General features: G+C 43.3%; 48 protein-coding genes, 1 tRNA gene and 1 other RNA gene (1 of these 50 running past the window's edge). 23 read left to right on the top strand and 27 right to left on the bottom strand.

From position 1 onward, the window contains the following. Both EO95_RS09235 and EO95_RS09230 read right to left on the bottom strand, forming a co-directional pair. Nucleotides 1-34: the 5' portion of a class I SAM-dependent methyltransferase gene (locus tag EO95_RS09235; RefSeq protein ID WP_048134090.1), read on the bottom strand. It extends 806 nt beyond the left edge of the window; 34 of the gene's 840 nt are visible here — the first part of the coding sequence; the start codon lies at nt 32-34; its stop codon lies beyond the left edge, outside the window. 343 nt (nt 35-377) lie between these two features. Further along, nucleotides 378-980, bottom strand: a complete 603-nt coding sequence (locus EO95_RS09230; RefSeq protein WP_048134088.1) for an acetate uptake transporter — start codon at nt 978-980, stop codon at nt 378-380. A gap of 272 nt (nt 981-1,252) precedes the next feature. On the opposite strand from EO95_RS09230, the gene gpmI reads away from it, so the two are divergent. Further along, on the top strand, nt 1,253-2,800 hold the full coding sequence (gpmI, locus tag EO95_RS09225; RefSeq protein WP_048134085.1) for a 2,3-bisphosphoglycerate-independent phosphoglycerate mutase: 1,548 nt from the start codon (nt 1,253-1,255) through the stop codon (nt 2,798-2,800). Between the two features lie 420 nt (nt 2,801-3,220). Here the strand turns inward: gpmI and EO95_RS17595 are convergent, their stop codons facing one another. Then, nucleotides 3,221-3,397, bottom strand: a complete 177-nt coding sequence (locus EO95_RS17595) for a hypothetical protein (protein ID WP_156164028.1) — start codon at nt 3,395-3,397, stop codon at nt 3,221-3,223. 165 nt (nt 3,398-3,562) lie between these two features. On the opposite strand from EO95_RS17595, the gene EO95_RS09220 reads away from it, so the two are divergent. Beyond that, nucleotides 3,563-4,519: a beta-ribofuranosylaminobenzene 5'-phosphate synthase gene (locus EO95_RS09220; RefSeq protein WP_048134083.1), complete on the top strand. Its 957-nt coding sequence runs from the start codon at nt 3,563-3,565 to the stop codon at nt 4,517-4,519. 82 nt (nt 4,520-4,601) lie between these two features. Here the strand turns inward: EO95_RS09220 and EO95_RS09215 are convergent, their stop codons facing one another. From EO95_RS09215 to EO95_RS09195, 5 genes are all read right to left on the bottom strand, one after another. Beyond that, on the bottom strand, nt 4,602-5,609 hold the full coding sequence (locus EO95_RS09215) for a cation diffusion facilitator family transporter (RefSeq protein ID WP_048134082.1): 1,008 nt from the start codon (nt 5,607-5,609) through the stop codon (nt 4,602-4,604). Between the two features lie 134 nt (nt 5,610-5,743). Next, nucleotides 5,744-6,760 (bottom strand): flap endonuclease-1, encoded by a 1,017-nt coding sequence (fen, locus tag EO95_RS09210; protein ID WP_048134077.1) that lies wholly within the window; start codon nt 6,758-6,760, stop codon nt 5,744-5,746. Nucleotides 6,761-7,068: 308 nt separating this feature from the next. Beyond that, a complete protein-coding gene (locus tag EO95_RS09205; RefSeq protein WP_048134075.1) occupies nt 7,069-8,994 on the bottom strand; it encodes a clostripain-related cysteine peptidase in 1,926 nt (641 codons plus the stop codon). A gap of 98 nt (nt 8,995-9,092) precedes the next feature. Beyond that, complete coding sequence (locus tag EO95_RS09200; RefSeq protein ID WP_011032857.1) at nt 9,093-9,395, bottom strand: hypothetical protein; 303 nt, start codon at nt 9,393-9,395, stop codon at nt 9,093-9,095. Nucleotides 9,396-10,128: 733 nt separating this feature from the next. Next, nucleotides 10,129-10,464 carry a hypothetical protein gene (locus EO95_RS09195; RefSeq protein WP_048134073.1) on the bottom strand — a complete coding sequence of 112 codons (336 nt, stop codon included), beginning with the start codon at nt 10,462-10,464 and terminating at the stop codon, nt 10,129-10,131. Nucleotides 10,465-10,984: 520 nt separating this feature from the next. Here EO95_RS09195 and EO95_RS09190 point away from each other — a divergent pair. The 11 genes from EO95_RS09190 to EO95_RS09140 all read left to right on the top strand — a co-directional run bounded on the left by EO95_RS09190 (nt 10,985) and on the right by EO95_RS09140 (nt 21,900). Further along, entirely contained in the window at nt 10,985-11,878 is an 894-nt protein-coding gene (locus EO95_RS09190; RefSeq protein WP_048134071.1) for a presenilin family intramembrane aspartyl protease PSH, read from the top strand. Between the two features lie 120 nt (nt 11,879-11,998). Further along, complete coding sequence (locus EO95_RS09185) at nt 11,999-12,799, top strand: HAD family hydrolase (protein WP_048134070.1); 801 nt, start codon at nt 11,999-12,001, stop codon at nt 12,797-12,799. Between the two features lie 244 nt (nt 12,800-13,043). Next, the gene (atwA, locus tag EO95_RS09180) at nt 13,044-14,678 is read left to right on the top strand and encodes a methyl coenzyme M reductase system, component A2 (protein ID WP_048134068.1); all 1,635 of its coding nucleotides are present in this window, start codon (nt 13,044-13,046) and stop codon (nt 14,676-14,678) included. Nucleotides 14,679-14,719: 41 nt separating this feature from the next. Beyond that, complete coding sequence (locus EO95_RS09175) at nt 14,720-16,297, top strand: methanogenesis marker 3 protein (RefSeq protein WP_048134065.1); 1,578 nt, start codon at nt 14,720-14,722, stop codon at nt 16,295-16,297. 165 nt (nt 16,298-16,462) lie between these two features. After that, nucleotides 16,463-16,906, top strand: a complete 444-nt coding sequence (locus EO95_RS09170) for a methanogenesis marker 6 protein (RefSeq protein ID WP_048134063.1) — start codon at nt 16,463-16,465, stop codon at nt 16,904-16,906. A gap of 6 nt (nt 16,907-16,912) precedes the next feature. After that, nucleotides 16,913-17,416, top strand: coding sequence for a methanogenesis marker 5 protein (locus tag EO95_RS09165; RefSeq protein ID WP_048134062.1), 504 nt, complete (start codon nt 16,913-16,915; stop codon nt 17,414-17,416). Then, nucleotides 17,413-18,660, top strand: coding sequence for a methanogenesis marker 15 protein (locus tag EO95_RS09160; RefSeq protein ID WP_048134060.1), 1,248 nt, complete (start codon nt 17,413-17,415; stop codon nt 18,658-18,660). The genes EO95_RS09165 and EO95_RS09160 overlap by 4 nt, the downstream gene beginning before the upstream one ends. A gap of 7 nt (nt 18,661-18,667) precedes the next feature. Beyond that, nucleotides 18,668-19,267, top strand: a complete 600-nt coding sequence (locus tag EO95_RS09155; protein ID WP_048134204.1) for a methanogenesis marker 17 protein — start codon at nt 18,668-18,670, stop codon at nt 19,265-19,267. Between the two features lies 1 nt (nt 19,268). Next, complete coding sequence (locus tag EO95_RS09150) at nt 19,269-20,204, top strand: methanogenesis marker 7 protein (RefSeq protein ID WP_048134058.1); 936 nt, start codon at nt 19,269-19,271, stop codon at nt 20,202-20,204. 142 nt (nt 20,205-20,346) lie between these two features. Further along, entirely contained in the window at nt 20,347-20,838 is a 492-nt protein-coding gene (locus tag EO95_RS09145; RefSeq protein ID WP_048134056.1) for a carboxymuconolactone decarboxylase family protein, read from the top strand. A gap of 408 nt (nt 20,839-21,246) precedes the next feature. Beyond that, complete coding sequence (locus tag EO95_RS09140) at nt 21,247-21,900, top strand: matrixin family metalloprotease (protein ID WP_048134055.1); 654 nt, start codon at nt 21,247-21,249, stop codon at nt 21,898-21,900. A gap of 38 nt (nt 21,901-21,938) precedes the next feature. On the opposite strand, the gene EO95_RS09135 is transcribed toward EO95_RS09140, so the two are convergent. After that, on the bottom strand, nt 21,939-22,376 hold the full coding sequence (locus EO95_RS09135) for an NUDIX domain-containing protein (protein WP_048134054.1): 438 nt from the start codon (nt 22,374-22,376) through the stop codon (nt 21,939-21,941). Nucleotides 22,377-22,697: 321 nt separating this feature from the next. Between EO95_RS09135 and EO95_RS09130 the strand changes: the two genes are divergently transcribed. From EO95_RS09130 to speB, 3 genes are all read left to right on the top strand, one after another. Further along, nucleotides 22,698-24,416 (top strand): aldehyde ferredoxin oxidoreductase family protein, encoded by a 1,719-nt coding sequence (locus EO95_RS09130; RefSeq protein ID WP_048134053.1) that lies wholly within the window; start codon nt 22,698-22,700, stop codon nt 24,414-24,416. Between the two features lie 614 nt (nt 24,417-25,030). Beyond that, the gene (locus tag EO95_RS09125) at nt 25,031-25,417 is read left to right on the top strand and encodes a translation initiation factor IF-5A (RefSeq protein WP_048134052.1); all 387 of its coding nucleotides are present in this window, start codon (nt 25,031-25,033) and stop codon (nt 25,415-25,417) included. A 79-nt stretch (nt 25,418-25,496) separates the two neighbouring features. Next, nucleotides 25,497-26,372, top strand: coding sequence for an agmatinase (gene speB / locus EO95_RS09120; protein WP_048134051.1), 876 nt, complete (start codon nt 25,497-25,499; stop codon nt 26,370-26,372). 143 nt (nt 26,373-26,515) lie between these two features. Here speB and EO95_RS18025 read toward each other — a convergent pair whose 3' ends face one another. The 9 genes from EO95_RS18025 to EO95_RS09075 form a co-directional block, all read right to left on the bottom strand. Further along, nucleotides 26,516-26,692 carry an MM0924 family protein gene (locus tag EO95_RS18025; RefSeq protein ID WP_200895026.1) on the bottom strand — a complete coding sequence of 59 codons (177 nt, stop codon included), beginning with the start codon at nt 26,690-26,692 and terminating at the stop codon, nt 26,516-26,518. Nucleotides 26,693-26,907: 215 nt separating this feature from the next. Then, nucleotides 26,908-27,087 (bottom strand): MM0924 family protein, encoded by a 180-nt coding sequence (locus tag EO95_RS09110; RefSeq protein WP_048134045.1) that lies wholly within the window; start codon nt 27,085-27,087, stop codon nt 26,908-26,910. 625 nt (nt 27,088-27,712) lie between these two features. Continuing rightward, a complete protein-coding gene (locus EO95_RS09105; protein WP_048134044.1) occupies nt 27,713-27,931 on the bottom strand; it encodes a helix-turn-helix transcriptional regulator in 219 nt (72 codons plus the stop codon). 1 nt (nt 27,932) lies between these two features. Continuing rightward, a complete protein-coding gene (locus EO95_RS09100) occupies nt 27,933-28,316 on the bottom strand; it encodes a DUF2178 domain-containing protein (protein WP_048134042.1) in 384 nt (127 codons plus the stop codon). A 446-nt stretch (nt 28,317-28,762) separates the two neighbouring features. After that, the gene (locus tag EO95_RS09095) at nt 28,763-29,869 is read right to left on the bottom strand and encodes a rod shape-determining protein (protein WP_048134040.1); all 1,107 of its coding nucleotides are present in this window, start codon (nt 29,867-29,869) and stop codon (nt 28,763-28,765) included. Then, nucleotides 29,862-30,659 (bottom strand): hypothetical protein, encoded by a 798-nt coding sequence (locus tag EO95_RS09090; protein ID WP_156164027.1) that lies wholly within the window; start codon nt 30,657-30,659, stop codon nt 29,862-29,864. The genes EO95_RS09095 and EO95_RS09090 overlap by 8 nt, the downstream gene beginning before the upstream one ends. Before the next feature lie 485 nt (nt 30,660-31,144). Then, complete coding sequence (locus EO95_RS09085) at nt 31,145-32,245, bottom strand: cell division protein FtsA (RefSeq protein WP_048134036.1); 1,101 nt, start codon at nt 32,243-32,245, stop codon at nt 31,145-31,147. A gap of 2 nt (nt 32,246-32,247) precedes the next feature. After that, the gene (locus EO95_RS09080) at nt 32,248-33,036 is read right to left on the bottom strand and encodes a hypothetical protein (protein ID WP_156164026.1); all 789 of its coding nucleotides are present in this window, start codon (nt 33,034-33,036) and stop codon (nt 32,248-32,250) included. Nucleotides 33,037-33,993: 957 nt separating this feature from the next. Beyond that, nucleotides 33,994-35,982, bottom strand: a complete 1,989-nt coding sequence (locus EO95_RS09075) for a cation:proton antiporter (RefSeq protein WP_048134032.1) — start codon at nt 35,980-35,982, stop codon at nt 33,994-33,996. 604 nt (nt 35,983-36,586) lie between these two features. Here EO95_RS09075 and ablA point away from each other — a divergent pair. Together ablA and ablB are read left to right on the top strand one after the other, a co-directional pair. Then, nucleotides 36,587-37,846, top strand: a complete 1,260-nt coding sequence (gene ablA / locus EO95_RS09070) for a lysine 2,3-aminomutase (RefSeq protein WP_048134030.1) — start codon at nt 36,587-36,589, stop codon at nt 37,844-37,846. Nucleotides 37,847-37,990: 144 nt separating this feature from the next. Continuing rightward, the gene (ablB, locus tag EO95_RS09065) at nt 37,991-38,866 is read left to right on the top strand and encodes a putative beta-lysine N-acetyltransferase (RefSeq protein ID WP_048134202.1); all 876 of its coding nucleotides are present in this window, start codon (nt 37,991-37,993) and stop codon (nt 38,864-38,866) included. Nucleotides 38,867-38,908: 42 nt separating this feature from the next. Here ablB and EO95_RS09060 read toward each other — a convergent pair whose 3' ends face one another. The 6 genes from EO95_RS09060 to ffs form a co-directional block, all read right to left on the bottom strand. Beyond that, complete coding sequence (locus EO95_RS09060; protein WP_048134028.1) at nt 38,909-39,526, bottom strand: hypothetical protein; 618 nt, start codon at nt 39,524-39,526, stop codon at nt 38,909-38,911. 213 nt (nt 39,527-39,739) lie between these two features. Next, nucleotides 39,740-41,689 carry a type II secretion system F family protein gene (locus EO95_RS09055; RefSeq protein WP_048134027.1) on the bottom strand — a complete coding sequence of 650 codons (1,950 nt, stop codon included), beginning with the start codon at nt 41,687-41,689 and terminating at the stop codon, nt 39,740-39,742. An 11-nt stretch (nt 41,690-41,700) separates the two neighbouring features. Beyond that, nucleotides 41,701-43,398, bottom strand: a complete 1,698-nt coding sequence (locus EO95_RS09050) for a type II/IV secretion system ATPase subunit (protein ID WP_082105998.1) — start codon at nt 43,396-43,398, stop codon at nt 41,701-41,703. A 1,243-nt stretch (nt 43,399-44,641) separates the two neighbouring features. Next, entirely contained in the window at nt 44,642-45,340 is a 699-nt protein-coding gene (locus tag EO95_RS09045; RefSeq protein WP_048134025.1) for an ATPase domain-containing protein, read from the bottom strand. A gap of 222 nt (nt 45,341-45,562) precedes the next feature. After that, nucleotides 45,563-45,647: transfer RNA gene (locus EO95_RS09040), tRNA-Ser, on the bottom strand. Nucleotides 45,648-45,798: 151 nt separating this feature from the next. Then, nucleotides 45,799-46,113: signal recognition particle sRNA (ffs, locus tag EO95_RS17095), an RNA gene on the bottom strand. 453 nt (nt 46,114-46,566) lie between these two features. On the opposite strand from ffs, the gene EO95_RS09035 reads away from it, so the two are divergent. Continuing rightward, the gene (locus EO95_RS09035) at nt 46,567-48,192 is read left to right on the top strand and encodes a methylamine methyltransferase corrinoid protein reductive activase (RefSeq protein WP_048134022.1); all 1,626 of its coding nucleotides are present in this window, start codon (nt 46,567-46,569) and stop codon (nt 48,190-48,192) included. Nucleotides 48,193-50,029: 1,837 nt separating this feature from the next. Here EO95_RS09035 and purB read toward each other — a convergent pair. Then, the gene (purB, locus tag EO95_RS09030) at nt 50,030-51,376 is read right to left on the bottom strand and encodes an adenylosuccinate lyase (protein WP_048134197.1); all 1,347 of its coding nucleotides are present in this window, start codon (nt 51,374-51,376) and stop codon (nt 50,030-50,032) included. Between the two features lie 556 nt (nt 51,377-51,932). Between purB and EO95_RS09025 the strand changes: the two genes are divergently transcribed. The 4 genes from EO95_RS09025 to EO95_RS09010 all read left to right on the top strand — a co-directional run bounded on the left by EO95_RS09025 (nt 51,933) and on the right by EO95_RS09010 (nt 55,607). Further along, complete coding sequence (locus EO95_RS09025) at nt 51,933-52,082, top strand: 50S ribosomal protein L40e (RefSeq protein ID WP_048134021.1); 150 nt, start codon at nt 51,933-51,935, stop codon at nt 52,080-52,082. Between the two features lie 6 nt (nt 52,083-52,088). Beyond that, complete coding sequence (locus EO95_RS09020) at nt 52,089-52,832, top strand: geranylgeranylglyceryl/heptaprenylglyceryl phosphate synthase (protein ID WP_048134019.1); 744 nt, start codon at nt 52,089-52,091, stop codon at nt 52,830-52,832. Between the two features lie 286 nt (nt 52,833-53,118). Beyond that, the gene (locus EO95_RS09015; RefSeq protein WP_048134017.1) at nt 53,119-53,358 is read left to right on the top strand and encodes an MTH865 family protein; all 240 of its coding nucleotides are present in this window, start codon (nt 53,119-53,121) and stop codon (nt 53,356-53,358) included. 512 nt (nt 53,359-53,870) lie between these two features. Then, nucleotides 53,871-55,607: an ABC transporter ATP-binding protein gene (locus tag EO95_RS09010; protein WP_048134195.1), complete on the top strand. Its 1,737-nt coding sequence runs from the start codon at nt 53,871-53,873 to the stop codon at nt 55,605-55,607. A 168-nt stretch (nt 55,608-55,775) separates the two neighbouring features. Here EO95_RS09010 and EO95_RS09005 read toward each other — a convergent pair whose 3' ends face one another. Both EO95_RS09005 and EO95_RS09000 read right to left on the bottom strand, forming a co-directional pair. After that, nucleotides 55,776-56,513 carry a flavodoxin family protein gene (locus EO95_RS09005; protein ID WP_048134015.1) on the bottom strand — a complete coding sequence of 246 codons (738 nt, stop codon included), beginning with the start codon at nt 56,511-56,513 and terminating at the stop codon, nt 55,776-55,778. A gap of 162 nt (nt 56,514-56,675) precedes the next feature. After that, entirely contained in the window at nt 56,676-57,284 is a 609-nt protein-coding gene (locus EO95_RS09000) for a flavin reductase family protein (RefSeq protein WP_048134007.1), read from the bottom strand. Nucleotides 57,285-57,671 lie beyond the last annotated feature (387 nt).

Below are 57,671 nucleotides of genomic sequence, written 5' to 3'. Positions count from 1 at the left end.
TCCAGAGCTCATTCCAGTCGATTTTTATATCCATTCTGCTTCCTCGTTAATTTGCTTAGTTTTAATACGAATAATATAAAAAAACAAATGCGTATTAAGAAATAAGTATTTTTCTAAAAAATCTCATAAATATATGAGACCAAATACTCTATGTCAAAAAGCGATCCGAACTAAATGACCGCGATAAAAATGGGCAAAAAATATACACAAAAAATAGGCGATAAAAACAGCTAATAAATAGATATAGTCAAAAAAATAAGTCCACTAAAAATAGCTGATAAAATAGATAATGGAGAATAAATGAGTATGAAAGTTTAATATAAAAAAATCCGGGCTTAAGAGCCCGAAAAAATATTCCTTAACTGTCACACGCTTTTTCAGAGAGGAACCATCTTTTTCCCGTAAGCCTCATTCAGTACCTGGCCCATGGCAGTGTAAATGGCTGAAAGTCCTGTAAGGATTCCTTCATAACCAGCGATTTTGAGTATTGCTGCACTGCCAAGGTAGTTTCCTGCGGCCAGCAAGAAGAACAGGATTGTAAGAGTCAGGAAAACAACAGAGAGAGCCCTTGAGCCTTTTAGTGTGCCTATGAACATGAAAAGGGTGAAAACTCCCCACATGAAGAGGTATGCGGCAAATGGGAACGCCTCAGTAGCAAACATTGAATAGCCTTCAGACTTAGGGATTAAAACAAGGCCCACAAGAGAAAGCCAGAAAAGCCCATATGATGTAAAAGCCGTGGCTCCGAACGTATTGCCTTTTTTCCATTCCTCGATCCCTGCAATGACCTGAGCTAATCCACCATAGAAAATGCCCATAGATAGGATCATCGAATTCATCGGATAGAAGCCTGCATTGTGTATATTCAAAAGCACAGTTGTCATTCCGAAACCCATCAAACCCAGAGGAGCAGGGTTTGCGGTTAAATCCGCTATCTTTACACTACTAATATTTGTAATATCCTTGACGCTTTGACTCATAAAATCCAATCCTCCTTCCCGTTAATCGGAGATTTCGCCTGAACTTCCTATAAAAACTACATAGAGACACTCTGCCGTTTTTGATGTCTCTTTTTACCTTTTAATTTAGTATGTAATTATTAATACTTATATTTACGGACAGTAAATAAATTTTTAATACATCATAAATATATAATACATAATTTTATGTGCAGCTATTAGAGACTCTTATGATCGGATATTATGGAGTTTCATAACAAGCTATTTATGAACATGTGTGGAATTCCCTTCATATGACTCAGGCAAGAAGACCTCTTATGCTTATGATCCTTGATGGCTGGGGCTACAGGGAAGCCGAAGAAGGAAATGCTATTCTGGCAGCCAGAACTCCAAACCTCGATCGCCTGTTGAAAGAATACCCATGGTGCTTTTTAGAATCATCAGGGGAAGCCGTAGGTCTGCCAGAAGGTCAGATGGGGAACTCTGAAGTCGGCCATCTGAATATAGGGGCAGGAAGAGTTGTTTACCAGGACCTTACAAGAATAAACCTCTCTGTCAGGAACGGAGACTTTTTCAAAAATTCTGTTTTGCTGAATGCAATTTCAAACGCAAAGCGCAATGATTCAAGCCTGCACCTCATGGGGCTTGTCTCTTACGGAGGCGTTCACAGTTATATGACCCACCTTCATGCCCTTATCAAACTTGCACAGGAAAATGGGCTAAAAAAAGTATACATACATGCTTTTCTGGATGGGAGGGACGTACCCCCTAAAGCTGCTCTTGCAGATATCAGGGAACTTGATGCGTTTTGTAAGAAAAGCGGGAGTGCCAGGATCGCGACAGTATCAGGGCGTTACTACGCAATGGACCGGGATACGCGCTGGGAGAGGACAAAACTTGCCTATGATGCCCTGACTCGTGGGGTAGCCCCGCATACAGCCATTAATGCTGAAACTGCAGTTTCTGAAGCCTATGATAGGGGAGAAACTGACGAATTTGTAAAACCCACTATAGTCACTGACCCTGAAGGGAATCCTGAGGCAGTCATACAGGACAATGATTCAATAATCTTCTTCAATTTCAGGCCTGATCGGGCACGTCAGCTTACCTGGGCTTTTGTAAAAGATGATTTTGAAGGTTTCGTCAGGGAAAAACACCCGAAGGTTCACTATGTCTGCATGGCACAGTATGATGAAACTCTGGATTTGCCTATTGCCTTTCCACCTGAAAAACTGGAAAATGTGCTTGGAGAAGTACTTAGCAAGCAAGGGCTTGTCCAGCTTCGAATTGCAGAAACCGAGAAATACGCCCATGTGACCTTTTTCCTGAACGGCGGGCAGGAAAAATGCTATGAGGGGGAAGATCGCTGCCTGATTCCCTCGCCGAAGATTGCCACCTATGACCTCAAGCCCGAGATGAGTGCATATGAAGTTGCGGATGAGGTGATCAGGAGAATTCAGTCAGGAACGTATGATGTAATTATACTCAATTTCGCAAATATGGATATGGTCGGGCACACCGGAATTTTTGAAGCTGCTGTACAGGCAGTAGAAACTGTGGATCACTGCGTGGGCAGGATTACGGAGGCTCTGGAAAATGCAGGGGGTGTAGCACTTATAACTGCAGACCACGGAAATGCCGAACAGATGGAAAATCCGCATACCGGAGAGCCGCATACAGCTCATACGTCAAATAATGTCAGATGCATTTACGCAGGAAACGGCGAAGTAAAAGCCCTTGAGAACGGGAAACTGTCTGACCTTGCTCCCACTCTCCTGGATCTTCTCGGGATCCCTAAACCCGAAGATATGAAAGGCAAATCGTTAGTTGTAAAAGAGTGACGGTAAAGATAAAGTTAAGGGCAATAGTAAGGAAAGGAAGCAGTAACGAAAAAAACCAGTGCTTTTTATTTTCATTTAATTTTCTTTTTGCTTCTTTTCACTCTCTCTTTTTCTCTTTAGATTTCAGTTCTCATTTTCTTTTCTTCCTGTTTGCACCCTTAAGGTTTTTCTGCGGTTTTTAATATTTGCCTTTTTTCGGTTTAATTCTATTTTTTTCCTGTTGGGGGGTGGTTCCCGATTAATTGGTTGATCTATTCCGGAATCCAAGAAGGAAGCTTTCAGTTTTCTCCCCATGCGCCGTAAGGGGCTGGGGCCGGCATGTCAGCCAGATAGATACTTTCCTTAACCCCGGTGTTTTTCAATTCAGGTTAATATAAGCGCCTCCGCCCGAGCTGACGTTGTTTTTTGTACTCAAAAACATCAACCAGGTAACAATGGATGACCTGTTGTTTTCTTACCGGTTTTTTCTGTCGCTCTTCGAATTCTTCTCATTCTCTTCCCTAACTCCTTATATCTACTCATATTGAGTGGGGTTTCGTTAATACTTTTTATTACTGATTTTATTTCATTTGGGTTTCTGCCCGGTTCTTTTCTCATAATCTCATTTTTTTAAAGAGTTCCCTGCATCGGTTTTTATAATCAATACTGACTTTCCAGGCAGGATTTTTTTAAAAAGATTAAATATCAGCAGCTACAATAGAAAGTAAATATCGTGAACATATTATAAAAACCACAAATGTACTCTTTGGGGTTGTACTACACATGATCAAAATAACTACTCCCAGTCGGCTTCACATAACCCTTATCGATATGAATGGTGAGATCGGGAGGGTGGATGGGGGAGCAGGGCTGACCCTTTCCTCCCCTAACATAAAAGTTACTGCAGTAGAAGCTGATGGAATCAAGATCGAGGGGCTTCAGGGATTTGCCGACCGCATGAGAAAAGCCGCAGAATCCCTGCTTCCAGAAGGAAAAGGGGTCAGAATTCATGTAGAAGAACTGATTCCTGCTCATGTGGGCTTTGGATCAGGTACCCAGTCTGCCCTGGCTGCGGCAGCAGCTGTGAATGAACTGTACGGGCTTGGAAAAAGCGTTAGAGAACTTGCATTTGCAGTAAAAAGGGGAGGAACCTCGGGTATAGGAGTAACTGCTTTTGAGAAGGGGGGATTCATAGTTGATGGAGGGCACAGGTTCAAAGACAAAGGGGCTTTTATGCCTTCGGCCGCCAGCAGGGTGCCGCCCGGGCCTGTACTTTTCAGAGAAGATTTCCCTGATTGGGATATAGTTATTGCAGTTCCCAATGAGAAAGGCATGTATGACCAGCAAGAGATCAATGTGTTTCAGGAATTCTGCCCCCTCCCGATAGAGGAGGTCAGGGAGGTTGCACATATGGTACTCATGAAGATGATGCCTGCAGTAATAGAGGGGGACATTGAAAACTTCGGGGCTGCGGTAAACCATGTCCAGACAGTAGGTTTTAACAAAAGGGAGAGCCTGATCTGGCCCGACTTCGTGAAGAACATTGCCTCTTTTATGCGCAGCCGGAGTTACGGGGCTGGAGTAAGCTCTTTTGGACCTGTAGTTTATGCCTTTGTGGATAACAGGGAAGAAGGCAGGCAACTTCAGGCAGAAGTCCAGAAAATGCTTGATGAATCGGTAGGTGGAATCACAATGATGACTCGAGCAAAGAACAGCGGGGCAGAGGTCTCTAAAGTCTGATATTTAAGTCTGATATTTAAGTCTGAGCTAAATTCCGGGTTAAAGAATTTTGATGTCCTTTAAAGTCCGGAATACTCCAGGTTCAGTGAGAATTAGCAGGTGGAATATCGGGGTCATGTCCCGGAATGCGATGAAAGGCCTCTCCGGACGCTCCCAGAGGATCTACGTGTACAACTGCGTTTGACAGATAATTCAGACCATGAAGCATCCTGTGCCTCACGTTTACCGCGATCTCATGCCCTTCCTTAACAGAGAGTCCGGATTCTACTGCGATGTTAACTTCAGCATAAAGCCTGTGCCCTAACCAGCGCACTCTTATCTCTGTAATATCCCTCACATCTTTTACCTGGCTGACCACCTGCCGGATATCATCAACAATCCGAGGGTCAACCCCATCCAGCATGCGGGAAAAAACAGATTTGCCTGCTTCCCATACTATGCGGAGGATTGCAACTGTGATCAGGAGCCCGATTATCGGGTCTGCGAGAGGATACCCCAGCCAGACGCCAAGGGCTCCGAAAAGCACGGCAAGGCTGGTAAATCCGTCTGCTCGGGCATGGTATCCGTCGGCAACAAGGGCAGCGCTTCCAATTTCTTTCCCTACCCTGATCCTGAACTTTGCCACAAGTTCATTTCCCAGAAAACCAATAATTGAAGCTGCAGCCACAGCCCATAGATAATCAACAGGCTGTGGGGAGAGAAGCCGGTGAACCGATTCATAAGCTGCAACTGCAGCACTGAGAAAGACAAGGAAAACAATTAACAGACCTGCGAGATCTTCTGCCCTTCCGTAACCGTAAGTAAAACTTTTGTTGGGTTTTTTTCTGGAGAGCAGGAAGGCAAATCCCAGTGGGATTGCAGTTGCGGCATCTCCGAAGTTATGAATGGTATCGGCAAGAAGGGCTACACTTCCCGAAACCCATACTACAAGAATTTGAAAGAGCGCAGTTAGCATCAAGCCGGCAAAGGACCATTTGACAGCAAAAAGCCCCCTATCCGTGGAAAGAAGTTCGGGGTCCACAACTCCGTGGGCATGGGAATATGAGTGTTCTTCTCCTGAATGCTCCGGTTCAGATTTTGTCAATCTCAGACCACCCTGCCTGCATATCTCTGACGACGAGATTTTCTGACGACGAGACTTTCACAAGTAATGGATTCAATGTAATGAAAATGTAAAGAAGGGATCTGTGGGGGTGGGAATACCTATTGAGCCCTTAAAACTCTTTAGAACCACTGGTCAAGGGTTTTCTGCCTGGCCCCTGAAGCCGCTTTAAGGCGGTCTACAGCTTTTTCGATCCTGTCTACGGAGAAGTCATTCTCCTCGCAGAGGAATTTGATGAGTTTTTCGGAATCAGGCTTGCCCCATTTGATTTCATAGTCGTCCGTAACATCAGGATGGGTGAAAAGTTCTTTTATACTGTCCAGACCTTCGATTTCCACCCCTTTTTCCCTGAGCACGGCGTGGATATCTCCATGCTTTTTTATCAGTTTAAGGGCTGTTTTAGGACCCACTTTTTCCAGTCCTTTGTTATAATCCGTACCCACACAGATTGCAATATCGATAAGTTGGTCCCTGTTGACCCCCAGAGCCTCGAGGGTTTCATCGAGTTCAATCATTTCAAGTCCGACATCAACATATACATTCTTTCCAGGGAGCTTGCGTTTTCCGGTGACAGCCATGTTGCGGACGACGCTCGGTGCTCCGAAAAGGAAGGAATCGTAGTCCTGGGAAGCAACACAATCCGCATCCTTTTTAAGGACCATATAGGCAGCCTGTGCTTCCCCTTCACAGGGAGCCTGTATCCATGGAATGCCCATTATACCGAGGAGGTATTTTGAATCTTCAACGATGTCCTGGTCAACCTTTGAAGAAGCCTGAGCATACTTATAAGCAGCTTCAAGATCCCCTTCTGCCTTTGCATTTTCCCACTTCTCCCGTGAAGATTCTCTAATGTCTTTCCTTCGGTCCAGGGTCCCGGATTTCAGGTCAGGGGGTTTACCATCAAAAATGAAAATAGGTTTGATACCAGCTTCAACAAGGCTTGCTGTCCTGTAGAGCAGCCCGGAGAGGTGTGAGGTCACTTTCCCGCTTGAATTAACCAGGGGACTTCCGTCTCTCTGGCGGATAATGCTCAAAAACTGGTGAAGGGTGTTAAATGCATCAATTGCAACCACCCGGTTTGAGAGGTCTGAAAGCTCTATTTTTCTTTTCTGAAGCAGATCTCCTATATCCGTGCCCATATTTTTTCCTCTGGTGTATGAAACTCTTTTTTAGCCTCAGGCTTCTTTACTTTTACTCTATCTCTTTTACTGCCTCCGGGCAGTTACTATCCTCAAGCGGGTTTATTCGGTGATACCTGTTACTACCTTTATCTCGCTACCAGTATCTCCATCTACTGGACAATAGGCTTTATGTGTACTGAAGTTTTATGCTTGTTGCCAGATTAACGGCCTTTTGAGATGGAAGGGAGTTAAAAAGAGGATTTACAGGAAATTATTCCAGGAAAGAGATTTTCAGGAGATTATTCAATGGGGGAATTTTCAGGAAATTATTCCAGGATAATCTCCGCAGGTTCGCTCATATTGAAGTTCAGGCGGTAATCTTCTGCATAGAGTGCGGTATAATAGGTCCCTTCAGGCAGAAATTCATAGACAAAAGCCGTATTTTCATCCATCTTAAGCCTGCCAAGTGTTGTCCAGTCCTTAATGCCGGCTTCTCCGTAGACAGGAGCGTATGTAGTAATAATATCTCCGGGTTCCGGGTCAAGCACTTCTTTTGAGAATAGGATGTTTCCGTTATTCAGGACTTCGTAGGGATTCATGTAAACTCTGACAGTCCTGTTGAGAGTATCCAGGTAAAGCTGGGCAAGACAGGATCTGAACTTTCCATCTCTTTGAAGCCCCAGTTCGGTAGTAAGTATCCTGTTTCCATTTTCGCTTTCTCCTCCACAGGCTGCATAAATAAGAGAGCTTTTCCCTGTTTTGGAGTTCTCTATAAAGATCCATTCCCCTCCCCAGGCAGGGAGGCTGTAGTTCGTGCCCCCTGAACAGGTGAGGGGCATTCTTCCTATGAGGACCGGGCCTTCCGGAGAGGCTATGAAGTAAACCTGGTCTACCGAAGCCAGCCCGGAATCGTCTTTTACTGAAAAGGAATCTCCGGATTTTGAGATGCCGGGTTCTGTAAAGTCCGCACAGGTTCTCACAGAATAGCCATCAAGAAATTCCGACCATGCTTCGGAAATGGAAACCCTGCCGTAATATTTAGAGTAATTGTCCTGAGTCTGGGGAGAATATACGGAGACTCCATATGCACCAGGCATTGTGCCGTCCTGCCTTGAGTAAATAACAAAATCTTCAAGCGATTTTATGAGAGCTTCAGACCTGCCTGCAAGTTCCGGCATTTCCTCTCCGATTCTCAGGGCAAAACTCTTCAGGTCCATTGAGATTTCAGATCCTTTCTTTGGTTCTACCCCGAACTTCCGGGCTTTCGTAAGAGATGCCCCAAGTCCACAATACCCTTCCGGGTTTGAAACGCTTGTACCCATATCATCTGCAAGCCTATCGATATTCTGCAGTACTTCATCGGTTTTTGAGAGGTCAAGGAGAGAAAGGGTTCTGGGGGGCACATGAGAGGAATTCTCCAGATAGCTGTCAATGATAACCCTTCCTATTTCTTCTGTAGGGGCTCTGGGATTTTCTGAGACATAACCTATGAAAGCAACATAGTCCCAGCCATGGGTAGGTTCGATTGATTCGGAGGCGAGCATGTAATCTGCAGAAGGCTTAACCGCGCTTGCAAGCTCAAGGGTGGACATGAGGCAGGCATCAAAACCAATAAGGTCAAAATGCATTCCTGAGGCTTTAAGAGTGTCACTCAGTTCAGGAAGCTCCAGCCTGTCATAACCATGATTCTCGTCAAAGCAAACCCCCCTGTAAGCATCTCCATGGTCCCAGAAAATAAGCAGGGTACTTTCACTCTCATAGTTTTCTCGAATATATGAAAGAAAGGTTTCAAGCCCTGCGGCATCTCCCATGTTTGCGTGGGGATATGTCTTTCTGTGGATGCCCCCATTGCCTATGGTCCCGTCCTCTCCGTCCTTTCTGAGATCCTCAAGCTCTGCGATTGTCATACCCTCCCATCCCTCTGCAGAAGCTCCTCCATAAGCTATAAGAATTTCAGTATCTTCCACGTTCAGCGTGGAGGCACCATCAATTATTTCGAGGATATCCTTGCTGGCATATTTGTTTGAAGACTCAAGGTCACTTCCAACCATATAGATAGCAACAACAGTAGATAGCTGGTGTTTCTGAATATCTGCCTCAGGTCCTGCAGAATCTCTGCTTTCTATTTCAGCCCCACCGCCGGGCTTTTTAAAATCTGTACCTTCTTTTAGACAGCCGCTGCTCAGCAGCAAAAAAAGAATTATAATAAAAATAATTACAGTAAACCCTGCTTTCTGGAATTTCCATCCCAAATTCAGCTCTCCATGAATGCCATCCAGGCTATCCCGGAGAAAAGGGAAACATCCAGGAATCTCTAATTTTTGTCGGCATATGTCGAAGTAGAAGGGTGTCAGGCGGTAAGATCAAGTCGGACGTCAATTACGGAATCTTCATTTGCCTCTATTTTGGATATTGTTAACAGATTTCCTTTTCTTTCCAGAAGCGTCGCCTTCGTGACCTGGACCTGGTGACCATCTATTTGTTTTTTGCTATTATTTTTATGGATAACCAGAAGCTTCTGGCCCATTTCGGCTCCTTCTCCTATTTTGGACACTATATTTCGTATGACCTGCTCAAAATCAGAATAAATCAAAATCTCCGACTTATTTGCAACCTTTTTGATAATGCCAATCGGTTCCAGATTGAGGTGCATATTAGCTTTCCTTCTTTACCTGTTTACACAAGTAATCAATATACTAACTCTGAGTAATAATAACTTACGATACACTATATCAATTTGAATATATTTATAACTGTCTGGATTCCAGATATTCCTCTCTACTACAGGACATCCAATATATATACTTTGCTAAATCATGGGGCTTGCGCCTGAAAATACTGGGCAGGATAACAATTCCGTATCGATAAATAACATAAATTATCATATATGTAAATGCTCGTATTAACAAATCAAATTAATCAAATATGTAAAGTAGATTCTCTTTTACAAATCCTGTATATTAACTTTTCCTCTTAATTGTATCTGTTTGTGCCGGTATTTACTCCATAGAGCAATTCAATTACACGAATTTTGCATATTGTCCAGCCTGAAGAGATATTCTAAAATGAAAATATTTGGAAGTTTTCTAAAAAATCGTTGATTAACGATAAAATCCGTTTAAAAACAGTCCTGGTAAAAAAGAGGACGGACAGTTTAAAAACCGTCCGATAAAAAAGAGGAGGAAATGGAAAGAAAGACAGTTTGAAGGGAAAATTAAGACCGAATTAAGAGGGTCTGAAAAAAAGGCAAAGAAAACACTGTGAAAAGAAAGACAGGGCACAAAAAGAAAAAACCTGTCACAGATGGCAGATAATTGATGAGAATCTTATTAGAAGAAACCTGGCCGTATTTACTCCTGAGGGAAAAATAAGATTGTGAGCAGAAATCAGTGATATTTTCTGCGGTTGAATTCATATACTGCATTATCAACTTTACTTGAGAGCTCATTCATACTTTCTTCGATTTTTGTTTCCGAACTTTCCATATTAACCCTGAGGGCACGGTCCTTTGCTTCCATCTTGTCTTCAAAACTCTGAAGCTTGTCATTAATAGAGATGAGCATGAGAGATAATGTTCCGGCCAGAATCATAATCGATAAAATAATTAAAGGGTCAATGAAAGGATTTGTGGGCTTGTATGTAAACCTTCTAAGCCATTCGAAGGATAGAAGGAATGATGACAGAACCATCACAACAAGGAATACTGTATCTCTGGTCTCCATTGTATACCTCTAAAGTACTTATGGAATTTCTCCTTATGCAGTCATAAACTTCGTGTAAAACCACAAATTCCTCATAACGGGCTGAAAATTATTAGGTGGAGATAATTTCCATTAAAGTATTTACTGTTTTTATATTTTTTCTGCATTTCCATATTTACTATTTTTCTATTTTTGCTTGTTTTTTATACAGTGATTCTATATAATTTTTTGCATAAACTATTTATGTATCTTTTATCCAGAATTTATTTTTTCCCTGATCTCTCAAAAAACCAAACAATATCTTAAAGAAAATTCCCTGGATTCCTATCAGGTAAACTAACAGTGGATGGAGAATTCTTACAAAATGAAAACGCCTGATAAATTGTGAATCTATTCTAATATCTCAGAACAAATACGGGGAAGGCAGATAATTGGCGAAATTGATTATTTATTAAGGGGCATAAAAATTAAAGACAGAGGATAGAGTAAATATATAAAGGAATAGAAAAGGCATAGTGTCAAGAAATAAGGAGTTTAGTACTTGAGTTCCAGCGAAAATTCACTTAAAGATTATTTGCCGATTCTTTCCATGGCAGGGTTAATCCTGATAGTGCAGGTTCTCGCCCTTCTTTTATCAACGCCAATGGAAGTTAATGACATGCAGGCTTTTGAAGATCCGACACAGGTTTCCAATTCGATTTATTATATCGTGATGATCCTGGTTTTTACGCTTCTTGTCCTGGTAGCGATAAAGAAAAACATGAAATGGATTATCAGCCTACTCATATACTTCGCCATAGTCAGTACTCTCTACTATGTCTTTTTCGCACTGTTCACCCTGATTCCTTCCTTCGCAGGCTTTGAAAATCTCGCTTCACTCCTGATTTCTACAGGGTTGACAGTATTACTTTACAAATATCCGGAGTGGTATGTAATCGATATTCTGGGGGTCTGCATAGCAGGTGGAGTCAGTGCCCTGTTAGGAATCTCCCTTTCCATTATCCCTGTAGTTGTCCTTCTGATATTGCTTGCAGTCTATGATGCCATCTCGGTATATAAGACAAAACATATGATAACCATGGCTGAAGGTGTAATGGACCTTAAACTTCCTCTTCTTTTCATAATCCCAAAGAACTCGAACTATTCATTCATTAAGGAAAGTTTTAAAGAAGGGGAAAAACGTGAAGCCTTTTTCATGGGCCTTGGAGACGCAGTCATGCCCACCCTGCTGGTAGTTTCCGCAAATGTATTCCTTGAAAATGGAGGATTCTCATACCCTGTACTTGGGGCAATGCTGGGAACTCTTGTGGGGCATGTATTTTTGTCCATCCTGGTAATGAAAGGGAAACCTCAGGCAGGGCTGCCCTTCCTGAATTCCGGAGTAATTCTCGGATTTTTTGCCGGAGTCCTGCTTTCGGGAGCCTCAATCCTGTAAGAGAAAATGTAAATAGGAGTTTTACTTTCCTACTTCATTTATTTTTATAAATTTCAGTTTCCCATCTACTTTTCCGGGCTTTCACAAAGATTTTTTTATTTTATAGATTAATCAATTGACATGGCTAAACGAATCGCAGTGGTCTTTGACAGTGCCGGAACTCTTCTCCGCATGTACAGAGTTGCAAAAGAATCCAGCACCGGGAATATCCTTGAAAACATAGAGAGCACTGCCATTGTCGCGAAGAAAAACGGTTGCGGCCTTGTAGCTCTTAATACCGATAATGAAATAATCCTGCACTCAAGAAGGGATATGTTTTTATTTGAATTTATAAAGGAGTACAGAGTTTCAATAGGTATCAGCTGTTCAAAAGGAAAGTTTACCCCTGAAGTTGCCTGTGAGATCATAAGGGGGGCTCCTCTCCTGATGGGGGATGTACATGACGTGCTTAAGGCAGTTACATCCCTCTGCCCTGACAGCATTTATCTTGCGGCAGGTCTGATAGTGGACTCAGAGGCAAGAAAAGTACCTTATGTGCTCAGCACGGGAGGGCAGGTATTCGGTAAGACGTTGCAGACCATCCAGTCGCTCTATGCCATGAAAGTGGATATGTACATAGCATCCGGGGACAGAATGTCCGCTCTTGTGCAACTTGCAGAGTTAGTAAATATCCCGCAAGAAAGAGTCTTTGCTTTTGCAGATCCCATTATGAAGGAGAAAGTGGTGCTTGAACTTAAAACCAGGTACGAGAAAGTAGTTATGGTAGGGGACGGAATTAACGATATCCTGGCTCTAAGGGCAGCAGATGTGGGTATAATGACGACCCAGCAGGGAGACGAAAGACCAGAAGAGCTCAGGGCAGCAGCAGATGTGGTGCTCGACGATATAATCAAAGTTGTGGATGTGGTAAAAGGATTATAAAGAGCAAAAATCCCGTAAATTCACCAACTGATATTGATTCTAGATGTTAACAGTGACATAATAATGCGTTATGTTTATGTAATGTTTACTCTTATCTAATTGTTGCCCATATGTGTGAAATTTATTGATTCTGTTAATGCGATATTCACTTTAAAGTAATTACTTTTCACTCTTGAGCGATACGTCCAGGCAGGAGAAAGCCACCAGGACTTATTTGCAACTCATAATTTGCGGAGGAAAATACATGCCAGTATTTATTGAAGTAAAAAATCTAACCGTAGATTTCGATGGTCTTAAGGCACTGAAAAACGTAAGTTTAAGCATCAACGAAGGGGAAGTCGTTGGGATTCTGGGAAAAAGCGGATCCGGGAAAACAATCCTGATGCATGTGTTGCGTGGGACCGAATCTTTTGAGAATATCTCGGGCGAAGTAATTTATCATCTGGCCCGCTGTGAGAAATGCGGATATATAGAACGTCCAAGCAAAATTGGCCAGAAATGCCCGGTCTGCGGCGAGAGTCTTGAGGCATTCAAAGCTGATTTTATAAAACTTTCACTTTACGACCCTATAAGAAAGGATATCACCAAGCGCATTGCAATCATGCTCCAGAGAACCTTTGCCCTTTATGGGGATGAAAGAGTTCTGGTAAACGTCATAAACTCCCTGAATGAAATCGGGTATAAGGGAGAAGACGCCATGAAAAAGGCAGTTGAACTCCTCGAGGAGGTAAACCTGAGCCACCGTATGATGCACGTGGCGAGGGAGCTTTCCGGGGGAGAAAAACAGCGGGTTGTGCTTGCAAGACAGCTTGTAAGAAATCCATTTCTCCTATTAGCCGACGAGCCTACAGGTACCCTTGACCCCATGACTGCAAAGCTGGTTCACGAAGCCATTATAAAGGCTGTTAAGAGCTACAATATGAGCATGGTTCTTACATCCCACTGGCCCGAAGTAATCGAGAAACTGGCAGATAAGGCAATTCTGCTTGAAAATGGGGAAGTAGTCCAGGAAGGAGACCCACTTGAGGTTTCTGCGATCTTTATGCAAAGTGCATCCATGGTCAGGCAGGAAAAGAACGCTCTGGTAGGAGAGCCTATTATCCGCGTAAGGGATCTGACAAAGCGTTATATCTCAGTAGACCGGGGTGTGGTAAGAGCTGTGGACAAAATCTCTTTTGACGTGATGGAAGGAGAGATTTTCGGCCTTGTCGGGGTAAGCGGAGCAGGCAAGACCACAACCTCGAAAATCCTTATGGGAATTTTACCACCAACCTCAGGAGAAGTTGAAGTCCGCGTCGGGGATGGATGGGTGGACATGACAAAATTAGGGGTTGAAAACAAAGGCAGGGCAACGAAATACATGGGATTCCTGCACCAGGAATACGGGCTTTATACCCACAGCTCCGTAATAGACAACCTTACAGAATCCATTAGCCTGGACCTTCCATTCGAACTTGGGGTTCGAAAAGCCATAATTACTCTCAAGGCTGCAGGTTTTGAAGAAAATAAGGCAAAAGCTGTTTTGTCCAAAATGACCAATGAAATGAGTGAAGGAGAGCGACATAGAATTGCACTTGCGCAGGTCCTTATCAAGGAGCCAAGAATCGTCATTATGGATGAACCAACCGGGACAATGGACCCTATTACCAAGGTATCAGTGACAAACTCCATCCTTAAAGCCAGAGAAGAGATCGGAGAAACCTTTGTTGTTGTCTCTCATGACATGGACTTTGTGAATGAGATCTGCGACCGTGTTGCACTCATGCGCGATGGAAAGATCGTAGCTATAGGGAAACCGGAGAACGTACTCTCCCATCTCACTGAAGAAGAACGGTTCAAAGCTACAGAAGAAGGGCTCAAAGCTACAGAAGAAATATAAATATGCCGCCACCTCTTAACATAGAAAAATACTAAAATGAGGTGCCGATTACGAGTAATGAGATCAGCGTAGAGGTGAACGGGCAAAAATACACTTTGCCTGCAGGCTCTACCCTTGGAGACGCCCTTAAAGTTTCCAGAGCCCCCTATATAGCCGGTACAGCGGTTGGAATTCTTAAAAAAGCCGCTGAGAAGAGGACGGAGAATGTCACCGAATACGCTATCAAGACACCCCGAGGGGAGCTAAGGATAGAACTCAAAGATCCGGAATCATCCTCTGGAAAACTATGGGCTGAACATTATAAAGAGTATGAAGGTAAAACCATCCACTGGGCAAGTCCTGAAGCTCTGGCTTTCGGACCTTTTGAAGCCGACATAAAGCCTTTGCGTGAGACCGGGAGCTTTGAAGCGTTTGATGTTGTATTCGGGGCAGGAGGATTTGACTCCCGTAATACTCATCTGATCCTGTCAAGAAAAAGGCATGCTGCTGAGTATGGATCTCCCGAAGATGGCGTTTTTGCAACAGTTGTAACCGGGAGAAATCTTATTTTCAGGCTTTCGAGAGAAGACTCCATCCTGAGCATAGAGCCTATTATAGAATGGGAACAACTTGCAGAAAAAACCTGTACTACCGATCTTTCTACCATTCTTGAAAATAATGATAGTGTATTTACTTATTTTGAGGTCGAGCTTTCCAGAAACTCCCCTAAGGGAGCTGAACACTTCTATGCCCTGACCCGCGAGGGAACTCTTAACGTAGATGTGATAACCAGCTCATTTATCTCAGATGATAGCCTGAAAGAAGAACCTGTTCCTTATGAAAATTTTGATCCGAGAAGAGAAGGTGCCATCTCTGTCAGGACAGTCGGATACGGGGCCGGCAGGATATATATTTCCAGAGAGGAACGGCCTTCAAGCCTTGTGCATTCGGTCGTAGGGCAGGTAACAAAAGGCCTTGAGCTTATCAAACTCGCAGAAAAGGGACAGAAGCTGTCAGTAGAAAGCCTTCCTCCCCAGATAGTCCTGTTGGGACACAGCTTTGAAGAGGTCGAGCCCGTACTTTCCTCTATAGGTGTGGAACTGGTAAGAGATGGGTACACAGGAAAGGACGCAGTAATTGTCAGGCAGGACCCGCCAACAACTCTGGAAATTCTCGGAGAAGCGAAAGTGACTGCTTATGCGGTATCCAGGGAAAAACTCATTGAAGTTGAGCTTTACCCGGAGATAGCCCCAAAATCGGTAGACTTTTTCCGTCATTCTCTTGAACTCAAGACAAAAACCGTCGGAAAACTTCCTGTTTATATGGTCTATGAGAACACTTACCTTTTCAAAACAGAAAAGGAAGTGGTGAAATACAAAGAAATCCTTCCTGAAAACACGCCAAGTGGCAGGGTACTGGCCGGGGAAATAGGAATCACAAATCAGGCCGCAAAAAGGATGGGGACCATAGGAGCGAGACTTGTAGATGATGATCTCTTCGGTCCTACCGGAGAAAAGTTTTCCTCAACGAATATTATCGGTCGGATAGTCGAGCCTGAGAGACTTAAGGGCATCGAAGAAGGAGATGCGATATATATAATTGAAGCTGCACGCAGGAGAACTGATGATAAGGGGAACTGAGAATCCTAATTATTGATAATTATTAAATTATATAATTTGTATTAAATTAATTAAATAATGCATAATAAACTATTACATAACCGAAAATAATGTTGATACTTGAGCGGATTCACATGTTTGGATTTATCGCAGGTGAAGTCTCCCGAAGTTGAGGAGAGACAGAAGATGACAGAAATAAAACAAAATGAGATTACAAAGTACATTGTAATCAGTTCGGATAAAGTGCTGCCTGCGGATGCAGCCATGAAGATTTATGAATCAGAGTTTCCGGTTACGGTAAAGGAGACCTGCTTTGGGCTTATTGTAACAGGATCAAAGGAGGATGTCCTTTCAGTGGTAGAAAAGATTCAGCAGATGGATAAAAACCACATTTTTATAAAAGATAGGGGATTTCCTGCAGGTGATGAGAGGCGCTGTCGGGCAAGCCGGGGCGGAGGCCCGAGGCCTGGATTCCATTTCCTGAGGGAAGAAGTGAAGATGCTCCCTGCCATAGGGGCTGCACTTGATGAACTGGAAGCAAAAGAGTCCGTAAAAGAAAAACACAAAGAGAAAAGCAGGCTTAAAGTTTCTGATTTGAAAAAAATTATTGAAGAGGAGCTTGCGAGGTGAATTTTTTTGGCAAAGGTTTTCATTTACCCTGTAAACAGTCTTATTTTATCTGACCTGGTTGAGCGCTTCGAGCATAAACCCCTTACAATGATGAACCAGGTAAGAGAGAAAGTTACAAACATCAGCCTGGATTCTCCCCCTATTAATATTACTCCCGAAGATCCTAAAATCGGGCTTCGATATGCTGCGGTTGAAGTGCCGGCTGGAGTAAGGGGAAGAATGTCTCTAATAGGTCCCCTTATAGAAGAAACAGAAGCTGCAATCATAGTTGAAAACCCCCCTGCAAACTTTGGCTGCGTGGGCTGTAACCGCACAAACGAACTGATGAAATACCTGGTGCGCGATAAAGGGGTTCCTGTTCTGGAAGTAAAATACCCGGAATCCGACGAGGATGCCCGCGATTTCGTGAACAAAATCGCAGCATTTCTGGAGTCATTGCCTGAAGAAAAGCCGGACGAAGATGAAAAGCCAGTAGAGGAAGAACCGGCAGAAAAGGAGGCAGAGGAATGAGTGCCGAAGAATCCGGACTTGTAAAGATTGCTCTGGTCTCCTGCGGATCTGAGTATGCCGGGGTTCAGCCCGAGTTTGAAGCTGCCGCAGCCAGAGTAGATGCAAAATTCATTTATCCCGAAATTGACATTGCATCCATAGATACCATAGGCAAAGATTTCGGGCTTGAAGTTGCAAGCGGAGACCTCAGGCTCATGATGGCACGGGCAAAGGCCGTTGTTGAAGGTACAACAAAAGTAGATGGGGTCTTTATTACTACCTGCTTCCGCTGTGCAGAAGGAGCTATTGTTCGAAACGAGGTCCGGAGGTACATCCATAAGCACTCCGAGATCCCTGTAATCAGCTATTCATTTACCGAACGAACAAGTGCAGGCACCCTGCTCACCCGTCTTGAAGCCCTGACCACAATTGCCAGGCGCAGGCATCTCCTTGCCAGGGAAGTCCAGACCGGGCTGACTGCGGGAATTGATTCGGGATCGACAACCACAAAAGCTGTGGTTATGAGAGATAACAAGATCATAGGTAAAGGCTGGGTGCCCACAACAAAAGTCCTTGAAAGTGCTGACGAAGCATACTCCCAGGCCCTTAAAGAAGCCGGAGTTGCCAGAGAAGAAGTCCAGGCTCTGGGCACTACAGGATACGGACGTTTTCTTATAGGGAACCATTTTAACGCCCAGCTGATCCAGGAAGAAATTACCGTCAACTCAAAGGGAGCTGTCTACCTTGCAGGCAGGCAAAAGGGCTCTGCGACGGTCATTGATATCGGAGGTATGGACAACAAGGCGATCTCTGTTGAAGACGGAATCCCTGGCATGTTCACAATGGGAGGGATCTGCGCAGGAGCTTCGGGACGTTTCTTTGAAATGATCTCAAAGCGGCTAGGTGTGGAGATTACGGAACTCGGGGCACTTGCAGTCAAGGGTATGCAGGAAAATGTAAACATGAACAGCTACTGCATAGTTTTCGGGATACAGTCCCTTGTAAACTCCCTTGCCAAAGGAGCTACTCCTGAAGATGTCGCAGCTGCAGCCTGCTACAGTGTGGTAGAACAGATCTACGAGCAGCAACTGCAGGAAGTGGACGTAAAAGAGCCGTTGATCCTTGTAGGAGGTTCTTCCCTTATCGAAGGAGTCCCGAAAGCTCTCGGAGACCTTCTCAAGATTGAGGTTCTTGTACCGGAAAACTCCCACATGATAGGGGCAGTAGGGGCAGCACTTCTTGCTTCCGGCTATGTGGAGGAGTGAGCTCAAAATGGATTCGCTTGAGATCTTTGTTGTCGAGTCAGCAATTGATTCGGAGCAGGAGTTTTACAGGAAGATTATCGAGGACAACCTTGCAAGTCTCAAGCTTGCTCCTGCAATAGGACGGATCAAGGTAGTGCTAAGACCTGAAGATTCTCTCTTCCAGATGGCAATCATTCTCAGGGATGTTGGCACCAGGGTTACGACAATCGATATTGCTGACGTGGAAGCAAAACCTGTCGCCGGAGAAGTAATGATTTCTATCAAAAAAGAGCAGTACATTCCGGAACTGCTCGGGAAACTCTGGGAGCGCTACGGAAAAGCGAACATCAGCCAGCCGGACCGCTGGACTGTAGCCATAACCACGGATAAACCCGCTGAAGAGGCAGCTTTTATTGCAGAAATGATGGTTGCAGACCCCCGGCACAGGCTTCACGAAAATCTCGTGGATTTCGCGGTCCGCGCCACTCCCGAGGGTTTCAGGGTTCGCTACCATCTATATAAAGGTAATCGCTTTGTTTTTGTGGCATCTGAGGAAGCATTGAAACATGAGTGGATCGAAGAAGCAGGAGCAATGCTCGAAGAACTGACGGAAGGAGGGAAAAAGTAAGATGGTTGTACTCCTACCCTATCTTTACACCGGTGGAGTCCATAAGCACGGGCTTTTAATCGAACTGATGGAAGACCTCGGAGGCTACATAATTCAGAAAGTAGTTACCGGGACCGAAGTCAATCTTATAATGCTTATCCCTGAAAAAGATATTGATATTGTAAAAAAGCTCTCGCATGAACTGCTTGGAGTCCTGATGGAAGCTCCTCTTACAGGGGTAGAGATTGCAGTTGTATCCCCTACACTTGCCTCACACCATCTGCCACATTCGGCCTGCGATATAGCAGAATACCTCCGCCATCCCGGAGCCAATACAAATATGATAGGGCTTGCAAGGGGAATGGGGCGCAGGGTCTCCCTGTCCATGGACTATGAAAGAAAGCTCATCAACGAGCACGATATTGCAGTTTTCACTTTCGGGTCGTTCAGTGACTGTATCACAAAAAAGAAGCCGAAACTCTTTGAAGGCATTGAGATACCTATTGTGGTTACCGGAGGGCCTGCTGAACTGAAAACCGAAGATGTCCCCGGAGCAGACCTCTACATTGGAAATATAGGACGGGTTTCTCACAGGTTAAGAAGAACAGAGGAGATTAATGCCCTCGACAATCTGAACGAAGGGGTTTCAAAGATTGCTTCTGAGATTCGCCAGCAGCAGGCAAAAGACCCGCTTGCGGTACTTCCTGCGCGAGTCATGAAGGAGATCGAAAACCAGGTTCCGGAAATCCGCAGGGTGCTCTCTCCTGCTCCTCTCACCCTTCAGCTTGACGGACTCAGGGTCAAACTTCCATACGATGAATTCCATGAGAAAATTGAAAAGCTGGAGTTTGATGAAGGAGTCGTCCTTTCCGAGCTTGCAAATATTTCCAGGTCAAAAATGAAAAATTATATATTGATAAAAATCAAATCTAAGTCTGACGTTGGTTTTGCAATTTGACCCGGATTCTGTTGGGTTAAACTTTATCCTTTACATTTTTACTGGGTTTGTGGCTTTTCACTTATCCTTTAAACTGTAAAGCCCTACCAGAAAAATGGCGTCCAATCCTGTTTTCCACGTTAATGTGCGCTGGTGGTTTCTTATGGAACTTGAGGATATTGTGGAAATTTTGAAAAGTGACCCCGAGAAAGTCATCCCGGAACTTCTCGATGATGTCCGGAAACAGTATGGAGAAGTTCCTTACATTATGAATTTTATGAAAGATCTCCCTGAGATCTTCATCCCAAAAACTCTTTATGATAATTCTATCATGCGAGAGTTCAAAAATCTCGACCCAGAAACCGTGGAGCTTATTTCCATAGGTGTAGCTTCTGCCCTTCGCTGCGATCATTGCCTTAAAATGCATATCAGAATCGCAAAAAGAAAGGGAATCACAAAAGAAAAAATATTTTATGCAATAATGATAGGGGCATCCCTGGCCAACGCCGCAGTACTTGCAGGAAGTACAAGGGCGCTTGCATCAGAATTCCCTGGTGACGAAGAGGGATCTGAAGAAGAGGAAAGTGACGAAAAAGAACAATGCTGTGATCCTGATTGCGAAGTATGCAATATCTCCGGAGCAAACATTAAGTAAATAGTCAGCAAAATCCCCGAAATTTAACTTTTTCAGGCTCATTTATTGGAAGTTCAATTTTAGATTTTATTTTAAAAAACAATTTTTGAAGATCGTTTAAATTAAAAATCGGTTTACAGACCAAATTCTGGTTTAATTTTTTTAATAAACATTCCTAAGTTAAGTTCTTATAATCTTAATGCTTATTTTTTTACAGATCTTTTCGGTATTTATTTAACGCAAGCCATAAACTTATCGGGATTCATTGAGGTCTCATGAAGTATTCCTGTAAAACAGGTTTACCTTATTATAATAATTCTAATACTAATCCTATAATGATTGGAAGTAAATTAATTGCCGATACGGAGGCTCATTTACATTAATCAAAACAATATTCATGAAATAATTCTATCCTTAGTCTTATTGCTGATGGTATTATTTTTACCTGCTGTTTTCCCGGTATCCGGGGCAAGTTCAGAGAAGATTCTCGATAATCCCTGGAATCATTCTCCTATTACAGTGTACATAGACGACAAAAATACCCCGCTCCATTACAGCCCCACCTACTATGAACAAATAGAGGAGGCTCTTGAATACTGGGAAGAAGGGGGAAACGGGAACCTCGAGTACAGCCCTGTTTTTGAAATTGTTGACTCTGAAGAAGCTGACATACGAATAATGTGGGTGGAAAACCTGGAGAGCGTGGAAGGCGCTCCTTCGGGTGTAGCAGGCTATGCAAAACCCAGTATCTCTGGAGACCGTTTTATTGGAGTGGATATAGTCCTTGAGGTTGGAAACTATCAGGGTAGGGGTTGGCGGCAGTATGGAGACGCAACCATGCTTACCATTGCAAAGCATGAGCTCGGGCATGCTCTTGGCCTCGGGCACAGCAATGATCGGGGAGATATAATGTATCCTGAGTATGAACTCAGGGATAATGTGAACCCCATTCTGCTGAACAAATATGGAACTCTGCTGCGTGTAGCAGGTTTTATAGCTCTTGCAATTCTCCTGCTCCTTGGTGTAAGCTGGCAGTACAGCCGGAAAAAAAGAAAAAAACTTGAAGATGAGTACTTCAAATGAATGATCTCAAATGAAAGACAAATAGGCAGATTTCCGGATCACACCGGAGGCTCGTAAGGTTTTTTGTTTTCGAGGGCAAACCTTTTGAAAAAGTCTCTGAAATAAGCAGGGAGTGTCTCCATTTCGAGAATGCGTTCAAGGGAAATCCAGGCGTATTCAATATGCTCCGAACTCAATTTTACCTCAGATATAACATACCCCCCATTATATAGAACAGCAATAACCTTTTTTTTCGGGAGCTCAAAGTTTACTTCTCCTGCAATTTCCCCCGGATAAATTGAAATTCCGGTTTCCTCCCAGACCTCACGCACAACTGCTTCTTTAAGAGTCTCCTCCAGGTTCACCTTCCCACCCGGCAGGTCCCATTTCCCAGGATTGGTGCGGGAGTTTTCCGAACGCCTGAGCAGCAGAAATTCTCCCTTCTCATTCCGGACAAGGGCGTATACAGAAATAATATACGGTTTCTCCAGATTCATGTAATATTATCTCAGATTTCTCTGTCTTAAAGGCTGGCTCTTTTAAGATCTTCACATTACAGGTCCTGATTAAAAATTATCTCTCAATAGGAAGGCTTTAAGGCAAATATTTCTATAGAGTGGTTACAAGACTTAAAGGGAAAGGACAGAATCTGGAATTAATGAATGAATGAATGAATGAATGAATGAATGAATGAATTAATGAATGAAAATGAATCGAAAAAGAATCGAAACAGGAATTCTAACTTGAAATCCGGTTGAAAAAACATCAGAACTAAGTCAAAAAAAGTAGAATTTAAAGAGGCATAAAAAGGGATTGATATGGTTCGCTGGACAGGAAAAACAGTATCTATAGACCTTAGTTCCGAAGCAGTTACCGTCACCGGTACCGATGAAAAATTAATCCGTATGTACCTGGGAGGCAGGGGACTTGGAGTAAAGTTACTTTCCGAGCTTGCAGATCCTGGTATTAACCCTCTTAGCCCTGAAAACCCCCTGATTTTCACTACCGGGCCGCTTACAGGCCTTGCTCCGATGGCTTCAGGGGCAGTTCTTACATCGAAGTCACCTCTAACAGGCACAATATTTAGCTGGAACATGGGTGGGGGCTTCGGGAGAGAACTTAAAAAAGCCGGGATTGATGCTCTGGTCATTACCGGAAAGGCAAAAAAACCTTCCTTTGTGGAGGTAAGGGGGGAAGAGATAAAAATTGTGCAGGCAGATCAGCTTTGGGGAAAAAACACCGAAGCAGGCACAGAGGCCCTGAAGAGTAAAGGAAGCGTCGCCTGCATAGGTAGGGCAGGAGAAAAAGAAGTTCTGATTTCTTCTTTTGTCATTGATTCCATCCACAGTGGAAGGGGAGGCCTGGGGGCGGTTGCAGGCTCAAAGCTGCTGAAGGCAGTGGTTGTAAAAGGGGAAAAAGAGTTTTTGCCAGCCAGTCCTGAAAAGTTCAAAGACCTTGAAACAAAGATGCTAAAGCTTTTTGAAGCAAACCCCGTGCTCTCCAAAGGGCTTGCAAACTACGGTACTCCTGCATTTGTAAAACTTCTGGATTATATGGACCTCATCCCCTGCAAAAACTTTTCCGGAAGAGGAACTACTTTTGCGGACCTGTTTTCAGGGGAATATCTCAAAACCAGCTTCGAGCTTGAGAAAGAAAGCTGTCCTGCCTGTCCCCTGGGTTGTAAACGAAGGATAATGAAAACAGGGCAGGTTCTTCCTGACTACGATTCCCTGTGGGCTTTCGGATTCAATCTTGAAAACCAGGACTTCGATTCGGTGCTCAGGGCAGACAGAATCTGTAAGGATTACGGGCTTGACCCTATCTCTGCAGGTTCCGTACTCGGCGCCTGTGCGGAACTCAAATCCGGGAAAATAGATGTCAGGGAACTTGAAACTCTTCTTGAAGCAATCGGGGAAGGGAGTGAACCCGGAAATGGAGCTAGAAAGTATTTCTCAGCCCGGAAGAGAGCATATCTTAGTATGGATGTAAAGGGTCTCGAACTCGGGGGTTTTGATCCCCGGGGAATCCGAGGGCAGGCCCTTGCTTACGCTACCTCCTGCCATGGGGGAGATTACTTTACAGCCTTTATGGTCGGACCCGAAGTTCTTGGAAAGCCTCTGCTCCTTGACCGCTTCAGCCTCAAAGGAAAAGCTGGAATTCTGCAGGTCTTTGAAAACCTGACTGCTGTGCTGGATTCCCTTGTGTTCTGTCCGTTTTCGATTTTTGCCATTAATGAAGAACTCTGTTCAGCCCTTCTGCATTCGGGGGTCGGGATGGAAGTATCTCCTGCGGAACTCCTGAAAGCAGGAGAAAGAATCTGGAATCTGGAGAAAATTTACAACCTGAGAGCGGGTTTTACACGGAAAGATGATGCCCTTCCTGAGAGGTTTTTCGAAGCTGGCAGCGATGAAAGAGCAGATGGAATTCCCAGGCAGGAGTTTGAAGTTGCTCTTCAGGAGTATTACCGGTATCGCGGCTGGGATACGGAGGGAGTGCCCTCTCAGGAAAAACTGAGAGAACTTGGATTCGGATGTTAAAGGAAAACTGAAAAAGGCTACGGACTTTTGTATGTATTGCAAATTCCGCAGGAACAGGGTTCATCCGGAGTTCATAACACCTCCGCAGGAAACCCGTTAAATCTTTAGATTTAGCGGGTAATTGACTTGAACAGTCAAATTTTACCTATTATCTCGAAGATTCCGTTCAAATTAATGGAGTTATCCAGTTATTTTGAAAGTTTTCTCTGAAATTACTCCCGGAAAAACAAAATCTCGCATAAGCGTTATATACTCTAGGATAATTAATCGTATTAGTTCTCTACCTGTGAGATTGTACATGCATTCAGGTAGTAATTACTTTCCAGTTTTTCTATACAGAGCAAGTAAGCAAAGTATGGATAAAAGGGTAGACAGGCTTAAAAATTAGAACAGCCATCTTATACCACTTCACCGGAATTGGCACTGGAAAAATTTTCCGCAAATCCGGTATGGCGCTTATAACTTATTGAGATAAAAGGGTATACAAGCTTAAAAATTAGATAAGCCTTTTTATACCACTTCGCCGGAATTGGCACTGGAAAATTTGCCAGCAAATCCGGTATGGCGCTTACAACTTATTGATATACATATCTAAAACGTAAGGGAGAATTGTTATGAAACAGCAGGTTGAAGTTAAGGAGCTCAAAGAAGGGAAGTACGTAATCGTTGACGACGAAGCATGTATCATAAAGAGCATTACAAAATCCAAACCAGGGAAACATGGAGCCGCAAAGGCAAGAATCGAGACAATTGGTCTTTTTGACGGTCAGAAGCGCTCCTACATTGGTTCAGTTGCAAACAAAGTCTATGTTCCGATTGTAGAGCGAAAAAGTGCACAGGTAATCTCAATCGTTGGCGAAATCGCCCAGCTCATGGATCTGGGAGACTTTTCGACCTTTGAGATTGTAATCCCTGAGGAATACAAGGAAAAGGTAAAAGAGGGCGAAGAGATTTCTTATATCACAGCCCTCGGAAAGGTCAAACTCGATATAAGGACATAAGTCTCTGAAAAGCAGGTGAAAACTCAGGTTAATAACCTGAGTTTCTTTTTTAAGTAAACAATTTACATCAGGTAAGAGTATGTTTTTGCCCAATTCCTTTATAGATGCTCTTGCAGACTATGATTCTGCACGTTATGTTATTTTCGGCGTACCCTTTGACAACACCTCCTCGTACCGCGCAGGCAGCCGCTGGGCTCCGGACGCGATGAGGCAGGTTTCTGCAAATTTTGAGAGTTATAACCCGACATTTGACATCGATCTTGTGGACCTTCCTATTTATGATGCAGGAAACCTGGAAACATCAGCCCTGGTTGACGAGACCCTACGGGATCTTTACGAAGATGTAAAAGGTTTACTGAATGACGGAAAGCTTCCAATAATGCTTGGTGGAGAACATTCCCTGACTTATTCGACGGTTAAGGCGTGTGCCGAGTTCGCAGGAGATGATTTCGGAGTCCTTATCCTTGACGCCCACTTTGACCTCAGGGAGGAGTACAGGGGATTCAAGAATAACCATGCATGTGTATCCCGGAATATTCTCGACCAGGTCACGAAGAATCTTGTTTCTATAGGCATAAGGAGCGGCCCGGAAGAAGAATGGGTTTTTGCCAGGGAAAATAACCTGAAATATTACACTGCGGATGATGTTGAATCCATAGGCATGGTCGAAGTCCTCAAAGAAGCAATTGAATGTCTGGACTGTAGCCAGCTCTATCTTTCTCTTGATATGGATGCAATAGATCCTGCTTACGCCCCGGGTCTCGGTACACCTGAGCCTTTTGGCCTCAGTGCCCGGGACGTCAGAACTGCAATAAGGACTCTTGCTCCTTACTCAATGGCTTTCGATGTAGTTGAAATTGCCCCTGAATATGATTCCGGACAGACAGCCATGCTCGGAGCAAAACTCATGAGAGAGTTCATTGCCTCCCATGCAAAAAGCTGTATCAAAATATAAACTGCAAAGAACTTATGGGCGTTTTGTAAAAAAGTGATGAAAGGATGAAGTATCCCACTTTGGGACTTCTCCAATTCAATATATTTTTATTTGACAGCTCTTTATTTAAAAAAATCTGACTCGATCACACTCTTTATCCTTTATTACGCGCGCCAGATAGCTATGATCTTATCAATTGCTATGTGCGTGTATCTTCCGTTTTTTCCAAGAGTGAGTACATTGTCTGCGCAGGCTTCCACCTTTCCGTTAAAAATATCAGGCTCCCCGCAGTAGACGTCTACAACTTCTCCGAGATGATGTTCCACTATAAAAGACTGCATTTTTTGCACCTCAGGGTATTTCCCATATCTAATTTTGGTCCTGCTGAATAAGGAGCAGCTTTCATCCTCTATATGAAGAATAAAAAGCTTAAGTTCCTCCATCAGTCCAAAGAATTATCTAGCTGTAAAAGGGTTTAGAAATAGATCAATAATGCCCTTTTTCTTCCCCTGTCATTTCCAATAATATAATGGTTTTAAAATATAACGTTGTTAGATTATTGAGCCCACATAGCTATAATCTTATCAATGGCTATATGTGTAAGTTTTCCATCATTATTGAGTGTAAGGACATTATCGGCACAGGCTTCTACAGTTCCCCTGAAAATATCTGGCCCGCCACAGTAAACATCTACAGCTTTGCTAAGGTAATGTTCTACAATAAAAGATTGCATCATATATTTTACTCCTGCTGGTCTTCTTGTTTCGGTAGCTGTTTTTATTTGCCTGTTACCTGTCTACCATTGCTTTGTATATACCGGTTTTCAAACCAATATCTTAGAAACAGACAGCTGTGTTTAACTAAATGCTCATTCCTTATAAATTTATTTATAAACTAATATTGATTTTCCGGATGCATCGGCTTTAAATCCTATTTAAGAAAATTAGCTTACGTGCTGAAATTTCACTTCTTTACTAGATAGTGGTTTTACAAAAAATAAAATCATAATCATATACTCTTTTACTTCAGGTTTATTTGCGCGGAGGAGCCCGGGAAAGCTAAGTTTAGCTGAAAAATATTTGATAAAGTCTTTTTTATGAAAAACTTAATGGAAACTCAGGCAATACATACGAGAATAATTATTACTACTTCTATTAAGAAATCCAACTTTCAGATTTTGGAAAAAAGATTTATATGCGGTTATTCACCCATCAACACCCTTAATAGCTATTTTTCATCGAATAAATGTCCCCTAAATTTTAAGATTATTTTCAGTCGAATACCCCGCTAGCTTGCTACGGGGTGCGCCAGCGCAACTTTGATTAAAGAAGTTAAGGGATATCTCTTTTTCAGAGCAGATCTCAATCCTCTCTACTATCAATCTCCCTGATCTCATAGAGAAAGATATCTTCAATTCTTGCGTCAAAAAGCCTGGCAAGCTTGAAAGCAAGCTCAAGAGAGGGGTCATACTTTCCTTTCTCAATAGCGTGTATTGTCTGTCTTGTTACCCCGACTTTCTCAGCCAGGCCTTCCTGAGTAAGGTCATGAATTGCCCTGTAAACTTTAATATTATTCTTCATCTCAACCCCCGTATTCTTTGTTGTAGTGTCTGTAAAAAAGGGAATAAAGCACAAGAACACCACAACTGGCGTATGCCATGACGAAACCGAGATCTGTGTAGCCGGGGTAGAGATCTCTCGTGGCTATCAGAACTGCACCCCCAATAGCAAGACCCAGTGTAACTATCCGGAGAGTAACATACGAAGCCTTCTGGCCGACCTGGTGAACACGCTCGTCTTCAACAACACCTTTCACTCTGCTTTTGCATAAATATATAGCAGCTGCGCCTGCGAAGAAAACGCCTGCGGCTAGTACCGGATTGCTTATTGAAAAAGCATAACTTAAAACCGCTCCCATGAACATTACAATAAGGAATAAAAATATTTGAAATTGCTTCAACTTCATCTGTAAAATCTCCTTATATATTTCCCATTATACTTGTTCTTAATACTGGTCATCTTGGAGTAAAAGTTTAGAGACATATTGTAAATTAAAATATACAAAATGTACTATACACTTTACATATGGTAAATATGATATTACATTATTTAAACGTTTCTGGATTTATTGGTCGTCCCCTGCTACATGGTTGATATTCGGGTATCAAATTTCAGGGCGGTAGTAATTTCTTTTTTATCTGCACACAGAGGGCTCAAGCTGCTTGCGGCGCACAAAATGAGAGGAGAATAATTAGATAATTTTAAGGAGAGCTGAAAAAAGAATGAAAAATGAAAAATGAAAGACCGAATAAAAAGGGAATGAGAAGGGGTTTGGCCCCTCAAAACACATTACTCTGAGAATTCTGGGAAATTCTCTAAATTCTCTAAAATTCTCTGAAAATTTAATCCTGTTCAGTCCCCGCCTCCAGACCCGACAGCCACTGCTGCCTTGCCATGGGCTTTAGTCGCCTGGAATTTGGGTGCCTGGTTTTCCTGGACTTCCGGGATAAGGCTTGCTTCTTTTGTGAGGGCTGCGATCAGGCATCCTCTGGCGATTGCATAGATTGGGTCCCGGGAATCCGTACCTGCGGGGTTTACGAACTTGCTCTTCTTTACACCGGAAATCCTGATCGGGAGGTTAGCTTCTTTCAGCCTCCTTTCAAACATTTCCACAAAGCCTCTTGCCCTTGTACCTCCTCCGGCAATTGCCACCTGGAATTCAGCGTCAGGGGGGGCGGTTTCCGAGAGTTTGCGTTTGAGGTGCTGGAGGACGTATGTCAGGAGAGCATCATAGTAAACGGCAAGGGCTCCCTGAACGCTTCCTATCTCGTATTCGGAGCCTATTGAAAAGTCCGTTTCCTTAATAGAGGTGATTCTTTCCTTTGCCATGCCTGTGGCAATTGAAACCTGTTCATCGATCCAGTCTCCTCCCCGGGCAATACTGAAGGAGACTATGGGAGTTGCCATGTAGGCCACAGTGACGTTTGTCATCCCGGCCCCAATACTGACCCCTATTCCTGTAAAGTTTGAGTCGCTGAGTTCGGAGTACACGACTGCAAGCCCTTCATCAATCGGGAAGGTATTGTACCCAAGCTTCCTGGCAAGGGCTTCTACGGTCTTGCTGTGGTAGAGCACATTTAGCTGGTTGTCAACAGGGTTTGCAGGGACAGAAACGTACAGGACCTCATCATCTTTTTCTGGAGCTCCGATCACTCTTTCGAGGATGACCCTTATCATCGGGATTGATTCTTTCTCATCTGGGCTGATGATCCCCTGTTTCATGGGCCTCCGGATATGCTTGTTGAAAACGGTGGAAAATTTAAAGGCATCTTCCCCGAGCACATTTAGCTGGTTGTCCTTATGTGTGTACAGAACTTTGGAATTGTCAAGCATGTGCCGTGTAAGGTCATTGGCTTCCATCTCAAGAAATGCATTTCTTTGTTGTGTAAAGGAGATCGACCCGTCTCCTTTGATCGCACAGATAATGTTCATGGTTCCTACGTCAAGTCCTTTAGCCACTTTTGTGCCTCCTGGAAAATTTCTTTTTGTTATCGAATATCCCTCTTCTTTTTTTATTCTTGGAGTCCGGACTGATAGCCCTGGCAAGAAGCAGCGATGCAGAATCAAGCCCATCATCGAAAACTTCAAGCTTTCCGGTACTGGCAAGCTTCAAGCTTTCAACTTCTGAAATATCATCCTTAATGACTACCCTTTTCTCTTCCGAGTCGGTTAGCGCTTTTCCAAGAATAAAATCATATTCGGAATCTTTCAGCCCCAGGTTAAAAGTCGAAAAACCATCTTTTTCTGAGAGAGATCTCTCAAGGGTCTTCTGAACCTCTTTTTCGATCTCATCTTCACCGTAACCCTTCGTCTTTTCAGCTTCGGTTTCAAAAAGCTGTCTTGCCCTCTCCTCAATCTGGTTTAAAACCGTGTTTGCAAAGGCATTTCCTGCGAGCAGGCAGATCCCGGAAGCGTATGCAATTGCCACATAGGTAACATTCGGATATCCCCAGGCAGGGTATCCTCTGGGATAGAGCGTAAGAAAAGCTCCAGCCCCAATCCAGCTGAGTGCAAGCCCTGTTCCCACAACATACCGGTGATATTCCTTCGGGTACTTGATCATCAGGTTAATTCCCGTAAGGATCAGGGGTAAACCGAAACCGATGAAACCATAAGTTATGGCTATTTCCCCCGGATCAGACTTTCTCGTAAGATGTACGGAAAGGGCATAAACAATACCTGCTAACGCCAGGAGAAATCCTGACAGCAGGGTCATCGACGCAGAATAGTGGTTTAATTTAGATTTCATCGAGATCCACTATCTAAATTATCAGAAGGAGATATATACGTTTCTATTTTTTTTATGATGTTTTTCTGGAATATTGGGAATTTTTTTCCTGGGACAAATATTTAAAAAGATAAGCAGCCATATAGAAACAAGGACTCTACACAAGTAGAATATACTTCAAGATTACGTTTTTACACATTGATGCATCTGGGGCAACCACAGATTCCATTGGAAAAATAACTATAGAACTCGAGCACAAAACAAACCAAAAATATCTATGACTAAATATATTTATAATGAAATGCCCAATACAGCAGTAACTTATTTGAATTAGATGTATTCCACACTTGAAATTCCCGGCAAAACCGGAATATTTCATCAAATCTTTTATTCTACTAAATCTATAATAATCTTAAAAAAGTGGTTTGAAAAGGAGGTTTGAAGAAATAATATTTGAAGAAGGTGTTTTCCTTCTTCAAATTTATCGATATAAGTTTCAGTCAGGTTCAGCTCTTGTTAGCGATTCCGACTGGCTCTGGCTTTTGAGCTGAGAATTTTGAGACGTGGGGTTCGGGAGAGGGCTCGGGCGAGGGGGCGAGGCTTGCCTCCTTAGAGAGAGCTGCAATCAGGCATCCCCTGGCAATCGCGTAGATAGGATCTCTGGAATCTGTTCCCGAGGGGCTTACAATCCTGTTTTTCTTGACACTTGAAATTCTTATTGGCAGGTTAGTTTCCTTTAATCTCTTCTCAAACATTTCCATAAAGCCTCTGGCTCTGGTGCTTCCGCCAGCAATTGCGACCTGGAATTCAGCATCTGGAGGAGCAGTCTCCGAGAGTTTGCGCTTGAGGTGCTGCAGAACGTATGTCAGGAGGGCATCGTAGTAAACAGCAATTGCTCCCTGGACACTTCCGATTTCGTACTCTGAACCCAGTGCGAAATCTGTTTCTTTTATTGAAGTGATCCTTTCCTTTGCCATGCCTGTGGCAGTTGCGACCTGCTCATCGATCCAATCCCCTCCACGGGCAATGCTGAAAGAAACAATTGGAGTTGCCATGTAAGCCACAGTTACGTTTGTCATTCCTGCTCCTACACTGATACCGATCCCTGTGAAGTTGGAGTCACTGAGTTCGGAATACACGACTGCAAGCCCCTCATCAATAGGGTAGGTGACATATCCTAGTTTATTTGCAAGGGCTTCTACGGTTTTTCCATGATAGAGCACATTGAGTTGATTATCTATAGGATTTGCAGGGACGGAAACGTACAGTATTTCATCTTTCTTATCAGGGACTCCGAGTACTCTTTCAATGATGACCTTGATCATAGGAATGGAATCTTTTTCGTCAGGGCTTATAATCCCCTGCTTCATGGGCCTTCGGATGTGCTTGTTAAACACATTTGAAAATTTGAAGGCATCTTCTCCGAGCACATTCAGGTTGTTGCCCTTATGGGTGTACAGTACTTTTCCATTGTCAAGCATTTGCTTTGTCAGTTCGTTTGACTCCATTTCAAGGAATGCGTTTCTCTGCTGGGCAAAGGAAATTAAGCCATTTCCTTTGGTCGCGCATATGATATTCATGGTTCCTACATCAAGACCTTTAGCCATTTTTAGTGTCTCCTGAAAAGTTTCATTTTACTGTTGAATATCCCTTTTGTTTCTTTGCCGCTTGATGCCGTACTGGTAGCCCGGGCAAGTAGCAGTGACGCTGAATCAAGTCCATCATCGAGAACTTCCAGCTTTCCGGAACTGGCAAACTTCAGGCTCTCAACTTCTGAAATTTCATCCTGAATACTGACCTTTTTCTCTTCCGACTCTGTGAACCCTTTTCCGAGAATAAAATCATATTCAGCGTCTTTTAACTCCATATTGAATCTCGAAAAACCATCTTTTTCTGTAAGAGACCTTTCGAGTGTTTTCTGGACTTCTTTTTCGATCTCGTCTTCACTGTGACTCTTTATCTTTTCGGACTCTATCTCAGAAAGTTGTCTTGCCCTCTCCTCAATCTGATTCAAAACCGTATTTGCAAAGGCATTTCCTGCAAGCAGGCAAACCCCTGCTGCATATACAGCTGCTACATAGGTAACATTCGGGTATACCCAACCATGGGGGTAAACTGCAAGAAAAGCTACAATCCCTGCACAATTAAGGATAAGCCCTGTTCCTGCGATATGCAGATGATATTCTTTCGGTTGTTTTATCATCAGATTGATACCGGTAAGAATCAGGGATAAACCGAAACCGATGAAACCATAAGTAATGGCTATTTCCCCAGGATCGGATTTTCTTGTAAGATGTACAGAAAGAGCAAAAACAATACCTGTTAGCGCCAAAAGAAAACCGGATAGTAGCGCCATCGATGCAAAATAGTGGCTTATTTTGGATTTCATTGACACCATTAATAAGATAGTAGAGATATATAAAAATGTTTTGTTTTTTTTACAAAGATACTATCTAATTTTAACTTATTTGTAATATTAATCCATCTAATTATTGACTCTGCATCGATGGTTAGGTATAAACTCTTCAAAAAAGGTTTTTCTCTATTCAGTTTTCAGATTAATCATTTTTATGTGCTTTACCGATTACAAAATTCTGCATATGTTCCAGGGGCTTGTAGAGATAAATTAATATATGACTAGTTAATCTCTTCAGTATTCTGAAGAGATATAAAAGAACCTCTTAATTTATTGCCTGATCATTATCTTTCTTAAGTGGGCTCTATTATTCGCGTCAACTGTTTAACTTATTTAAGTATATCTATTCGGGCCGACTTCTTTTGACTGTGGCATTTTTCAAAAATCGTAAGTAGGATTGCAAAACCGATCAAAAATACTAAAAAATATTGGGGCAGAAAAATACCGATTGAAAAAGTTGAAAGTCCGAAAGACAAGAATTCAAAGGTTTAAATCTGCTCAGCTGTCCAAAACCTGCTCAGCAGCCCATCAACAATAGTTCATATTTTCCAGTATATTCTTAAATCACGCTCAATATCTTATTTTTTATTTGCGCACATTCTCTATATTGCAGGGCTTCATCCTGTTTTAGAGCGTTTTTCGCATTCAAATTCCAACTGTGGAAATAATTTATATAAGATTGGAGCACTATTAAAACTATGGAGGATAATTTTTTAAGATATGCTGAAATTATATTTTGTATTATCCTCTTTGTACTTTTTCTGATTTCCTGCAGTAATACGCCTGTTTGAAATCAATTCGCAAACAGATTACAGTAAATAGATTAACATCCCTGGGTTTACTCCTTCAGTTTTATAAGAACAATTGATTTTCTGCTCTATCATACAGGAGTACGGGATTATACAGGAAGAGAAAGTATTTGCGAAAAAAAGAACCTTCTCAAATCCTATCTTCAAAAAGCTCTCTGAGTTCCTCAAGCCTTTCCGGAGGGCTTATTACAAGCAGGATATCATCGGGATTAAGTTCTGTTTCAGCTCCCAGATCATAAATAAGTTTGTGGTTCCTGGATATTGCAAGAACAGAAACTCCATACTTCTTCCGGATATTAAGGTCCCCCAGACTTTGTCCTGCAGCTTCGGAATGTTTTCCTACTCTTATGCTTCGGATATCTACATCCGTAAAGTCAAGGGAAAGTTCACAGAGACTTTTCCGGCGCATTTCAGGGCTGCGAAGTATCATGTAGTGGTCAGCCCGGAGTTGCTCACCCATAGTTTCAATCTCACTGTAAGGAACCATGTACTTGTGAAGCACCCGGGAAAAGAGTTCTATGGAGCTTTCAAACTCGTCCGAGATGACCTCATCAGCGCCCAGAGCATAAAACCGATCGAGTTCGCTCAGGAAGTGGGTTCTTGCAATAATATGGATCTCCGGATTCAGCCTCCTTGCCGTTTCAATGATCCGCTTTGCACTTATAGGGTCTCCTGCAGTCACAACAACTGATTTTGCAGCCCTGATGTCCGCATGTTCCAGCACGGCTTTCTGGGCTGCGTCCCCGTACATAATAGGTTCTCCTTTTGACTTTTCCTTTCTTACGGTATCCGGGTTGATATCGATTATTTTGTAGGGAATCAAAGCTGCTCGGGCAGCGGTCGCAACGTTTTTCCCGTTGACTCCGTAGCCTATTATGACCAGGTGGTTTTCAAACCTTTTTTCCAGGCCGGACTCCACAAACTCCCTGTACCGGCCGGATTTCAGTACCTGAGGAAGGGAAAGCCTCTGGGCGAAAGCTGCAGCCTGATGTCCCATTCCCATGATGAAAGGGGTAAGCGCCATAGAAAGTACTGCCACGTTCAGGAACTCCTGATAGATTTCCGCGGAAAGGAGTCCGTTTGCAAAACCAACATTCGCAAGGATCAGGGAAAACTCCCCCACCTGGGCAAGGGAAAAGCCTACCAGAATCATCGTATTCAGGGGAAAACCGATAATGAAGGTGCTCAGGGCATTTACAAGAGCCTTGAGAAGTAGCACCGCAAAAGTGACAGCCAGGATCAGGAATAAGTGCTGCCTCAGGATGTCCAGGTCAAGCAGCATCCCTATGGATATAAAAAAGATGCTCATGAACATGTCCCTGAAGGGGATCACGTTTCCAAGAGCCTGGGTAGCATACTCTGACTCGGAAATGATCAGCCCTGCCAGAAAAGCCCCGAGGGCAAGGGAAAGCCCTGCCATGGAGGTCAGCCAGGCAACGGAGAGCCCTATTACCACCACGCTCAGGAGGAAAAGTTCACTGTTGCGCGTCCGTGCCACCTGGTGCATAATAAAAGGAACCAAATACCTGGCGCTGAGAAGGGTAAACAGGACAAGCCCCAGGGCCTGCAGGATAAGCTCGAAAAAGCCGTTTTCTTCTCCCGGAACGCCTGCTAGTAGTGGGGTCAGGAGGATAATTACCACTGCTGCCACGTCCTGGAAAATCAGGATTCCCAGTGAAGTTCTCCCGTGGGCACTGTAGATTTCTCCCTTTTCCTGCAGGATTTTAAGGACAATTGCCGTGCTGCTCAGTGCCACCAGCAGCCCCATAAAAATAGAAGTTTCCCTGGAACTCCCCAGCAAGAAGGTAATGAACGCAACAACAAGAGTGGTAATTGAAAGCTGAAGCCCGCCCCCCAGGAGTACAATGCGCCGGAGCTTCAGGAGGTCGCGCAGGGAAAACTCTATCCCTATGGTAAAGAGCAGGAGCACAACCCCTATCTCAGCCAGCATCTCGATTTCCCCGCTCTCTTGAATCAACCCGAACCCAAAAGGTCCGGCAAGGATACCTGCAAGTAAAAAGCCCACAAGCGGAGCAATCCTCAGTCTGGAGAAAGTAAAGACCACAGGGATCGAAAGCCCGAAAATTATCAGGAGGTCCCTCAGAAGCAGAGATGACATCAATTGTAGATTGACTTTTCAATTAATATAAATTTCATTGGCGTGAACCGAGGATGGCCCTATACAATAAAATAATTTATGCGGATTATATTCAAAAATAAGGGTAAAATTGGATTATTGGGCATTAAAATCTATTTTTAGCCCTTAAAAATTTAAATCTGCTCTATTGGGAAATTAAAAGGATATTCTAGCTTTTAAAAACTTCAGAACGCATTATTATTCCCCTGATACTGCTAATAAAAGAAGTAATTGTTTTTCTTCCTTTTTATGCGCATATAATCCCCTAAGAGGATGTAAAATCGAGAATGCCAGAAGAACTGTAGTTTTAAATGAGTATAAACGGGCAGGAAAGCGTAAAATCAGAAACAGTGTCAAATAAATAGAGCGTATTATGAATTATTTTTAAAAAAGGAGATTTATTAAAACTTCTTTAGACAATAAGTATTTAATATATGTATTAAATCTTAATGTTGTCTAATTTATGACGCATTTTTCTTCAAATAAGCTGGAAAAGATCGGATTTCATTTGCTAAGCAGGATTCCATTTGCTATCTTCTGGACCTCGGTCCCTTAATTTTTCTTCCAGCTTTCACGAGGGTTGAACGTGATATCTAAAATTAAAGACTGTTTTAACGCATCTAATGAAGAATTTTCAGACTGGAAATGGCAGTACAGGCACAGAATTACGACCGTGGAAGAGCTTGAAAAATTGATCCCGCTCTCGGAGCCTGAAAAAGAAGACATAAAAAAAGCTCTTGAAGTATTTCCCATGGCGATATCTCCTTATTACGCTTCTCTTATTGATCCTGAAGACCCGGAATGTCCCATTCGGATGCAGGCCGTGCCCCTTTCAGCCGAACTTCAAAAATCTTCCGGGGAACTTGAAGATCCTCTCTGTGAGGACAGTGACTCCCCTTCGGAGGGGAGCTGCATAACCCACAGGTATCCGGACAGGGTGCTTTTTCTGATCTCAAACCGCTGCGGGATGTACTGCAGGCACTGCACCCGCAAGCGCAGGGTCGGCAACAGGGAATATGATTATTCTGAAAAGGTAATCAGGGAGGGGATCGAGTACGTCAGGGAGCACCCTGAAATAAGGGATGTCCTGCTTTCGGGGGGAGACGCCCTGCTTGTTTCCGATGAGAGGCTGGACTGGCTCTTAAGGGAACTTTTTGATATTCCCCATGTGGATATTGTAAGGATAGGCACAAGGGCTCCTGTAACCCTTCCCCAGCGCATAACCCCGGAACTATGCGAAATCCTTGGGAAATACCCTTCGGTCTGGCTCAACACCCACTTCAACCACCCAAAAGAGATCACTCCTGAAGCTAAAAAAGCAATGAATATGCTTTCACGTGCCGGAATTCCCCTGGGCAACCAGTCCGTACTTCTCAGGGGAGTAAACGACTGCCCTACGATAATCAAAAAACTCTGCCACGAACTCCTGAAAATAAGGACCAGACCTTACTACCTCTACCAGTGCGACCTTTCCTTCGGGCTGGAACATTTCAGGACATCGGTTGCAAGGGGCATAGAGATCATAGAGATGCTCAGGGGGCATACCTCGGGGCTTGCTGTCCCTACTTTTGTGGTCGATGCCCCGGGTGGGGGAGGAAAAATCCCTGTCGGGCCCAATTACCTTATCTCAAATTCGGACAATGGGGTCACCCTCAGGAATTACGAAGGGGTGATCTGCATGTACTCGGAACCTGCAGAATACTCTGCGGTGTGCCAGCAAAAATGTTCAATCTGCGATAAGCACCCCGGGCTTAAAAGTGATACGGGCCTTGCAAAACTCTGCGACGAAGAAAACGATATCATATCCCTCGAACCCGAAGGCCTTGAAAGAAAACAGCGGTTTTGAAGGAAAAACCCGGAAAACCCGGTGTTCCGAATGCACAAAATGTGTTTAAAAACTTAAGGAGGAGTTACTGCGGAAAAAAACGTTCCCTTAACGCTTGAGATTAAAGAAGAACTCCCCGACTACTGGAAAAAAGCAGAGTTGAAGATGCCCGGGGCAAGGGCTGAACTTGTAATTGATTACTACAATAGAAGAATTAAAGTCATGGATTTTACCGGGCTTTTTGAAGAAATCTCCGGGACCCTCGAAGCCCTTGCCGAAGCAGAAGAAATGGGTAAAATAATCGTATACACTCCTCCGGAAAAAGGACACGAGCCCAAAACCTGCGGATATGCGGAGGAAGGGACCATCAGGGGATACTACGCCGGAAAAGACTGCCATATTTTCTCAAGCTATCCTAAAAACTCCAGGGGAATTTCCTTTCATAAGGAAAAAGAAGACCAGGTAATCAAAAATTGCCTGAGGAAGAGCAGAGGAGAGGGAAAAAACCCACATAAATTAGGAGACTCCCTGAAAAAAGGGGGCTGCATAAAACAAAATGAGAAAATCCGGCTTCCGGAAGAGTACACGCTCAGGCCCGCAGTCCAGGCCGATGCCTCCACAATGGCAACCCTTTACAGTCAGGGATTTCAATTCTATCCCACTCCCCTGCACATGGAAAGCTACCTGCTAAAAACCATGGATTCCGATGTCCTTTACCTCCTTGTGGAAAAGCAAGGGGAAATCGTGAGCCTTGCCTCGGCAGAAATGGACTCCGAAACCGGGAGTGCTGAAATAACCGACTGCCTGACAGTTCCTTCAGAAAGGGGAAAAGGGCTGATAAAAGAGCTTATCATAGCCCTGGAAAAAGAACTTTCATATCGAAACTTCCTGAGTTCTTATACCCTTTGCAGGGCTTCGTCTCCTGGCATCAACGCAGCCTTTGCTTCCCAGGGCTATGCCTACACAGGCAGGCTTGTGAACAACTGCAGGATCGAAAGGGGATTTGAGGATATGAACATCTGGTGCAAGAGGCTGAAATAAATGCCCCTGTAAAATTTATTCCTTAATTTTGCATCCTGTACATCAGGGAAAAACGCTGATTTGCTGCTGGAGTTGTTCTACTGTTTTCCTTGCAGCTTCTTCAGCCAGGTGCATCCTGTGGGCTTTTTGCGAGACAATCCCTTTTGTTGAGTCCTGCAATTCCAGATCTCCCCGTACCAGTTTTTCCCCTTCCTGAGAGCCAGTGTTTACAAAGGCTACAGTTACATTTCCTTCTTTGAATTGTTCAAAATATTTTGTGTCCTCTCCTGTGGAAGTATAGAAGAACAGGATATTCAAGTCCGAAGAAGCGTAAACAGGTGTATAGAGCCCTTCGGATTCGGTTACATTAACCAGCAGAGTCTGGGAATCATATTTTTCCTCCATACTATCTACAACCAAAACTTCCACCCCTGATTTTTCCAGTTCATCCCCGAGGCTTTCAGTTAGGGATTTTAATATGAAATCGTCGCCTTCGACATAGAGGTAGATCCTTCCCGGAAAGTCAATTTGTGGGTCGCCTGTGGAGTAGGCACTTACGACGGAGTTAGCTAGGGTCTCGCTCCGTGCCGCCTTGAAGTCCAGGACATAAAAGGAAGAGAGGACAACTGCAAGGACGAGCGCGGAAAGGACTATTTTCTTTATTGCTGCATTTTCTGCCATATTTCTCAAAATTATATGTTTATCGTTAAAAAGAAATCGGATTTATGGGGATTAAGGGTTTAAAATGGGAAATAAGGTCTTAAAATGGGAATAAATAATTGTCGGGAAATCGGGACGTACCTGAAAAGGAAAATATAGGAAATCGTGTTAAAAAAGAGAAATGAGAATTCCGGATTTGAAATCTCCTGAAGGATAAAACCGGAATCCCGAAATTCAGATAAACACGATGAACAGCACATAGGACACCGTCATCATTGCAAGGGAGTGCTTGAGCCCTGAAGCCGTACTTCCCGAACCCATTTTTCCTGCAACCAGCCCTGAGCCTAAGCCCTGCAGAAGCGCTGCATGGAAGAAGAGAAGGGTATACTCCTTCAGATCAAAGCCTCCCATGGACATTGCCGGATTGCTGGAACCGTCGAGGGCAGGGAGGAAGAACGCAGCAAGCACATATACTATGACCAGGAAGACGCAGAAGGTCACGAAGATGATAAATACATAGATAAACATCTCTGCAGAGCGCTCTTTTTTAAGGTATTTCTCAATATCGGCATCATCCGCAACCGTGCTGATTACCTGGTGGATATCCCCTGTGGATTCGCTTGCTTTGGCTATGAGGGTCAGGCTGCGCCGAGTCATGTTTGTCCGTATCCTGGCTTCAAAACGTTTCAGGGCTTCTACGAGGTTTGAGTTCCAGCGGATATCCGCAACCGTACATTTGATTTCGGATTTCAGCCTGCCCATATTTGACTGGGCTGTAATAGCAATAGCATCGGCAAGTAGAATCCCTGTCCCGTTTATACTTGCAAGCCTTTTAAGGAACTCCGGGACCTGATCCTCAATCTGCCTGATCTTCCTAACTTCGATTTCGTGGAAGATAATGTAAGGAATGAAAAGGACAAGAATGGTTACGTAGATATAGTCGTCAAGGGTAGATGCAGTTTCAACAAACCCTCCATAGTAAGGCCTGTGTTCCAGGAAAGCAGAACCAAAGTACACGAGTGCAACGGGAGCGCTTATTACAAAAGCACATACTGGCCTATCAAGCATAGTCTTTATAGGGTGCAGGAGCACACTTTTGACCCTGTATACCTTTTCAAAAAACTCCATTTTCTTAAGCAGTTCCTCATCTTTTTCTGTTATTGGTTTTACCCTGACATCACTGAAAGAATCCTGCTTAACTCCGGAGATTTTCTCCTCAGGCATCTTTTCCGCATCTCCTGTAAGCATATCCAGGAAGACAAGGAAGATCATTGTCCCGAAGGGAATTGCTCCGTATACAAGGATATACAGGTTTGTCGCATCCCCGTTATCAATCATATTCATGACCACAAGGATAACCATAAGGAACAGAGGGCCCACAACGAATACAGTAATATAAACCTCTGCCAGGAGCCCAAGAGTCTCAAGGAAACGCTTTTGTTCTTTATTGGCATTGGATTTATAGAGGTCAGTCTTATTTTTCAGGTAAAGGGTAACGTCTCCTCCGCTGGAAACTATTGAAATCAGGCCGTCTACAAGGTCTTTGAACTGTTCGGAAGGCGTCCTGTCGGCTGCATCCCAGAGAGATGCTTGAAGGTCTTTTCCAAAATATTCTATGTCCCTTATAATATTTCCGAACTCCCTTGAGGCAGTCCCGTAGAGGTGAGAATATTTCGAAAGTGACTTCATGATCTCAAAGATAGTCATGCCCCCGCCCCTCTGCATAACATAGAGAAAAGCTGTTGCATGGGGCATTGCTACATTGATAGCCCGCTTCCTGCTATCTGCTTTCATGGACGGGTATGCCATAATAAGCCCGTAGGTAAGGGCTCCGATCATCGAGAACAAGAGGAGGCCCCCTACAACCGTAAGGATGAAGGGAAGCTGCGCTTCAATAAAAGTAGGGGTATCAACTGCCCTGGTTACCCTGCTCGAAATGCCAAAAGTCGAAACAATGCTTTCCGGGGTGATGCCCCTGAAAATCTGCCCTCCTATCAGTAAACCTGTAAGCCCGCCGAAGACTCCTGCAAGCAGGGAATATAAAATTGCAGTTGAGACATACTGTTCCACAGGCAGTGGAATCTGGGCCTGGCGAAGCTTTATCCTGAACAGGGAAAACCTGTCTTCTTTCTCAAGGATTTTTTCTCCGAAGATCCTGAATGCCAGGGTATTTATAGCGTTCATGGATACCCCCCTTAACCGTGGTGCAGTACCATATCCCGCAAGGTGTCATTTTCAACCGCTTCCATTACAAGCTGCGGGTTTATGGCATACATGTGCACTATCAGGGAAACACTCACGTAATCACGGATCTGTTTTGCTGTCATGTAGGCAAGGATCTGTTCCCGGTTTTTAAATTCAATAAAGAGCTTCTCTGGTTTCCAGCCCCTTGCTTTCATAATCTCATTGAGCACATAGGAATCCCCGGCCCGCTTGAAGTTGTCATGTACCGGGTCCCAACGGTAAAATTCATTGATCCTGAGACTTCCTGACCTTGCATCAAGCCCTGTAATCTCTACAATGGTGTTGGTTCTCCTTACCCTGGTCTCATTGACATAGGTCTGTATCTGGATACTGATTACTCCAAGGGCCTGCATCATCACGTGTGGGACATTGATTGGTTCGTTTTCAAGCCTGTTAACCACTGTCTGTACATCGCTCGCATGCATTGTCGAATAGGTAGTGTGCCCTGTTGACATTGCCTGGAAAAGGGTAAGAGCCTCCTTTCCCCGGACCTCACCCACAATGATATATTCCGGGCGCTGCCTGAGGGCGGCTTTCAGGAGTTCGTACATGGACACCTCTCCGGTACCACCTACCGTGAATGATTTCCTGGTTGCACCTGCGATCCAGTTTTCGTGGTGGAGCATGATTTCCCTGGTATCTTCAATGGACACTACCTTTGACAGCCTCGGAATGAAAAGAGAAATCGCATTCATAAGGGAGGTCTTACCCGAAGCAGTACCTCCTGCCAAAAGTACACTGATGTTGTTTTCAATGGAAATCCAGTAGTAAGCCATCATCTCGATGCTGCATGTCCCATATCTGATAAGGTCAATTGGGGTTATGGGGTCTCCTTTGAATTTACGGATAGTGTAGGAACTGCCCCTTGTTGTGATCTCTTTTCCAAGGATTGCCTGAATCCTTGAGCCGTCAGGAAGAGTTGCGTCTACAATCGGTTCTCCTATGGAGATATGCTTGCCGCTCCTCTGACAAAGCTTGACAACCAGAGAGTCAAGTTCCTTTTCCCCAAAATTGATATTGGTCACGATGTTATTGTGCTTTCTGTGGTAGAGATAGATCGGGATCTCAATACCTGAACAGGAAATATCTTCGATATTCGGGTCCAGAATGAGTGGATTTATCCTTTCGTATCCGATGAAATTTCTCCTGAGGAAATACATTATCTTGTGAATCGAGGGAACTTCCAGGGTACTGTAATACTGGTCCAGAAGCCTCATGCCCCTGTTAATGAGAATAACGTCCTTCTCCTGTCCGGATATCATATCATCCTGGGTAAGAACATCTTCCAGATTGTCCCGGACCCTCTCAAGAACGGCTTTTTCATAGGTGGTGAGAGTGGGCTCAACAGCATTATAATATTTCATTTCCATGTTTTCAATTATGCTGATAAAGGCGTAAGGCTCCTCTACCCAGTAGCGTTCTATTTCAGTAAATCCTGCAGGAATTTCATACTCAAGAAGCGGACCGTAGGTATCAGGGTCATATGGGGGGAGAACCCGGATCTCCTCATCCTTAAGACTCTGGATTATTTCTGCAAACTTCTTTTTTGCCCCTTCAGGGGTTTTTACTTCTTTAAAGAACTCTTTAAGCTTATCACTTAATTTTTCGCCTTCTTTGATCCCAACTATATCACGGCCCAGATCCTTCAGATTCCCGGCGAATCCGGATTTTTTCTTAATTTTTGCTTTTTTGGAAATCTTTTTATTTTTACCTGAAGTTCGGACTTTTTTATCCTTTTTTGTTTCCTGCAAACTCTTTAATTCTTCAACTCCACCTTCGTAATCTGGGCTGTTCTCATTGTGAGGGCCGGATGGAGGGAAAATACCTTTGTTTTCGGTTTCAAGAATAAGTTCAACTTTCTTTTCAGGAGCAGTTTCTGCAGAAACAGTGGGTTTTGGTTCAAGAGCTACTTTTGAATAAACGGAAGGGTTCGGTTCAAGAGCCTCACTTTCTTCTGGTGAGGTGGGTTTTTGAGTTCCGGTCGCTTCTACAAACGGAGGAGTTTCCGATATGAATTTATTTATCGGGTTTTCCTCATTCTCAGTTTCCTGAGAAATATTCGTAAATTGAACAGTTTCGAGTACAGGTTTAGGTTTCCGGCTTTCAATCTTGATTTTCATGTCAGGAAGGTCGGTATTCGCGTTTTCTGTATTTTCATTCCCTGTATTATCAGTTCCTGAAGCTTTCGGAAGAATATTTTCCAGATCCCTGTTGTCATTATCAGCCTGAAGGCTGTTAATATTAGCTCTATTCAGAGTATCTTTATAAAAAGTCCTTTTGACAGGCACCTGTAGAAGACAGGATTTCCCTGCCAGAACATCTTCTCCCTCACCTTTATGTATATTCTTGTCTGGTTTTTCTGAGTCATCCGGAGATTTCTCGTTTTTGGAAACCATAGAAGCTCACCCCATCAAGGATTTGTCCCCTCTCAAATTTAGTTATCAGTATAATATAATGCATAATAAACTGTTTAAATCTTTTCTCTAAGATCTAACAACTTTTCAATATTCCTAGTTATATTACTTAATACTTTGTGTATTCTTATATGGCCTTTTTTATTCCTTTTATTGGTATAATAAGGGGAATTACTGGAATTTTCATTTTTTAATCCTATAAGAAATAGAGTTCAATAGTATTAACCTTTTCATTAATTTCTTTCATATGTCTATAATTATCTTTATGCTGTAATATGGGAATTAAATGTATAAATTAAATAAGTAATCGTTTACAGTTTGAAACACAAAAACGAATGTTTTAAAAAGGACCGGAAAATCAAAAGAGATGAAGGGGAAATAAAGTAGAAGTAAAAAAGAAGCAAATGAATGAAAAAGAAGCAAATGAATGAAAAAGAAATTAAGAATGAACAATAAGATTAGAGGGAATGTGGATTTTTCAAAGGAGTTTAATCCCCGATGAGGTTATTTCAAACCTGATCGGATTCAGACTGAGGCATGTCCTTCGCATTTTAGGAATCCTTATGTAGCGCTCAATATTCCCTGTATAGGGATTTTCGTCTACCATAAGTCGGAGAGAACCGCTTACCGAGTATTCTGCAAGGTTATGGGTCATCTTTAATGCAGTATCGTCCATGACGAACATAGATGTGCAACCTGCCTTTGTACTCAGGATGAAGTTAAGAGCATCAAACTGGTCCCTGAAATCCTGGGTCGAGAGGCGAAGAGTAAAAACGCCGATATTATCAATGACTACAATATCGGTTCCTTCAGGCACATAATCCGAAAGTGTGGGTAGATCTATCTCCAGACCTTCAGGAGTAAACCCAAATTTGGAAGTCTGGACTTTCTCGGAACGTTTTTGAAAAGCCTTTTCGATGGTCAACTGACCGGATTCATAATATTTAGTAAGCCCAAGGTCCAGCATTTCAGACAGCTCGAGGATATCTTCGGGAAGTTCTTCTGTTGCGACCAGGACACATTTCTTGCCATCAAGGCACGCCCTATGCAGAAAATGAACCGTAAAAGTGGTTTTGCCAGTCCCTGTATCTCCGGTGATAAGAAGAACTCTGCCTGGCAGGTATCCGCCGCCGATCCTGTCGTCAAATCCAGGTATTCCTGATGATATCCGTTTCATTGTTTTGACTCAATCCATTTCTGTGTAGTAAAGCCTTAAAACTCTTGAATTATGAGATTGATGAGAGAGGAAGTAAATGATGAGTGAGGGAGTAAAACTGAACTTTTACTTACTGGGTATAAGGCGAAGTCTTATATAAAATTTACATACAGATGGTTGGGGAAAACTGTAGTAAATAACAGAATATGAAGTGTCGAGAAAAAAATATTTGAAAAAAAGAAACGACGAGAGGGGGACTCGAACCCCCGGGATGCGGGGCATCACGGGATTAGCAATCCCGCGCCATACCGGGCTTGGCTATCTCGTCATATCGAACTTTAGAAACGCGATCCCTAAAATGCATTTCATATATTTAACCTTTTCCGGAGAAAAATACTTTAAATAAATTGTTCATCCAGAAAAATTACAGTTCTTTTATATTACCAAGCTCTTGAAAACTACTAAAGTAATGTGCTTAGTGATGAGCACACCGCAGGTTGTTGTACCTCGAAGACTTCAGTAGGCTGAGATCTCTTCTCCACCCCGCGACCCCGCAAGCGACGGTTGCCCACGGTGAGTCTGCTCCCTTCCGGGCCTCGACCGGTTTCCGCGGTTAGGGCATGAGAACCTGTTTTCCAGCAAGTCCGCATACCTGCACTATCCAAGCAGGACGGGGTTTCTCAGTTGAGATCACAGGCTGAAATCTCTTTGACGCATCTTCCTTTGGCTTCGTCCCCCGCATATCGGCGATTTCGGGTTATAGGTAACGCCGGGCTACCCGGACTAGCTCATCAGCTATACAAAGACATTAGTCACTTATAAAACTATCCCTTCCGATATGTATTTTAAATCCCCCTTTCATAAACAGACAATGCGCCCGGGTAAAATAAATAAACATATCATGAAAGCATTTATTGAGAAAAAATACATATGGGAAAAACCAATGGGATGGAAGGTTTTTTATAGAATCCTTCTTTAAAATCGATTTTTAAAAGCTATTTTTAAAAGCTATTTTTAAAAGCTATTTTTAAAAGCTATTTTTAAAAGCTATTTTTAAAAATCAAAAAAAGGTTAGTGAGAGAGCCTTCCTTTGAAATATATATTCTCATGAATAAAACGCCTTATTTATTTATATGCCGTTTTTCAAAGTAATAGATACATAAAATATATGCATAAAATATATGCATAAAATTCCAAACGGCTTGCAGTGTGTTACCCTGCAAAATAAATCCACTAGGGGAGTTTGTATGAGATATGGAGTTGCAATTGACCTGGGGACAAGTGGGTATCGGGCTCAGAAGATTGACCTTGATACTCAGGAAATTAAAAGGACAGTAATAACATTGAGAAATCCCCTTCCCGGAGCGAATGTGATGGATCACATGGACTTCGCAATTCACTATGGTCAGGATCTTGCGCACGGGCTTTCCGTAAATGCTGTAAAGACCCTGCTCCAGACCCTTGATGTGCAAAGCGGAGAACTTGACAGACTTTCAATCTGCGGAAACCCTATTCAGTTATCCATTTTTCAGGGAATCAGCATTGAAGATCTGGCTTATGCAGGGGAACGGAAGAAAAAAAAGTACAATATACAGGAACAGAACAGGAATGCGAGAATAATATCCAGCAGCGAAATTTCGGGGCTTGAGGAATTTAACTGTGAAGTTGTAGTCCCTCCTGCAATAAAACATGAAGTTGGAGCCGATGCCCTTGCCCTTATTATTAAATCGGGCATGCTTAACAGCGATGAGATTTCGATTGCAACGGATTACGGCACAAATGCCGAGATGGCACTCAAAGTAAAAGATATTATTTATACAGGTTCGGCAGCTGCAGGCCCGGCTCTTGAAGGGCAGCAGATAAAGCATGGGACCCTTGCTTCCCCCTTTGCAATTTCTGATTTTGAATTCGAGGACGGAGCATTGAGGAATTATGTATTAAACGAAGAGATGAAACCTTATCCCGGAGATCTTGTAGACCCCAAAACCGGAGAAATTCTTGAAGAGGGGCAGATCAAAGCAAGAGGAATTACGGGTACAGGAGTGATCGCCCTTATAGAAAAAGCCATGGGCCACGGCCTGGTTGAACTCCCAAAAATCAAGACTCCGGACGAACTAATTCACCTGCAGAACAAAATCACTTTCTCGGAAAAAGACCTCAAAGAAGCCGGAAAAGCCATTGGTGCGATCAGGGCGGGGCACATTACTCTCTGTGCGGTTTCAGGTATCGAACTGACAGATATTGATACCGCGTATATGGCAGGCGCTGCCGGCACATATATGGATGCGGAAAAAGCCCAGAAAATTGGCTTGATCCCTTTCTCTACAGGAAAAATTGCCCAGCTCGGGAACACCTCTCTTGCTGTTGCAAGGGAAATCCTACTTTCGGAAGAAAGGCTGTGGGAACTTCAGGATATTGCAAGTCAGATTATAGGCACTCACACAATGTTTGCGACTGCTCCGGAGTTCCGGGACGCCTATGTCCTTGAACTTGCGTACTGGGAAGAGGGAATGCCCTTTAAGATGTTTAAGAAATTCCTTAAAAAGAAAGGGCTTCCGTTACTTGATGAGCCCATAGAGAACCCTGTGGTAGATAAGCGCGTGGAAAGAGATATTCCTGTACTTGGTGAAGAAGGGCTGTATGTGCTCGAAAGGGTCGGGACCTATATGACAATGGTTGTTGACTGTCCCGAGTGCAGGCAGTGCATAAAAGTCTGCCCCAACGACGCCATTACAATTGACGAGGAAAACAGGGTTATGATAAGTACCGATCTCTGCGAAGGTTCACACTGCCAGAAATGTATAAGAGCCTGCCCACCTGACAAATTTAACTGGGCGAATCTAGAGGTCTTCAAATCACAGCAACAGGAGTAAGATTAATCTGATTGTCAATGGATCAGCACTCAGGTACTTATGATATCGAAAAACGTTATTATACAACTCACACTCAACAATTATTTTGAGTGATGACGATGGGCGAATCCATCTTAAGGTATTTAAAAGTACCGTTCAGCATTACTCTGGTCTTTATGTATGGCTTAGCAGAATTGACATGAATATTAAGGGATAAACAGGTAAACAAATAAGAACACAATCTGAAATAAATACTATTTGAACCTCAAAAAGGGCAGAATAAGCAAGAGAAATAAGAGAACCCGTTTGTGAAAATAACCCGTTTGTGAAAATAACCCGTTTGTGAAAATAACCCGTTTGTGAAAAGAACCCGTTTGTGAATTCAATGTAAAAGTGAGGAGCAACCTTTTTACAAAAAATGAGTTTTGGGCGGTTGTGTACACAATGAACACAAATTATATAAATAACCTCATCATAACGAATTATTGAGGCATCTAATCCACTTTCACACCATAAATCATCTACCACATCTAGCCCAATTAGATTTTTAAGTTACGCAACGCAGTTTTTTAGATGCCTCATTACCCAAATAACGCGAAGCTAACTGGGATAGAAAATCATCATATATAACCTTTTATATTCAATGTTTAAAATACTAATCTGATTTGCGATCTCATCTAGCAGAATAAGTGTCTTTTGTACAGAATATTGTACAGAATAAAGCATTAAAGCTCCTGATAATTCAAAAGCTTTAATATCTCTACACAAAATATTTCTCTTTTTATTTCGGTGCATTCAGGTCAGGGCATCAGGAGTACGACTCATTATTCGTGAATACTGTATCTATTTTCTCTACTATACTCATCAGGGTTTAGTTTTTATAATTATATGGGCTGTGGCTTTGTTTTTTGAGGCAAAAAATTCTATATTCTAAAGCTGAATGAGTATAAATCCTGACATGTAGAGATTTTGATCGAAAATAGATCGGAAATAAGCCCGATATAAAGAATATCTACGCTTTACCTATACTTTGAATGATACCTGTAAAGGCTGAGATTTTAAATAATATGCCGTCTTGCTGAAAAATATGGGAAAGACGCTGAAAAGGGTGAATGGGAGAATGAATTATTTAGGAAGAGTCAGGGGTAAAACTAGCACAAATTTTATAAATAACCTCTACATAGGAGTTAATGAGGCATCTAATCCACTTTCACACAGTAAATCATCTACCACATCTAGCCCAAATAGATTTTTAAGTTACGCAACGCCTATTTTTTAGATGCCTCAATCACCCAATTTGAATGAAACTTTTGATAACGTCTTCTATTAGTAATAGAGTTTCTCAGATATAAATATTTATATTTAACTCTATCTATAATTATCCCGGGTATTTAGGAGCGTTGAAGGCTAATCTCCGTCATTTCAATGGCGGGATACAGCCGTCAACTGTATTTATTTCGGTATGTTGTGATATTTTTCTTCTTCTTCCTCATCCTATGCCATATTGTCGTTTTTTCCAGCAGCATAATAGGCTCAAGTATGTCAGTTAGACTTTGCTCTTAACTCTAAGTATGAGATTCTGTAGGGAAGTCCTGCATGTGAAACTTTGAACAGTGTTGGCGAGACAAGAATAATAACTGCTCCATGGCGGTATAGCATCGGTTGCGATATCGTAGATGCCTGCGAATTTATTCGCTGGAGAAGTCACTTGTTTGTAGAAGTAGGTGCCTGATAAATACAGATTCCAGAAGGAAAACACAGACTATAAACCTCAGTACACAAACATGTTCTTTTATAGATGGATAAAAAAGGGAAATAAAAGGAAAAAGGAAATAAAAGGAAAAAGGAAAGGAAGAGGTCAGAGGGAATAAGCTTCACGAAGTTTTACAACGAGTGCTTCGACCTGTTCCACTGCTGTTCCTATATACTTATCAGGGTTTACGAGGTTCTCAATATCTCCTACACTCAGGTACCTTGAAACAGCAGGAGTATCCAGAAGTACCTGTTTGAAATGTTTCCCTGTATCATGGGCTTCCATCGCTGCATTCCGGACAAGTTCATGGGCTTCCTGTCTGCCCACACCTCTTTTTGCAAGTTCTATCATTACAGCTTCACCCATATTCAGGCCTCTTAGCAGTTCCAGGTTCCTGCGGATATTTTCTGGATAGAACCTGAGATTCTCAAGCACACTGATCCCAAGTTTTATGATATGGTCCGTAAGTACACAGGCTTCCGGGAAGACAACCCGTTCACAGGAAGAATTTGTAAGGTCCCTTTCGTCCCATAGGGTATTATTAAGAAGTTCAGGCTCAACCATTGCTCTTACGATCCGTGCAAGCCCGCAGATCTGCTCGGACTTTATAGGGTTGCGCTTGTGAGGCATGGTAGATGAACCGACCTGCTTTTTCCCGAAGCTTTCCTCAATCTCGGCGATTTCACTGCGCTGAAGAGTCCTGATTTCTATGCCGATCTTGTCCAGAGTCGTAACAGTATTTGCCATCCACATAACAAACTCGGCATGCCTGTCCCTCTGGATGATCTGGTTTGATACATCCACAGCCCCGATTCCGAGGTGCTGCATTGTAAGTTTCTGGATCAGGATTCCGGATTTTCCAAAAGCTGCCTGGGTCCCGACAGCTCCGGTCATCTGCCCTACGGTAGCTCTCTGAGTCAGCTCGTATAAGCGGTCCAGATGCCTTGAAATCTCAGAAGCCCAGATTGCAAAACGGAGCCCATATGTTGTGGGAACGCCGATCTGCCCATGTGTCCTTCCGCAGCAAACCGTATTCTTGTGGGCTTCTGCCTGGTTTACCAGAACCCTGAGCAGGATTTTGAGTTTATCTTCCAGTATATCGATTGCGTCCTTTATCTGGAGAGCTGTTGCTGTGTCAAGGATGTCGTTTGAAGTAGCTCCGAAATGGACCCACTTTCCTGCATCGTCTCTGCACTGCTCAGAAATCGCAACAACAACCGCCATCATGTCGTGGTGAATCTCGGCTTCGATTTCGTCAACTCTTTCAGCTTTTACAGAGGTAATGCATTCGGAGATGACCTCAGCCGCTTCTGCGGGGATAAGTCCCATATCCGCTTCTGCCCGGGCAAGGGCTGCCTCGGTCTGTAAGATCCTAGCAAGTCTGTTTTCCTGACTCCATACGTATTTCATTTCTGCTGTACCGTACCGGTATTCTATAGGATGAATAGCCACATCAATCACCTTACTGGAATCGGGAATTTTATTTAATCCCGGATCTACTTTAAGCCTTAATTGTTCTTAGTTTTTTAATAGTCTGAATTTTAGTATTTTTTCCTGAATAACCTTAAACTAAATTATCCTTTAGGCTAAATTATCCTTAGCCTAAATTATCCTTAGCCTAAATAATTCCTGGCAGTATAGAGTTTCAATATTCACTTCACAAATATCATATAAACCTGCTAACCGGTAGTCTAATATTTCGGTTACTGCCGGAACTGCAAATCTTAACAATACCACTGATGTCAATAATTCTAGTATCATTACTGTTCCGCAGCCGTTAACTTCAGCTTGCAGAGTACGGAATAAACAACAGAACCAATAAATAAACTTTGAGTCTGCAGGATCGAACAAAATCGGGGCATGTGAATGAGAAGAGAATAGACGAAAAGAAAGGGTTACAAATTCAGCAGGTAGCGTAATTTTTTAATGAAAAACATTATATGCCTTAACATCCTTTAAGCGGGCTATCTACCGTATCAATAATAAAAAATAATAGCAGGTGACAAAAATGGCTCGTTTTCCAGAAGCAGAAGAAAGATTATTAAACAAAAAAATCTGCATGAAGTGTAATGCCAGAAACGCTGTAAAGGCAACCCGCTGCAGAAAGTGCGGCTACGGTGCTCTTCGCGTGAAATCTAAGGAATCCAAGGGAGCATGATCTTTTTTGCAGGTGGAAGCACACCTCCAGAAAATTATTGAACAGGACGGAAAAGTTCATCTTACCCTTATCGACCCGGCGTCCCAGACGCCCGAAAGAGCCGCCGAAATTGCTCTTGCAGCAGTTGAAGGAGGCACAGATGCCATCCTGATAGGGGGCTCAACCGGAGCGTCGGGAACCCTATTAGATGAAACTGTAATAAAGATTAAAGAAAAGGTAAATGTCCCCACCATCCTTTTCCCGGGAAGTTCAGCAGGGCTCAGCAGGTATGCAGATGCCGTATTTTTCATGAGCCTCCTGAATTCCAGAGACTTAGGGTATGTGATTACAAACCAGGTGCTTGGAGCTCCGCTTGTATACAGAAGCCAGATTGAGCCAATCTCCATGGCATACCTTGTGGTCGAACCCGGAGGTACTGTTGGTTGGGTAGGGGACGCAAAACTGATCCCCAGGAAGAAACCTGAAATTGCTGCGGTCTATGCCCTTGCAGGCAAATATCTTGGCATGCACTATACCTACCTGGAAGCAGGATCTGGAGCCGATACGCCTATTAACCCCGAAATGATAGGGGCTGTCAAACACGTACTCGGAGAAAACAAACTTATTGTTGGCGGCGGGATCAGAGACGCAAAAACCGCAAAGCTCTGTGCTTCTGCAGGTGCGGACATGATTGTCACCGGCACGATTGTTGAAGAAGTAAAGGACGTAACTGCAAAGGTGGCTGAGATTGTATCTGCCATCAAAACCTGAACTCTTATAAAAGTTCTCACGGGTTTGCTGCCTGCTTTTCGGCAATCAAAAAGATTCATTTTATTATTTTACTATTTACTTTTTACTTTTTTGAGTTTCGTTTTTAGAGAGCTTTAGCTGTCTCGACTTCCTGCTCTCTCCGGCTGAGTGAATTAAATAGTATTCGGCAGTTCAGTCACGGTGCAGATTAAGTATAATAGCGATGACCTGCCAATAAAAACCGGGGGCCTGGTCTCTGAATAAAGGCCAGAACCAGCAGAAGAATGGATAAAATAGGAGGAATAATCTGGACGTAAGAGAAGAAGTCCATGAACAGATTCTGGAAATCCTTACAGGTGCAAAATTTCCAATAAACACGCTGGAGGAATTAATTGCTGCTTTGCCCGAGGGGCTGGACACCACATGCATGATAGGCGGCACTGAAGTCACGGCAGCAGAGGCGAGAAGCCTGATTACTGAAAAGGACTTTCCATTCAAAGATGCAAAACACGTAGCAGATCTCCTGGTTGAAAGAGCAGGGCTCTAAGTTTGAGTTATGTCTTTTACATGGATTTCAATACCGTCGGTGGGGAAACCAGCCTGTGAAGCGTCAGGCTGAAATTATTCTTTAGCTCCAGAGAAAGCCTGAACTCTCATAAAAAGGTATTAAAACTGTTCTGGAAGTCGCCTGCTAAAAAGTTGTCTATACACACCGGGATACCTGCTGCATTACAGGACTTCACTTTAATGTAACCCTTACTTATACCGAAACTTTTTATTTCTGAAACCGTTTTTATACTTAAAAACTATCCTAATGCTTAACTTTCTGGAATCTGTAACAGCATCAATTTACAGGCAGCCGATTGTAATAAATAGTTTTAAAGGTAATATCTCACTCCTATTTTAGTATCATTCTCCTGTTAACACAAAATGTTCTATTAATATGATAGGGTCCGAAGGAGGCATGTTCAGAGCAGACAACTCTTCGTGCAGCGAATACAAAGTCTGCAGAAATCCGGAGGACCCTTTAACTTGCAATAAACACTAAGAGGTATGATTATGATCAGGATTTCCAATCTGGTAAAGGATTATGAGGTACGTTCCGACAAAATAAGAGTATTGGACCATATCGACCTCACGGTGAAGGACGGAGAGATTCTCGGAATTACAGGTCGAAGCGGAAGCGGGAAATCGACCCTGCTCCGCATTATCCGGGGAGTTGAGCCCTTCGATGAAGGAACTGTGGAAGTTGATGGGGAAACTGTGAGCCATGATTCAGGGATTGAAGGAGTAAATTTCCTGAAAAGCGTTACCGCGATCCACCTCCAGCGAAATTTTGGACTCTGGAACGGTCCTGCAATAGAAAACATCATAAGGAAACTGAATTACCTCCGAATAGGGCATGAAGCCCTTCCGCATAACGAGACTGAAGTTTATGACGATCTCTTTGCCGAGGCGATGGAGTACATGAAACTTGTGGGCCTGGAACACAAAGCCCTTCACTCTACCAATCTCCTCAGCGGAGGGGAAAAGCAAAGAGTTGTAATGGCAAGACAGCTTGCTGCAAAGCCCAAAGTCCTTCTCCTGGACGAGCCTGTAACAATGACGGGACCGGATACAAAGCAGGAAGTCCTTGATGTGATAAAGGGCCTGAAAGAGAAACTGAATATCCCGATTATAGTGGTCTCCCATCTTCCTGAAATCCACGCCTATCTTGCAGACAGGCTTATATTCCTCGAAAACGGAAAAATCGCAGCTGATGGAGAACCTACCTGGGTTCTTAAAAACTTCCTTAGAGACCTGAAACCCAGGGAAGAGCTCTCAGAGCCCGGGAATAAGGAAGCCTGCATAAAAGTAAGGAATATCTCAAAACGCTATTCTCTTATCAGGATGGGGGAAGTCCTCAATATCAAAGACTTCTCTCTGGATGTTTATGGGGGAGAGATTCTGGCATTTATCGGTCCGTCAGGAGCCGGAAAGACAACCATTATGAAATTAATGGAAGGGCTGGTCACGCCAAAAAGCGGGTCTGTCGAGTATTTATGCAGCGGGGACTGGGTGGATGTTACCGAGTATAGTGAGAAGCGCATGGAACTCCGGCGGATCATGAGCGTTATGAACCAGGAGTTCTCAATGTCCGTAAACTCCACTGTAAGGGAACAGATCCGCTTCAGGCTGAGCATGAAAAAACAGGGTGCAATTGAATATGCGAGAAATAAAGCCAGGGAAATGGGACTTTCGGATGAGACTCTGGATACTATCTACCGCCTGCCCGATATGCCTGAAGAGGAAAAGACTACCGCACTCAGGGAGCTGAACCTCAATGACACGGTTTACTTCGAACTCTTCCCCACAATTCCGATAACTGATATCGATACCTATGCAAAGCCGGTATTCGAAGCCCTTGATCTGCCAATGGAAGTCCTTGACAAAACTCCTTACCAGATAAGCGGGGGAGAACATGTCAGGGCTTTTATTGCCCTGAGCCTTGCCACCTCACCCGAATACCTTATGCTTGACGAACCTTTCGGAGACCTCGACCCTGTAACCCTCAGGGACGTGACAAATTCATTAAAAAGGATCAATGAACGCTTCGGCACGACCATTGTACTCGTGAGCCACCACATGGACTTTGTCCGGGAAGTTGCCCACAGAGCGGTATTAATCGAAAACGGAGCCCTTGTAATGGATGGAAAGCCGATTGAAGTCTCTCAGGAACTGATCAACAGGAGCAATGCCCCTTACATGGAGCACAGCCTGGAAGACCTCATTGAAGGCAACTTAGAAAGCCAGTAATTTAAGAGTCTGCTCAAGACTCTTTTTCTTATTTTATTTCGGCATTTCCAATTGAGTTCCTCTTCTTTAGATTGTCTGCCAATTGAGTTCCTCTTCTTCAGATTGTTTGCCAATTGAGTTCTTCTTCAGATTGTCTTAAAAATCGGGGCAGATAAAAACACATTATATTTATGCCTTCTTTTTTTTATATTCTTCTCGAAGTTTGTCCCACTCCTCGTTTCCGAATTTTATGTACAGGCTCGGAGGTACGATTTGTTTCTCAAGATCTTTAATTGTTTTTTCAGAAAGTTCCTGATTTTCTATAACCTCTTTTCCGGCGGAGATGAGCAGCTTTTTGTATTTTCCTATCAGCGGTTTTAGAATGATATTGTTTTTGCCCCTGAATATTTCCCCTTCTCCCCTGTAGATTTCTGCAATCAGTTCTGTGTGAAAAGTTCTTGCTAGCCGCCTGAAATAAAGGCGTTCGACCTCAAAATTTGTTTGTCCGGGCAGCCCTGCATTCGAAATCACAACGAATTTCGGATACTTCTCGTAACGCTTAGAGTGCCTGTATTCCCCCATTGCATCCTCTTCAAAGTGGGGCAAAAGGGCAGGAGTAAGTCTATCTATGAATTTTTTCATTATGGAAGGGACGTTATCAAAATATACGGGGCATGCAAAGACTACGATATCCGAAGCCATAAATCTGGGAAGCAAATCATCCATATCATCGCGAATAGTACACCTTCCGGGTGTCTTGAGCCAGCACTCAAATTTCCCCCTGCAGTGCCTGATATCCTTCTCGGCAAGGATTATATTTTCAGTTTCTGCCCCGGCTTCTTCTGCTCCTTTCAGAAATTCCTCAACCATGATGAGCGTATTTCCTTCTCTACCTTTATGGCTCCCGCTGAACACTGTTACTTTCATATAACAACCCCCTGTTACTCCATTAAATTAAAACTGGTGAGCCGTCTCTTCTCCGGCTCAGAATCTTCCGAATCCTTTGAATCCCCCGAATCCTCCGAATTCCCCGAATCCTTAACTCGTTTTCAAAATCCTTTATCTGCACCCGTAAAGAGATCCTTCTTTCTACCTACCAGTTTCGTTTCTGTCCTCATTAATGTTTTCACTAAACTTTTTTCCCACGCACCATGCTTTTCCCAGATGCTTTCCGATTCCCCAGTAGTTATTGTCGTACATTGAAAAAACAATGGGTTCAATCTTTTCTATATCAGGAACTCCATTACAGAGATACCGTTCTTCTGCATAACTTTCCACAATCTCCCCGATGAAAACCTCGTTAGTCCCGCCGAAGTCAAGGGTTTCCACGAGCCGACATTCAAGGTTTACAGGGCATTCCCGGATCATTGGAGCTTTTTCGAGCTTTCCGTAGAAAGTTTTGAAGATACCTGATTTGTCTACCTTTTTCCCGGAAACTATGCCACAGTAGTCTGTAGCTTCAACTATGTATCTGGAAGGAATATTCACGCTGAAGCAATTGTTTTCCCTGATTCCTTCATTTGTATAGTGCATTTTTCCCAGGGTAACTGCGATCATAGGGGGACTTGCCTGAACAATTCCGCAAAAAGCAATTGTCAGGTAGTTTGGCTTTCCTTTCACATCGGCACCCACGAGGGTAGTGGGCATAGGATAAAGAAAATTCTTGGCTCCGATGGCTTTTTTCTCTCCGATTTCCATCCTTTCATCCTCCTCAGAGGTTAAGTAAATTGAAATTCTCCTGAGATGTAATTAGTATTCCGGTTTTGAGCGATATCTTGATAGATATATAATTCATCGAAATATAAATGCCCTGTGAGAATTTGAAATGGAACCTGGCGGTTAGGGGAAAAAGGAATTGAAAACGATTCAGTGGGACAGAGGTACAAAAAAGGAAAGTTTGCAAGCAGGAAAAACGATGGGCTGGTGTGAACAATAGCACACCTGTTAGTCGTTTACTCATGCCTCAAAGCATCTACAGGAGCCAATTTTGCGGCCTTGCTTGCGGGATAAACCCCTGCGGCAACGCCCACAACTATAGCAACTATGAGACCTGTCTCTTATACACATCTCCGAGCCCACGAGACG

The organism is Methanosarcina sp. 1.H.T.1A.1 (assembly GCF_000979295.1).
Classification (GTDB): Archaea; Halobacteriota; Methanosarcinia; order Methanosarcinales; family Methanosarcinaceae; genus Methanosarcina.
The sequence above is the reverse complement of the archived record's forward strand: the minus strand, read 5'-3'. Positions and strand labels throughout refer to the sequence as shown.

What these genes read in the sequence shown, in the direction of transcription:
- EO95_RS18025 (WP_200895026.1), bottom strand. Translation starts at nt 26,692, where the DNA reads ATGCAGTCTTTTATAGTGGAACATCATCTCGGAGAAGTTGTAGACGTC.
- speB (WP_048134051.1), top strand. Translation starts at nt 25,497, where the DNA reads ATGTTTTTGCCCAATTCCTTTATAGATGCTCTTGCAGACTATGATTCT.
- EO95_RS09035 (WP_048134022.1), top strand. Translation starts at nt 46,567, where the DNA reads ATGAGATATGGAGTTGCAATTGACCTGGGGACAAGTGGGTATCGGGCT.
- EO95_RS09000 (WP_048134007.1), bottom strand. Translation starts at nt 57,284, where the DNA reads ATGGAAATCGGAGAGAAAAAAGCCATCGGAGCCAAGAATTTTCTTTAT.
- EO95_RS09185 (WP_048134070.1), top strand. Translation starts at nt 11,999, where the DNA reads ATGGCTAAACGAATCGCAGTGGTCTTTGACAGTGCCGGAACTCTTCTC.
- EO95_RS09155 (WP_048134204.1), top strand. Translation starts at nt 18,668, where the DNA reads ATGGATTCGCTTGAGATCTTTGTTGTCGAGTCAGCAATTGATTCGGAG.
- EO95_RS09220 (WP_048134083.1), top strand. Translation starts at nt 3,563, where the DNA reads ATGATCAAAATAACTACTCCCAGTCGGCTTCACATAACCCTTATCGAT.
- EO95_RS09100 (WP_048134042.1), bottom strand. Translation starts at nt 28,316, where the DNA reads ATGAAGTTGAAGCAATTTCAAATATTTTTATTCCTTATTGTAATGTTC.
- EO95_RS09090 (WP_156164027.1), bottom strand. Translation starts at nt 30,659, where the DNA reads ATGAAATCTAAATTAAACCACTATTCTGCGTCGATGACCCTGCTGTCA.
- EO95_RS09060 (WP_048134028.1), bottom strand. Translation starts at nt 39,526, where the DNA reads ATGGCAGAAAATGCAGCAATAAAGAAAATAGTCCTTTCCGCGCTCGTC.
- EO95_RS09045 (WP_048134025.1), bottom strand. Translation starts at nt 45,340, where the DNA reads ATGAAACGGATATCATCAGGAATACCTGGATTTGACGACAGGATCGGC.
- EO95_RS09195 (WP_048134073.1), bottom strand. Translation starts at nt 10,464, where the DNA reads ATGGAGACCAGAGATACAGTATTCCTTGTTGTGATGGTTCTGTCATCA.
- EO95_RS09145 (WP_048134056.1), top strand. Translation starts at nt 20,347, where the DNA reads ATGGAACTTGAGGATATTGTGGAAATTTTGAAAAGTGACCCCGAGAAA.
- EO95_RS09170 (WP_048134063.1), top strand. Translation starts at nt 16,463, where the DNA reads ATGACAGAAATAAAACAAAATGAGATTACAAAGTACATTGTAATCAGT.
- EO95_RS09010 (WP_048134195.1), top strand. Translation starts at nt 53,871, where the DNA reads ATGATCAGGATTTCCAATCTGGTAAAGGATTATGAGGTACGTTCCGAC.
- EO95_RS09055 (WP_048134027.1), bottom strand. Translation starts at nt 41,689, where the DNA reads ATGAACGCTATAAATACCCTGGCATTCAGGATCTTCGGAGAAAAAATC.
- EO95_RS09005 (WP_048134015.1), bottom strand. Translation starts at nt 56,513, where the DNA reads ATGAAAGTAACAGTGTTCAGCGGGAGCCATAAAGGTAGAGAAGGAAAT.
- EO95_RS17595 (WP_156164028.1), bottom strand. Translation starts at nt 3,397, where the DNA reads ATGAGAAAAGAACCGGGCAGAAACCCAAATGAAATAAAATCAGTAATA.
- fen (WP_048134077.1), bottom strand. Translation starts at nt 6,760, where the DNA reads ATGGGCACGGATATAGGAGATCTGCTTCAGAAAAGAAAAATAGAGCTT.
- gpmI (WP_048134085.1), top strand. Translation starts at nt 1,253, where the DNA reads ATGACTCAGGCAAGAAGACCTCTTATGCTTATGATCCTTGATGGCTGG.
- EO95_RS09125 (WP_048134052.1), top strand. Translation starts at nt 25,031, where the DNA reads ATGAAACAGCAGGTTGAAGTTAAGGAGCTCAAAGAAGGGAAGTACGTA.
- EO95_RS09075 (WP_048134032.1), bottom strand. Translation starts at nt 35,982, where the DNA reads ATGTCATCTCTGCTTCTGAGGGACCTCCTGATAATTTTCGGGCTTTCG.
- EO95_RS09140 (WP_048134055.1), top strand. Translation starts at nt 21,247, where the DNA reads ATGGTATTATTTTTACCTGCTGTTTTCCCGGTATCCGGGGCAAGTTCA.
- EO95_RS09135 (WP_048134054.1), bottom strand. Translation starts at nt 22,376, where the DNA reads ATGAATCTGGAGAAACCGTATATTATTTCTGTATACGCCCTTGTCCGG.
- EO95_RS09150 (WP_048134058.1), top strand. Translation starts at nt 19,269, where the DNA reads ATGGTTGTACTCCTACCCTATCTTTACACCGGTGGAGTCCATAAGCAC.
- EO95_RS09200 (WP_011032857.1), bottom strand. Translation starts at nt 9,395, where the DNA reads ATGCACCTCAATCTGGAACCGATTGGCATTATCAAAAAGGTTGCAAAT.
- EO95_RS09230 (WP_048134088.1), bottom strand. Translation starts at nt 980, where the DNA reads ATGAGTCAAAGCGTCAAGGATATTACAAATATTAGTAGTGTAAAGATA.
- EO95_RS09130 (WP_048134053.1), top strand. Translation starts at nt 22,698, where the DNA reads ATGGTTCGCTGGACAGGAAAAACAGTATCTATAGACCTTAGTTCCGAA.
- EO95_RS09080 (WP_156164026.1), bottom strand. Translation starts at nt 33,036, where the DNA reads ATGGTGTCAATGAAATCCAAAATAAGCCACTATTTTGCATCGATGGCG.
- atwA (WP_048134068.1), top strand. Translation starts at nt 13,044, where the DNA reads ATGCCAGTATTTATTGAAGTAAAAAATCTAACCGTAGATTTCGATGGT.
- EO95_RS09025 (WP_048134021.1), top strand. Translation starts at nt 51,933, where the DNA reads ATGGCTCGTTTTCCAGAAGCAGAAGAAAGATTATTAAACAAAAAAATC.
- ablB (WP_048134202.1), top strand. Translation starts at nt 37,991, where the DNA reads ATGCCCGGGGCAAGGGCTGAACTTGTAATTGATTACTACAATAGAAGA.
- EO95_RS09110 (WP_048134045.1), bottom strand. Translation starts at nt 27,087, where the DNA reads ATGATGCAATCTTTTATTGTAGAACATTACCTTAGCAAAGCTGTAGAT.
- EO95_RS09160 (WP_048134060.1), top strand. Translation starts at nt 17,413, where the DNA reads ATGAGTGCCGAAGAATCCGGACTTGTAAAGATTGCTCTGGTCTCCTGC.
- EO95_RS09105 (WP_048134044.1), bottom strand. Translation starts at nt 27,931, where the DNA reads ATGAAGAATAATATTAAAGTTTACAGGGCAATTCATGACCTTACTCAG.
- EO95_RS09085 (WP_048134036.1), bottom strand. Translation starts at nt 32,245, where the DNA reads ATGGCTAAAGGTCTTGATGTAGGAACCATGAATATCATATGCGCGACC.